General features: G+C 35.5%; 54 protein-coding genes, 1 tRNA gene, 1 other RNA gene and 1 pseudogene (1 of these 57 running past the window's edge). 41 read left to right on the top strand and 16 right to left on the bottom strand.

All coding sequences use genetic code 11. The features are described from left to right. The 3 genes and pseudogenes from gyrB to CSUIS19072_RS02100 all read left to right on the top strand — a co-directional run. Positions 1 to 460 carry the 3' end of a DNA topoisomerase (ATP-hydrolyzing) subunit B gene (gyrB, locus tag CSUIS19072_RS02110; protein ID WP_086242414.1) on the top strand. It extends 1,865 nt beyond the left edge of the window, so the window shows 460 of its 2,325 coding nt (coding positions 1,866–2,325); the start codon falls outside the window, past its left edge; its stop codon occupies positions 458 to 460. An 8-nt stretch (positions 461 to 468) separates the two neighbouring features. Continuing rightward, positions 469 to 912, top strand: a complete 444-nt coding sequence (queF, locus tag CSUIS19072_RS02105; RefSeq protein ID WP_086237543.1) for a preQ(1) synthase — start codon at positions 469 to 471, stop codon at positions 910 to 912. Then, a pseudogene (locus tag CSUIS19072_RS02100) lies at positions 912 to 2,123 on the top strand (HD domain-containing protein); the annotation flags it as partial. The gene queF and the pseudogene CSUIS19072_RS02100, both read left to right, overlap by 1 nt. Before the next feature lie 6 nt (positions 2,124 to 2,129). On the opposite strand, the gene ffs reads toward CSUIS19072_RS02100, so the two are convergent. Beyond that, an RNA gene (gene ffs / locus CSUIS19072_RS02095) (signal recognition particle sRNA small type) lies at positions 2,130 to 2,227 on the bottom strand. 46 nt (positions 2,228 to 2,273) lie between these two features. Between ffs and CSUIS19072_RS02090 the strand changes: the two genes are divergently transcribed. After that, complete coding sequence (locus CSUIS19072_RS02090; protein WP_086292923.1) at positions 2,274 to 2,702, top strand: hypothetical protein; 429 nt, start codon at positions 2,274 to 2,276, stop codon at positions 2,700 to 2,702. Positions 2,703 to 2,721: 19 nt separating this feature from the next. On the opposite strand, the gene CSUIS19072_RS02085 is transcribed toward CSUIS19072_RS02090, so the two are convergent. Genes CSUIS19072_RS02085 through CSUIS19072_RS02075 form a run of 3 tightly spaced genes read right to left on the bottom strand, consistent with a single transcriptional unit; the run spans position 2,722 to position 4,991 of the window. Then, entirely contained in the window at positions 2,722 to 3,657 is a 936-nt protein-coding gene (locus CSUIS19072_RS02085) for a methionyl-tRNA formyltransferase (protein ID WP_236847914.1), read from the bottom strand. A 9-nt stretch (positions 3,658 to 3,666) separates the two neighbouring features. Further along, positions 3,667 to 4,509 carry a deoxyribonuclease IV gene (gene nfo, locus CSUIS19072_RS02080; protein WP_086292925.1) on the bottom strand — a complete coding sequence of 281 codons (843 nt, stop codon included), beginning with the start codon at positions 4,507 to 4,509 and terminating at the stop codon, positions 3,667 to 3,669. Continuing rightward, a complete protein-coding gene (locus CSUIS19072_RS02075; protein ID WP_086292926.1) occupies positions 4,506 to 4,991 on the bottom strand; it encodes a hypothetical protein in 486 nt (161 codons plus the stop codon). The genes nfo and CSUIS19072_RS02075 overlap by 4 nt, the downstream gene beginning before the upstream one ends. Before the next feature lie 111 nt (positions 4,992 to 5,102). Here CSUIS19072_RS02075 and CSUIS19072_RS02070 point away from each other — a divergent pair. From CSUIS19072_RS02070 to CSUIS19072_RS02060, 3 genes are all read left to right on the top strand, one after another. Further along, a tRNA-Glu gene (locus CSUIS19072_RS02070) sits at positions 5,103 to 5,177 on the top strand. A 173-nt stretch (positions 5,178 to 5,350) separates the two neighbouring features. Continuing rightward, entirely contained in the window at positions 5,351 to 7,417 is a 2,067-nt protein-coding gene (locus CSUIS19072_RS02065; RefSeq protein ID WP_086292928.1) for a motility associated factor glycosyltransferase family protein, read from the top strand. After that, entirely contained in the window at positions 7,414 to 8,973 is a 1,560-nt protein-coding gene (locus tag CSUIS19072_RS02060) for a class I SAM-dependent methyltransferase (protein ID WP_086292930.1), read from the top strand. Before CSUIS19072_RS02065 ends, CSUIS19072_RS02060 begins: the two co-directional genes overlap by 4 nt. A gap of 6 nt (positions 8,974 to 8,979) precedes the next feature. On the opposite strand, the gene CSUIS19072_RS02055 is transcribed toward CSUIS19072_RS02060, so the two are convergent. Genes CSUIS19072_RS02055 through hemB form a run of 7 tightly spaced genes read right to left on the bottom strand, consistent with a single transcriptional unit; the run spans position 8,980 to position 15,503 of the window. Further along, positions 8,980 to 10,248 carry a (Fe-S)-binding protein gene (locus tag CSUIS19072_RS02055; RefSeq protein WP_086292932.1) on the bottom strand — a complete coding sequence of 423 codons (1,269 nt, stop codon included), beginning with the start codon at positions 10,246 to 10,248 and terminating at the stop codon, positions 8,980 to 8,982. Further along, complete coding sequence (locus CSUIS19072_RS02050; protein WP_086292934.1) at positions 10,249 to 10,989, bottom strand: pyrroline-5-carboxylate reductase dimerization domain-containing protein; 741 nt, start codon at positions 10,987 to 10,989, stop codon at positions 10,249 to 10,251. It abuts the gene before it with no gap. Further along, the gene (locus CSUIS19072_RS02045) at positions 10,986 to 11,804 is read right to left on the bottom strand and encodes a DUF5718 family protein (RefSeq protein ID WP_086292936.1); all 819 of its coding nucleotides are present in this window, start codon (positions 11,802 to 11,804) and stop codon (positions 10,986 to 10,988) included. The genes CSUIS19072_RS02050 and CSUIS19072_RS02045 overlap by 4 nt, the downstream gene beginning before the upstream one ends. 10 nt (positions 11,805 to 11,814) lie before the next feature. Next, the gene (gene hemN / locus CSUIS19072_RS02040) at positions 11,815 to 13,170 is read right to left on the bottom strand and encodes an oxygen-independent coproporphyrinogen III oxidase (protein ID WP_086292938.1); all 1,356 of its coding nucleotides are present in this window, start codon (positions 13,168 to 13,170) and stop codon (positions 11,815 to 11,817) included. Between the two features lie 2 nt (positions 13,171 to 13,172). Further along, on the bottom strand, positions 13,173 to 13,598 hold the full coding sequence (locus tag CSUIS19072_RS02035) for a DUF2603 domain-containing protein (RefSeq protein ID WP_086237553.1): 426 nt from the start codon (positions 13,596 to 13,598) through the stop codon (positions 13,173 to 13,175). Next, positions 13,591 to 14,520 (bottom strand): ornithine carbamoyltransferase, encoded by a 930-nt coding sequence (gene argF / locus CSUIS19072_RS02030; RefSeq protein WP_086292941.1) that lies wholly within the window; start codon positions 14,518 to 14,520, stop codon positions 13,591 to 13,593. Before argF ends, CSUIS19072_RS02035 begins: the two co-directional genes overlap by 8 nt. 2 nt (positions 14,521 to 14,522) lie before the next feature. Next, positions 14,523 to 15,503, bottom strand: a complete 981-nt coding sequence (hemB, locus tag CSUIS19072_RS02025; RefSeq protein WP_086292943.1) for a porphobilinogen synthase — start codon at positions 15,501 to 15,503, stop codon at positions 14,523 to 14,525. Positions 15,504 to 15,620: 117 nt separating this feature from the next. Between hemB and ribA the strand changes: the two genes are divergently transcribed. The 10 genes from ribA (at position 15,621) to ung (ending at position 21,264) form a co-directional block, all read left to right on the top strand. Next, positions 15,621 to 16,181 carry a GTP cyclohydrolase II gene (ribA, locus tag CSUIS19072_RS02020; RefSeq protein WP_086237556.1) on the top strand — a complete coding sequence of 187 codons (561 nt, stop codon included), beginning with the start codon at positions 15,621 to 15,623 and terminating at the stop codon, positions 16,179 to 16,181. Continuing rightward, the gene (gene rsmG, locus CSUIS19072_RS02015) at positions 16,178 to 16,723 is read left to right on the top strand and encodes a 16S rRNA (guanine(527)-N(7))-methyltransferase RsmG (protein ID WP_086237557.1); all 546 of its coding nucleotides are present in this window, start codon (positions 16,178 to 16,180) and stop codon (positions 16,721 to 16,723) included. Before ribA ends, rsmG begins: the two co-directional genes overlap by 4 nt. After that, entirely contained in the window at positions 16,713 to 16,907 is a 195-nt protein-coding gene (locus CSUIS19072_RS02010) for a PP0621 family protein (protein ID WP_086237558.1), read from the top strand. Before rsmG ends, CSUIS19072_RS02010 begins: the two co-directional genes overlap by 11 nt. After that, positions 16,904 to 17,215: a hypothetical protein gene (locus tag CSUIS19072_RS02005; protein WP_086237559.1), complete on the top strand. Its 312-nt coding sequence runs from the start codon at positions 16,904 to 16,906 to the stop codon at positions 17,213 to 17,215. Before CSUIS19072_RS02010 ends, CSUIS19072_RS02005 begins: the two co-directional genes overlap by 4 nt. 1 nt (position 17,216) lies before the next feature. Beyond that, positions 17,217 to 18,080 (top strand): zinc metalloprotease HtpX, encoded by an 864-nt coding sequence (htpX, locus tag CSUIS19072_RS02000; RefSeq protein WP_086242422.1) that lies wholly within the window; start codon positions 17,217 to 17,219, stop codon positions 18,078 to 18,080. After that, on the top strand, positions 18,080 to 18,691 hold the full coding sequence (locus CSUIS19072_RS01995; RefSeq protein ID WP_086237561.1) for a hypothetical protein: 612 nt from the start codon (positions 18,080 to 18,082) through the stop codon (positions 18,689 to 18,691). Before htpX ends, CSUIS19072_RS01995 begins: the two co-directional genes overlap by 1 nt. A 217-nt stretch (positions 18,692 to 18,908) precedes the next feature. Next, positions 18,909 to 19,874 carry a putative transporter gene (locus CSUIS19072_RS01990; protein ID WP_086237562.1) on the top strand — a complete coding sequence of 322 codons (966 nt, stop codon included), beginning with the start codon at positions 18,909 to 18,911 and terminating at the stop codon, positions 19,872 to 19,874. A 55-nt stretch (positions 19,875 to 19,929) separates the two neighbouring features. Beyond that, positions 19,930 to 20,121, top strand: coding sequence for a 50S ribosomal protein L35 (gene rpmI / locus CSUIS19072_RS01985; RefSeq protein WP_086225205.1), 192 nt, complete (start codon positions 19,930 to 19,932; stop codon positions 20,119 to 20,121). An 82-nt stretch (positions 20,122 to 20,203) separates the two neighbouring features. Further along, on the top strand, positions 20,204 to 20,557 hold the full coding sequence (gene rplT, locus CSUIS19072_RS01980) for a 50S ribosomal protein L20 (protein WP_086237563.1): 354 nt from the start codon (positions 20,204 to 20,206) through the stop codon (positions 20,555 to 20,557). Positions 20,558 to 20,586: 29 nt separating this feature from the next. Continuing rightward, entirely contained in the window at positions 20,587 to 21,264 is a 678-nt protein-coding gene (gene ung, locus CSUIS19072_RS01975) for a uracil-DNA glycosylase (RefSeq protein ID WP_086242423.1), read from the top strand. A gap of 5 nt (positions 21,265 to 21,269) precedes the next feature. Here the strand turns inward: ung and purM are convergent, their stop codons facing one another. Together purM and CSUIS19072_RS01965 are read right to left on the bottom strand one after the other, a co-directional pair. Beyond that, positions 21,270 to 22,253, bottom strand: coding sequence for a phosphoribosylformylglycinamidine cyclo-ligase (purM, locus tag CSUIS19072_RS01970; RefSeq protein WP_086242424.1), 984 nt, complete (start codon positions 22,251 to 22,253; stop codon positions 21,270 to 21,272). 42 nt (positions 22,254 to 22,295) lie between these two features. Then, entirely contained in the window at positions 22,296 to 25,100 is a 2,805-nt protein-coding gene (locus CSUIS19072_RS01965) for an FAD-binding and (Fe-S)-binding domain-containing protein (protein ID WP_086292945.1), read from the bottom strand. 93 nt (positions 25,101 to 25,193) lie between these two features. Here CSUIS19072_RS01965 and CSUIS19072_RS01960 point away from each other — a divergent pair, with 93 nt between their 5' ends. The 4 genes from CSUIS19072_RS01960 to CSUIS19072_RS01945 are packed head-to-tail and all read left to right on the top strand — an operon-like array spanning position 25,194 to position 28,768. Next, positions 25,194 to 25,556, top strand: a complete 363-nt coding sequence (locus CSUIS19072_RS01960) for a RidA family protein (RefSeq protein WP_086292947.1) — start codon at positions 25,194 to 25,196, stop codon at positions 25,554 to 25,556. Beyond that, entirely contained in the window at positions 25,549 to 26,163 is a 615-nt protein-coding gene (coaE, locus tag CSUIS19072_RS01955; protein WP_086237568.1) for a dephospho-CoA kinase, read from the top strand. Before CSUIS19072_RS01960 ends, coaE begins: the two co-directional genes overlap by 8 nt. Positions 26,164 to 26,171: 8 nt before the next feature. Next, the gene (locus CSUIS19072_RS01950) at positions 26,172 to 27,704 is read left to right on the top strand and encodes a glycosyltransferase family 2 protein (protein WP_086292949.1); all 1,533 of its coding nucleotides are present in this window, start codon (positions 26,172 to 26,174) and stop codon (positions 27,702 to 27,704) included. After that, positions 27,701 to 28,768, top strand: coding sequence for a glycosyltransferase family 4 protein (locus CSUIS19072_RS01945; protein WP_086293100.1), 1,068 nt, complete (start codon positions 27,701 to 27,703; stop codon positions 28,766 to 28,768). Before CSUIS19072_RS01950 ends, CSUIS19072_RS01945 begins: the two co-directional genes overlap by 4 nt. A gap of 59 nt (positions 28,769 to 28,827) precedes the next feature. Here the strand turns inward: CSUIS19072_RS01945 and kcuS are convergent, their stop codons facing one another. Together kcuS and CSUIS19072_RS01935 are read right to left on the bottom strand one after the other, a co-directional pair. Further along, the gene (kcuS, locus tag CSUIS19072_RS01940; RefSeq protein ID WP_086237570.1) at positions 28,828 to 29,028 is read right to left on the bottom strand and encodes a KCU-star family selenoprotein; all 201 of its coding nucleotides are present in this window, start codon (positions 29,026 to 29,028) and stop codon (positions 28,828 to 28,830) included. 9 nt (positions 29,029 to 29,037) lie between these two features. Then, the gene (locus tag CSUIS19072_RS01935) at positions 29,038 to 31,329 is read right to left on the bottom strand and encodes a carbon starvation CstA family protein (RefSeq protein WP_086292951.1); all 2,292 of its coding nucleotides are present in this window, start codon (positions 31,327 to 31,329) and stop codon (positions 29,038 to 29,040) included. A 495-nt stretch (positions 31,330 to 31,824) separates the two neighbouring features. Here CSUIS19072_RS01935 and CSUIS19072_RS01930 point away from each other — a divergent pair, with 495 nt between their 5' ends. The 20 genes from CSUIS19072_RS01930 (at position 31,825) to infC (ending at position 53,376) form a co-directional block, all read left to right on the top strand. Continuing rightward, positions 31,825 to 32,187 carry an NADH-quinone oxidoreductase subunit A gene (locus CSUIS19072_RS01930; protein ID WP_086292953.1) on the top strand — a complete coding sequence of 121 codons (363 nt, stop codon included), beginning with the start codon at positions 31,825 to 31,827 and terminating at the stop codon, positions 32,185 to 32,187. Beyond that, positions 32,178 to 32,684: an NADH-quinone oxidoreductase subunit B gene (locus CSUIS19072_RS01925; protein ID WP_086242429.1), complete on the top strand. Its 507-nt coding sequence runs from the start codon at positions 32,178 to 32,180 to the stop codon at positions 32,682 to 32,684. Before CSUIS19072_RS01930 ends, CSUIS19072_RS01925 begins: the two co-directional genes overlap by 10 nt. Continuing rightward, positions 32,677 to 34,359, top strand: a complete 1,683-nt coding sequence (locus CSUIS19072_RS01920) for an NADH-quinone oxidoreductase subunit D (RefSeq protein WP_086292955.1) — start codon at positions 32,677 to 32,679, stop codon at positions 34,357 to 34,359. Before CSUIS19072_RS01925 ends, CSUIS19072_RS01920 begins: the two co-directional genes overlap by 8 nt. Then, positions 34,356 to 34,847: an NADH-quinone oxidoreductase subunit NuoE family protein gene (locus CSUIS19072_RS01915; protein WP_086242431.1), complete on the top strand. Its 492-nt coding sequence runs from the start codon at positions 34,356 to 34,358 to the stop codon at positions 34,845 to 34,847. Before CSUIS19072_RS01920 ends, CSUIS19072_RS01915 begins: the two co-directional genes overlap by 4 nt. Then, positions 34,834 to 36,048 carry an NADH-quinone oxidoreductase subunit NuoF gene (gene nuoF / locus CSUIS19072_RS01910; protein ID WP_086242432.1) on the top strand — a complete coding sequence of 405 codons (1,215 nt, stop codon included), beginning with the start codon at positions 34,834 to 34,836 and terminating at the stop codon, positions 36,046 to 36,048. Before CSUIS19072_RS01915 ends, nuoF begins: the two co-directional genes overlap by 14 nt. A gap of 3 nt (positions 36,049 to 36,051) precedes the next feature. After that, positions 36,052 to 37,431 (top strand): 2Fe-2S iron-sulfur cluster-binding protein, encoded by a 1,380-nt coding sequence (locus CSUIS19072_RS01905; RefSeq protein WP_086292957.1) that lies wholly within the window; start codon positions 36,052 to 36,054, stop codon positions 37,429 to 37,431. Further along, positions 37,428 to 38,702, top strand: coding sequence for a complex I subunit 1/NuoH family protein (locus CSUIS19072_RS01900; protein WP_086292959.1), 1,275 nt, complete (start codon positions 37,428 to 37,430; stop codon positions 38,700 to 38,702). Before CSUIS19072_RS01905 ends, CSUIS19072_RS01900 begins: the two co-directional genes overlap by 4 nt. Further along, a complete protein-coding gene (locus CSUIS19072_RS01895; protein ID WP_086292961.1) occupies positions 38,692 to 39,189 on the top strand; it encodes a NuoI/complex I 23 kDa subunit family protein in 498 nt (165 codons plus the stop codon). The genes CSUIS19072_RS01900 and CSUIS19072_RS01895 overlap by 11 nt, the downstream gene beginning before the upstream one ends. Beyond that, complete coding sequence (locus CSUIS19072_RS01890) at positions 39,189 to 39,683, top strand: NADH-quinone oxidoreductase subunit J family protein (protein WP_086293101.1); 495 nt, start codon at positions 39,189 to 39,191, stop codon at positions 39,681 to 39,683. Before CSUIS19072_RS01895 ends, CSUIS19072_RS01890 begins: the two co-directional genes overlap by 1 nt. Beyond that, a complete protein-coding gene (nuoK, locus tag CSUIS19072_RS01885) occupies positions 39,676 to 39,984 on the top strand; it encodes an NADH-quinone oxidoreductase subunit NuoK (RefSeq protein WP_086242436.1) in 309 nt (102 codons plus the stop codon). The genes CSUIS19072_RS01890 and nuoK overlap by 8 nt, the downstream gene beginning before the upstream one ends. After that, positions 39,974 to 41,779, top strand: coding sequence for an NADH-quinone oxidoreductase subunit L (gene nuoL / locus CSUIS19072_RS01880; RefSeq protein WP_086292963.1), 1,806 nt, complete (start codon positions 39,974 to 39,976; stop codon positions 41,777 to 41,779). The genes nuoK and nuoL overlap by 11 nt, the downstream gene beginning before the upstream one ends. After that, complete coding sequence (locus tag CSUIS19072_RS01875; RefSeq protein ID WP_086292966.1) at positions 41,776 to 43,254, top strand: complex I subunit 4 family protein; 1,479 nt, start codon at positions 41,776 to 41,778, stop codon at positions 43,252 to 43,254. The genes nuoL and CSUIS19072_RS01875 overlap by 4 nt, the downstream gene beginning before the upstream one ends. Beyond that, positions 43,251 to 44,657: an NADH-quinone oxidoreductase subunit N gene (locus tag CSUIS19072_RS01870; protein WP_086237580.1), complete on the top strand. Its 1,407-nt coding sequence runs from the start codon at positions 43,251 to 43,253 to the stop codon at positions 44,655 to 44,657. The genes CSUIS19072_RS01875 and CSUIS19072_RS01870 overlap by 4 nt, the downstream gene beginning before the upstream one ends. An 80-nt stretch (positions 44,658 to 44,737) precedes the next feature. After that, positions 44,738 to 46,822, top strand: coding sequence for a type I DNA topoisomerase (gene topA / locus CSUIS19072_RS01865; protein WP_086292968.1), 2,085 nt, complete (start codon positions 44,738 to 44,740; stop codon positions 46,820 to 46,822). Then, positions 46,812 to 47,657, top strand: coding sequence for a biotin synthase (locus CSUIS19072_RS01860; RefSeq protein WP_236845286.1), 846 nt, complete (start codon positions 46,812 to 46,814; stop codon positions 47,655 to 47,657). Before topA ends, CSUIS19072_RS01860 begins: the two co-directional genes overlap by 11 nt. After that, entirely contained in the window at positions 47,638 to 48,804 is a 1,167-nt protein-coding gene (locus tag CSUIS19072_RS01855; protein WP_086293104.1) for a cation:proton antiporter, read from the top strand. Before CSUIS19072_RS01860 ends, CSUIS19072_RS01855 begins: the two co-directional genes overlap by 20 nt. Before the next feature lie 78 nt (positions 48,805 to 48,882). Continuing rightward, positions 48,883 to 50,154, top strand: a complete 1,272-nt coding sequence (locus CSUIS19072_RS01850; protein ID WP_086237583.1) for a citrate synthase — start codon at positions 48,883 to 48,885, stop codon at positions 50,152 to 50,154. Beyond that, the gene (locus CSUIS19072_RS01845; protein WP_086237584.1) at positions 50,126 to 50,938 is read left to right on the top strand and encodes a 3'(2'),5'-bisphosphate nucleotidase CysQ family protein; all 813 of its coding nucleotides are present in this window, start codon (positions 50,126 to 50,128) and stop codon (positions 50,936 to 50,938) included. The genes CSUIS19072_RS01850 and CSUIS19072_RS01845 overlap by 29 nt, the downstream gene beginning before the upstream one ends. Positions 50,939 to 51,049: 111 nt before the next feature. Further along, positions 51,050 to 52,864 (top strand): threonine--tRNA ligase, encoded by a 1,815-nt coding sequence (thrS, locus tag CSUIS19072_RS01840; protein WP_086237585.1) that lies wholly within the window; start codon positions 51,050 to 51,052, stop codon positions 52,862 to 52,864. Further along, entirely contained in the window at positions 52,861 to 53,376 is a 516-nt protein-coding gene (gene infC, locus CSUIS19072_RS01835; RefSeq protein WP_086237586.1) for a translation initiation factor IF-3, read from the top strand. Before thrS ends, infC begins: the two co-directional genes overlap by 4 nt. Before the next feature lie 507 nt (positions 53,377 to 53,883). Here infC and CSUIS19072_RS01830 read toward each other — a convergent pair. Continuing rightward, positions 53,884 to 57,573 carry a S8 family serine peptidase gene (locus CSUIS19072_RS01830; RefSeq protein ID WP_180380999.1) on the bottom strand — a complete coding sequence of 1,230 codons (3,690 nt, stop codon included), beginning with the start codon at positions 57,571 to 57,573 and terminating at the stop codon, positions 53,884 to 53,886. Positions 57,574 to 57,671: the final 98 nt, after the last annotated feature.

Raw genomic sequence — 57,671 nt, 5'->3', positions numbered from 1 at the left:
AAAAGTTGAGCTAGATAGTCAAAACTATAATATTTTAAACTCATATGTCAATGAAAATGAGATTAGAATTTATGTCCAAACACCAAGCGGACTTGAAGAGTTAGTTATAGATGACTCTTTATTTGTCAATCCTTTATACATTGAGGCAGTTCATATATACTCTAAGATGAAAGAGCGTGAGATCGATCTTAATGGGGATCCTTTAGAAATCTTAGAAAATATCGAAAAAAGTGCGAAAAAAGGTGCTTATATCCAGCGTTACAAAGGTTTAGGTGAGATGAATCCAGAGCAACTTTGGGAGACTACTATGAATCCAGAAAATCGCCGTTTGCTTAAAATAGATGTCAAAGATATGCAAAGTGCAAGTGATATATTTGAGCTATTTATGGGTGATGAGGTCGAGCCAAGGCGAGAGTATATCCAAGCTCATGCTAAAGATGTTAAGCATTTAGATGTATAAGGATAGGTATGCAAAATTTAAAATATGGTGAAAAAATCATAGCCCAATTTGACCTTGATAAGGATTTTGAGATATGGCCAAATAGTGCTAATAAAGATTACGCTATTAAAATTACACTACCTGAGTTTGCTTGTTTTTGTCCAAGGAGTGGCTATCCAGATTTTGCTACAATTTATCTTACATATGTTCCTGATAAATTTGTAGTAGAGTTAAAAGCTTTAAAACTATATATCAATAGCTTTTTAAATCGCCATATCAGCCACGAAGCTAGTATAAATGAAATTTATGATACATTAGATAGTAAGTTAAAACCAAAATATTTAAGAGTTGTGGGTGATTTTAATCCAAGGGGTAATGTCCATACAATCATAGAAGTAGATAGTAATATGATAAGAGAGCAAAAATATGATACAAGCTCTATTGAATTCCAAAGTACTAGGAAATTTAACTAATGATAAACCCAAGGCTTATTGAGCATATTTTTAAAGCGGCCAATATCTCAAGGTGGAATGACTACCCTAAAATGGTTGATTTATTAGAATTAGATAAACAAGCTCATAAATTTATCATTGCCTATTTTATCGCTAAGCTTGAAAATAATATAGATATGCGATATATAATCGAAGGTGGGGTGTTTGAGTTTTTAAGTAGAGTTGTGGTTACTGATATTCGCCCAGATGTCTTTCATCACATTCAAAAGACCAAAGCTTCTCAGATAAATAGCTGGGTTTTAACGAATTTAGAGCCATTAATAGATGATATAGATGGGGGTAAATTTCTAGAAAGATTTAGGAATTTTATAGATGATAAATCTCATCTAAAAGAGAAATTAATCTTAAAAGCTGCTAGCTATCTAGCTACAAAATGGGAATTTAGTATCGTATATCAAACTAGTAAATTTTTAAATAATATCGATGAGTTAAAACAGCAAGTAGATGAGGAGTTAGAGGATTATTATGAGCTAATTGGTGTTAGGAAAATTGCGATGAATCAAAAATTAGCTCGTATTGTTGATTTAAGCGGAAGATTGAGATTTCAAAAGCGCTGGGCACAAACTAGTAGAATTCCAGAAACTGCAGTTTTAGGGCATATGCTTGTTGTGGCGATATTTGGTTATTTTTATTCACTTAAAGTTGGGGCAAATTCAAAAAGATTAGAAAATAATTTTTATTGTGCTTTATTCCACGATTTACCAGAGAGCCTAACTCGTGATATTATAAGCCCTGTTAAATATGGCATTGATGGGTTAAATGAGATAATTAGCGAGTATGAGATGAGACTGATTGAAGATAAAATTCTCCCATATGTCCCACAAAGCTTTAGAGATGAATTTAGCTATATTTTAGGCGTTAGAAATGATAATGGAGTGCTTAAAAAAGATGAATTTGAAAACAGAATTTGCCGCACAACTCCACAGCCATATCATGGAAGTATGAGTAATGTAAATGATGATGAGTATAATAGCATTGATGGCAAGGCTTTGAAATATTGCGATAGATTAGCTGCTTTTGTGGAGGCGGGGCTATCTATAAGCTATGGTGTAAAGAGTAAAGATTTAGTCCAAGGTTTTCAAAATATAAGAGCTAAATTTAAAAGAAATCCAAAAATCGAAGGGGTGGATTTTAATCAAATTTGTATAGATTTTATGGAGTATTTCGGTATAAAAAACCTCTCCCCAGATGACTGCGGCACACACCTGTAAAAAGTGCTCTGCTATGTTCCCATCCTGAAGCGGTGCTTTTTAAAAGCATTGCACAGGTCTAAGGAAAGGCGGATAAGATTATATCCATATTTTACTTAAAGTAGGATTATGATGAGTTATAAATTAAATTTTTTATCTATTTTTCGTGAGCTTTTTGTCCCACATTATCGCTCTTTAGAGTTTAGGGCTAAAATTTTAACCGCTATACTAATTGCTAAAAAGAGTATATCAGATAGTGATTATTACGAAGTAGAAGATATAGCAAAAGATATATATGGCAATGATGAGAAGAGAATCCACATCTTAGTCCAAACGATAAAAGAGTATGTAGATAAGGCAACTCAAGGCAGTAAGCTAAATTTGGATATTTTATTAAAAGATATAGATTATGAGTTAAAATTAATCAAAAGATATGTCAAAAAAATTGATTTTGAACACCTTAGAAGATTGATGATTAATAGCGATGAGGTTGATGCTATCTTTCAGCAGCAGGTGTATGAATTTTTCCTAAATGAGGTTAGAATTTACTCACATAATTAAAATCACAATCGCTAAAATATTAAGAAATTTTAAATCTATCGCCGATTTTAATCCTACCTTCATACTCAAATTCAGTAATCTCTAGTGCCTTATCAGCACATTTTACCCAAAATCTATCCTTACTAATCCCCACTATAGCGCCATTTACGCACTTATATGTTGGAGCATTTTGATGATATATTGCTTTTATTATTTTCATCTCTTTATCATTTATTATAGCCCTTGCTAGTGGAGCTGGATGAGTGATCGCACGGATAAAGTTAAACACATCACGGCTATTTTGATTCCAATCTATCATCTCATCGCCAAATTTTCTTTGTGTGCAGTAAAAGCCGTATTTATCGATATTTGATTGCTTAATTGGCTTAAAATCTCCACCTAAAATCATCTTTAAAGCCTCATATAAAACATACCCACACTGGTTGTGAGCCGTTTGTAGCAGTGTGGAGTAGTCATCGCTATCGTTAATCTCATAGTGCTTTTGTAAAATTATATCGCCTGTATCAATTCCTTCATCTATATAATGCACAGTGATACCAAAGCTCTTTTCATCATTTATCAAAGCCCAATTTAAGATATTTCTACCACGATAAAATGGCAAGGCACCAGCGTGGCAGTTGATCGCACCAAGTGGTGTTAGATCTATAATTTGGCGTTTAAAAATTTGGTCAAATGACATAGAGACCAAAATATCACACTTAAATTTAGCAATTTTGGATATAAACTCAAGCGAATTTATATCTTTATGTTTTAAAATCTCAATCCCATAATCTTTGGCAAATTCAGCTAAAATTTTATCATCTGAGCCATTTCTAACGCAGATAAAAGCAATTTGCATATTTGGGTCTTTAATGATTATTTTAAAAGCATTATGAGACCAAATCCCATCAGCGAAGTAGCCGATTTTTAAATTTCTATTAAGGTTTGTACCCCCCCCCCTAAATTCATCATACACCTCCAAAAATTAATCTATAAAATCTCTAAGCATCTTAATCTCATCAGCCCAAATACTCTCATCAATAGTCTCTAAAATCAAAGGAATTTCATCGATTTTAGGATCATTCATAATGGATTTAAAGGCTTGCTTGCCAATGAGCCCCACTCCTAAGCTATCGTGGCGATCTTTGCGTGAGCCAAGAGCTCCTTTACTATCATTTATATGCATTCCGCTAAGGTATTTATACCCAACTATCTTATCAAATTCGCTCATAGTTTTAGCATAGCTCTCATCATCTCTAATATCATAACCACTAGCAAATAGATGGCAAGTATCGATACATACGCCTACACGACTGCTATCCTTACTCATAGCAATCAATGCTGCTAGATGCTCAAATTTATATCCTAGATTGCTACCTTGACCGGCGGTATTTTCGATAACTAGCTTGATATTTGATGAGTTTTGAAGTAGAGCATTCATCTGTTGTGCTATTAACTCCAAGCACTCATCTTCGCTTATTTGCTTTAGATGTGAGCCTGGATGAAAGTTAATAAGCTCAATCCCTAAGGCTTCGCACCTTTTAATCTCATCTAAAAATGAGTCAAAACTCTTAGCCCTAGCTTGTGGATCTGGATGACCTAAATTTACCAAATAGCTATTATGAGCTAGGATATGCTCTGGTTTTATATTGGATTTATTTAAATTTGATTTAAACTCATTAATATCGCTTTGTGTTAGTGGCTTTGCACTCCATTGTCTTTGATTTTTAACAAACAAAGCAAAGGCGTCCGCTCCGATATTTAGGGCATTTTGCACCGCATTTGCCACTCCACCACTTGCACTTACATGGGCTCCGATACGCTTCATTGTAACTCTCTTATTATGATTTTTACCATATTTTTATTATCAATAAATTTAACTAAATTATCGCAAACTTCATATTTTATCATTTTATTAGCTATATTTTGCTCAAATCCGCAATTAGTTTTTTGAAAATTTGCCCCATCATAGATTGGAATTTTAGATATGATATTATCTAAGATCTCATCATAGTGAGTTGATCTTAGATATTTTATATTAAAGCTTTGATAATCACTACAAACCCCATTAATACAGATATTTTCAGCTAGTTTTAAATTTAAAACTAACGCCCCGCTATTGTAGATTTGAATTTGAGTTTGATTAGTATATTTATGTATAAATCCAGCATCGCTAATACGCAAATTAGGCGTAATAAAACTAAATAAAACGCTACTAGAGTGCTGCGGCTGATAGGCAAAACATCCTAAAAATAGTGTAGCAAATGCTGACAAAATAGAGATTTTAAAGCTAAATTTATATATACTCAAAGTAAGCCTTTTTCAAATTTGTTAAATTATATATCTGTTTTGTAAATCTTTAATATTTTTAAGTAGCATTTAAGTAAGATTTTTATATAATTCCACTCACGCAACCGCAGTGGCCCCTTCGTCTAGCGGTTAGGACATCGCCCTTTCACGGCGGTAACACGAGTTCGAGTCTCGTAGGGGTCACCACCTATATTCTTATTTTATAAATCTTTTTTATATTTCATTTCTCAATATTTTTTTAGTTTATTTTAAATTCATTAGCCCTAAGTTAATTATATATTTATTCTTTAAATTAAGCCAAATTTTACTATAATAAAGTTCAAAAATGCCGATATAAAGCTAAATTTAAAAGGAAAAATATGCAAAATGGTAACAAAAAAGATATTCATGAGATAAAAAACGATATCTCAAAAAAAGATGAGCGAGATCTAACAGAAGATGAGAGAAAATTTAAAGAGTTAGATTCTAAAATCGCTGATAAGATCAAAAATGAAGAAGAGATTACCACTTTAGATAAAAATATAACTGCGATGATGCCTTATGCTATTGATACTTCGCTTACTCTATTTGGACTTGAAGAGAATAAGAAATTTGGCGTTTTTATGGGTAAGGATCCGCTAGATTTAAATATCGTAAATCTTGATACCAAAGAGTATTTATATGAGAGTCCAGCCAAAGATGTAGAGAAAAAAATTATAGAATTTGAAGAGGAGTATGCTAGGCATAGAGCGCTTTTTATCTATGGAATTGGCAATGGGGTTTTCTTAAAATCTATCTTGGCTAATCCAACGCATAAAAAGATATTTGTCTTCGAGCCAGAGATTGAAATTTTATATGCCGCACTTAGCTTGATTGACTTTTCTAGGGATATTTTTACTGATAGGCTTGTTATTTTAGATTCGCACAAGGTTACATTTTTGCAATTTTATATCATCTGCAAAATGCCTGATGTATTTCATAGCTTTAGGCTTTATAATTTGCATATTATCGATGATTATTATAATAATGAAAAGTATCAAGAGAATATCTTAGAATTAAATAAAACTATGCAAAAAGCAATCGTCCAAACCCTATATGAGCGTGGCAATGACTCTAAAGATTGTCTTTTAGGAATGATTCAAACCACCCAGCATCTCCCAGATGTATTTGGTGCTATACCTCTTAGAGATATTATAAATAGACGCAAAGGCAAGATAGACTCAGCCGTAGTCGTATCTACTGGCCCATCGCTTCATAAGCAGCTACCAATACTTAAAAAACTTGCTCCATACACAATTATAATAGCAGTTGATGCGAGTTATCCAATTTTAAAAGAGCATGGGATTAAGCCTGATTATGTAACATCAATAGAGAGAATTCCTCCTACTCCAGATTTTTTTAAACCTGCTAGAACTAAATTTGATGATGGGATTATATTTGTTGTGGCTTCTCTTACGCATCATGAGTCAGTTGAGAATTTACATGATAAAGATGTTTGTTATGCTTTAAGGCCGCTAAATTATGAGATGAGCTTTAAAGATTTTAAATTTGGCTATATCGGCGGGGGACAGAGCGCTGCTCATATGGCGTGGAATATCGCTCAAGCGTTAAATTGTAAAGATGTAATGCTAATAGGTCAGGATTTAGCTTATGGTGAAGATGGCACTAGCCACTCTAAGGGACATATATTTAAGGAGACTGAAATTCCCGTAGAAGAGATACCTATAATGACGCAAAAATACGGCGGTAAAGGCGAAATTCAAACTACATTTATATGGAATTTATTTAGACAATATTTCGAGCATAATATCGCAATGCTTCAAAGAAGTGATCCAAACTATAAGCTCTATAACTGCACCGAAGGTGGAGCAAGAATAGAAGGAACAACTGAAATTCCATTTAAAGAGATGGCTGATAAGATTATCGCTAAGGGCAAAAAAAAGAGCTTCAAGCCAATTTCGCCAATTAGCAAAGAAAAGCAAGAGCAACACCTAAAAAAAGCGATCAAAAATATAACTGGAATTTTCAAAACTGGTAATAGAATCCAAAAAAAATGCGAAAAGCTATATCTCAAAATCGCCAAAGAGATAGAGAGAGCTAAAAAATTAAAAGAGCAAAATAAACAAGATAAAATCAATTATAATAAGCTTCAAAAGTTATCATTTGAGATTGATAAGTTAAAAGAGTATGTCTTTAAAGATAGGGTATTTATGTCTTCATTTTATGGGATTTGCGGAGCGATGCTAAATAGCCAAGAGCTCGAACTTGCTGTTATCTCCGCTCGTAGAGCTGATAGTGATGAGGAGAAAAATGATAAATTATTTGAGTGGGTATCTTGTCAGAGCTACTGGATTTTTAGCTTAGCTGGTAGCATTGATGCGACTTTAGGCAAGTTAGCTGACGCAGCTAGTGGATTTATGGATAGTTATAAGCTCTTAGAACAATGATAAATAGCGATATTAAATCCACTTATGATGAGCATACTTACAACTCATACTCATATGCTCAAACTAGTATAGATTATCTTTGTGCGGTGGCTAGATTTCATGGTTTAGCCGCTACTGATCCATATAATGCTAAGGTGCTAGAGATAGGATGTGCGATGGGTGGCAATATCATCGGTCAAGCCATCAATCACCCAAATTCAACTTTCATAGGGATCGATCTAAGTAGCGAGCAAATTGCCATTGGCAAAGCTGCCACCCAAGGCATAGGCTGTAAAAATATAGAGCTAATTGAGATGGATATTTGTAATCTTGTGAGTGAATTTGGCGGTAAGATTGAGTTTGATTATATCATCTGTCATGGAATTTATAGCTGGGTGCCTGATTTTGTAAGAAGTGCGATTTTACAAAGTTGTCAAAAGTTATTAAGTCCAAATGGCGTGGCATTTATTAGCTATAATTGCTATCCAGGGTGGAAATATGTAGAGCCTTTGCGTGATTTTATGCGATTTAGTGCGGTTAAAAATAGCGGGAATGTAGCTGATCTTGAGTCTGGATTAAATGCTATTAAATTTCAAAAAGCCTTCTATGCTAAGTATAGTCCAAATGAATCAAGCGCTACTCATATTAAGAACTTAAATTTAGAGTATATAAATCACATTCAAAACTACCCTAAAAGCTATGTCGCACACGAATATATGGAGATTTGTAATCAGCCGTTTTATTTTTTAGATTTTGTAGCTGATGCTGGTGATAATGGGCTTTGCTATGTAGCAGATGCGACCTATCATTTTGACCCATCATTTTTGCCAGATGGTGCTATAAGTGAGTATTTTAAGCTATCATTTGATGATTATATCTCGGCTAATCAAGCTTATGATTTTCTATACTCTATTAGATTTAGAAGCTCAATCCTTACTAAATCGCAAAATCAAAGCAAACTAGCAACAAGCGATTATGATAAGGCGAAGTTCGCTCCAAATTTATATTTTAAGCTCATTAAGCCCTCACCTGAGCTATTAAATTCAGCTAAAGATACATATATCGAGCCTTTGGCTAAAGCTTTAAATGAGGCTTTTCCAGCGACTATGAGTTTTGATGAGATTAAGGCTGTGTATCAAAAAGATGATATTGTATTTAGGTATTATGATATTAGAACGGTTACAAATAACGCTCTAAGCATAGCTTGTGAGCCACATAAGAAGCTATTATACACGCCTGGTAAAACTAGATTAAAAAAAGCTTATGAGCCATATTTAAGATATTTTTTAGATAATGATAACTCATCAATTGGCATAGCAACTCCATCTAATGATAAATTAAACGCTGATAAGCACACGCTAGAGCTTACATTAATGTTTGATGGAAATCACACTATAAAAGATATTCAAGATCATATAAAAGCTAAATTTGAAAAAGAGAAATTAATCCCAACTATTCAAAAAGATGGCAAAACTATATTATTAAAAAGCTCAAAAGAGCAAAATGAGTATTTCAAAAATGCGGTTGAGACTATCAAGCTTTCACTTATAAATACCCTAATGCTAGAAGAGTATTAAACTCTTCTATAGGGCATTTGCAATTAGCTCGATTGGATTAATACATTTTGCACTGCTACCATGAATGTGTAGAGCGTTATTTAGCTGCATTTTACACGCACTACACTCACTACCTACACAGCTAGCATCTACGGCGTTTATTTGTGCGGCTCTACTTTGACCAGCTTGGCGACTTAGGTGGTATTTTTCACTTTGCATTGTTACCCCACCAAATCCACAACAACTATTAGTGTCACTCATCTCATTTAGGATATAAGCTTGTTTTAAAAGCTCTCTTGGCTCTTTCCAAATTCCTTGCATTTTCTTAGCGTGGCATGGGTCGTGATATGTGATTTTAGCTATCTTTTTATCTCTATTTCGCTCTTGTAAAATTTGGGCTAAATTTGTAAATTTCGCAAAATACTCAGTAGCTAAATATATTTTTTTGCTGATATTTATAGCTCTTTGCTTCCACTGCAAATCATTGTGAAAATAGTGCTCATAATCTACCTTTATCATCGCCGAACAGGTAGCTTCTGGTATGATGATGGCGTCTATTTTACCGCTATTTAAGAGCGTTTCAAAATACTCAATATTCTTTTTTGCTAGATAATCTACAGTGTTAAAATCTCCAGTAAAATAAGCTGGAGCCGAGCAACAGCCTTGAGATTTCATCAAATGGGCGTTGATTTTAAGCTCTTTTAATATCTTAAGTAGTCCTTCTCCTACTGATGTATATGCGTAGTTTCCCATACAGCCAATGAATATTCCAATGGTTTTATCTGATCCATTATCTATAAATTCAGTGTGTGAGTTTAAAAAGCTCTTTTTAGATGCAGTTGGCAATAGACGCTCTTTTTTTAACATTGGCAGACTAAATCTTGGGCTCATATTGCCATCTTTAATTTTAAATCCGCAGCTTTGAAAGACATATCCAAATTTCGCAGCAATATCCATAATCTTTCTATTTCTAAGTAGATAAAAAAATAGCCTTTTATACCACGAAATGCCAAATTTAGCCGCTATATCGGCTCTAGCATTTTCTATCATAGTATCAGTTGGCAAGGATACCGGGCAGTCTTGGACGCAATTTGTACATAAAAAACAGCTCTCAAAAACATCTTTTAAATTCTTATCAAGCTCGATTTCACCTCTATTATACGCTCCTAATAGATCTAAAAATCCCCTTGGACTTCTAACTTCATCGTGGCTAATTTTGTATATTGTGCAATTTGGCTTACACTTTCCGCATTTTACACATGCATCGCTAATCGCACTAAAATTATAGTTACTCATTTATCCTCTTTGTTTTATTAAACTTGCTTTTATAGCTTCTATAAAGGCGGTTCTAACTCCGGCTTCTTCTAGCTTACACACCCCTTCAATAGTCGTCCCAGCAGGTGAGCAGATACTATCTCTTATTAAGGCTGGGTGTCTATTTTCAATCAGTGTAGCAAAGCTATTAAATAGCCCACTTGTCATAGCCTGAGCGTCGCTAAGATTTAGCCCTGAGCGAACTGCGGCACTATTGATGGCATCAGCTACTAAGGCTAGGTATGCTGGGGCGCATCCACTAATGATACTTGCTGCGTCAAAAGTAGCTTTTGAGTCAAATTTAACCGCCTTGCCAAATCCATTTAAAATTTGCTCTATCATCTCTATATCTCCACTTGCCATATATGGATTTATACTAGCTCTATCTTTAGCAGCGATATTTGGCAAACAAATAGCGTGATTTATGGCGTTTATAGCCTGGATTTGCTCTAAGCTAGTGCGAGCTAACACGCTAATTATCGAATTTGCTTTGCCATTTGCTATATTTTTAAACCACTCAAGTGCATTTGGCTTAATGGCTAATATGATATTTTTATCATTTATATCATAATTTTTATCGATAATTTCTATATTAAATTCGCCACGCAAAGCCTCTAATCTACCGCTAAATCTCCCAGCTAATACAACCTCAAATCCAGCTGATTTTAGCCCATTAGCCATGGCTAGTCCCATATTTCCAGCACCGATTATGGTAATTTTCATCTTACTTCCTGTCTTAAAATAGAGACGCTACTTGGTAATTTTAAGCCATCTGTTATAGCGTTTGTTATGCTTTGTAAATCAAATTTAGTATGGTCAAATGCGACTACATAGCATATATCTCCAGATTTTAGATACCTATCTTTTCCAGCCTCTTCATATCTTGTAGCGCCAATTGTGATTATCATCTCATTTGGGTAGTTTGCGTCGCTTAAAATTTTGGATAAATTCTCTAGCACAGCGTAATCTTGTTGAGTATTTAATTTATCTTTAATCCACTCAAGCAATTTTTCATAAAAATATAAGTAGCCACTTAGCTTGGCACACTCTCCATATCTGATAAATTCATTTGAGCTTTTTAAAAATGAGACCAAGCTATAGTTATCGCAGACCCCACCAATGCTAAATTTATCTATCTCAATCTCATTGCCAAGCCCTTTTGAGCCGGTGCTGAAGTTTTTCTTTTGAGAGATTTTAGTAGCGGTTTTATCATTTCTAACCGAAGCGTCATTAAATGCAGCAAATTTAAGCGGCTTAACGCTTTTGACCTTGCCATTTTCATACTCTAATTCGCATCTTAGGGCGATTTCTGGCTCCATTTGCACATTTAAATTCTCATTGCTAGGTAGATATAGATAGCTATTATCTATGCAATTTCTGCCTAAAAATCCGCCACTGCCCTTTATATAAAATGGGAAAATCCCCTTTGGTGCGTATTCATCATCAGTTTTTACTAAGGCAAAATCACTAGCCTCACCAGCTTGTTCAAGATGTAAAGCGAAGTTTCCAGCTATTCCAAATCCTATATTTATACTCACAAAGTCTCCTTTAAACAGTCTTTGAAAAGCTATTATTAACGCCTTTAAATTTGGCCATATACTCATCAAAGCACATAGCGATATTTCGTATTAATAGCGTTCCAGTTTGGTTTGTCTCAATTTTTTGATTACTAATATTCATAAACTGCTTTAGCTCGCCTAGCTCATCTAACTCAGCTTTAAAATAGTCAAAAAAGCTAATGCCAAATTCGCTCTCAACCCTTTTAATATCTAAAGAGAAATTCGCCATCAGCTCCATTATTACAAATTTTCTAAGCTTATCTTGATTGCTTAGATAAATTCCTTTTGAATTTGGTAATCTCCCAGCATCAATAGCAGCTTCGTAATTAACCATATCTTTGTGATTTTGTGCGTAGTAGTCATCGCCTTCGCCGATACTAGTAAGCCCCACGCCAATTAGTTGAGCTCCGCCTTTTGTAGTGTATCCTTGGAAATTCCTATGTAAGGAGCCATTGCTAAGAGCTTTAAATAGCTCATCGCTAGGCTTAGCGTAGTGATCCATACCGATCATTTTATAACCATTTTTTGGTAGATAATCCATAGTGTATTTTAGAATTTCAAGCTTAGTTTTTGGGCTTGGGAGCGTGGCTTCATCAAATTTTCTCATACTTTTTTTGATCCAAGGCACATGAGCGTAATTAAATATAGCAAATCTATCTGGATTTAGGCTAACTCCTAGCTCTAAAGTGCGTTTAAAACTCTCTAGATTTTGATATGGCAGACCATAGATGAGATCTGTATTCACGCTTAGCATTCCATATTTTCTAGCCAAATTTACCGCATTTTGAGTTATATTAAATGGCTGAATTCTATGGATCTCTTTTTGAACCTTTTCATCAAAATCTTGAACTCCAAAGCTTACTCTATTAAATCCATGTTTGCTAAGCACTTCTAGCTGCTCTTGATTTAAAAATCTTGGGTCTATCTCACAGCTTATCTCAGCATCATTTGTAAAGTTTTTAAAATATTTTTTTATGGATTTTATAAGCCTATCAAGCTCGCTAGCGCTATAAAAAGTCGGCGTCCCACCGCCAAAATGCATCTGGACAACGCTTCTTTTAGTATCTATGATGGTAGCTAAAATTTCAAGCTCACGCTCTAAATAATCCAAGTAGCGACTCATCTTATCGCTTTTGCTAGTGTAGATAACATTACAGCCACAAAAATAGCACGCCGAACGGCAAAATGGTAGATGAAAATATAGCGAAAGTGGCTTATCGCACTCTTTTAAACGCTTAATATACTCATCATAATCAAACTCATCGCTAAATTCCAAAGCCGTAGGGTAGCTTGTGTATCTAGGTCCTGGCTTAGAATACTTCACAAAAGCTTCAAAATCTACCATAATTATTCCTTATTAACAAGTGAGCGCATATCTAAAAAGAGATTTGGGTGCTCTTTTTTAATCTTTGCTATGAGCTTATCTAAATTTGGCTCTTTTTTGTAGTTGGCTCTTTTTATCTCTTCGATTGCTACGCTCCAAACATCGCCAAAATCAATTGGTAAATTTTGTAAAATTGATCGCTCAAGCTTTAGCTCGAAATTCTCTTTTTGTGCGTTTTTTAACGCATTTATCAATGCTTCAAATAGCTCAGCTGGGACAAGAGCGCAAGGCTTATTGCCATTCATACCAAACCATGGCGCATCGAAATTTGCCCTGCCTTTATAGCTTAGCTTCATTTGATTATCTTCCATTGGCTCTAATTCAAAGGTTGTGCGACGCCTTTTGCTAATTCCTAGAGTTTGACTAATATTTTCTAAGTGGCTATTCATATCTCATCCTATCGCACCAGACCATAACTCCTTTTTGAGCGTGAAGTCTATTGTGAGCTTCTTTAAATATCTCATCAGCGTGAGCTTCAAACACGCCATCGCTTACTTCATATCCCCTATAAGCTGGCAAGCAGTGTAAAAACACGGCTTTATCTTTGGCTAAGCTCATCATGCCCTCATCTACGCAAAATCCAGCAAAATCAGCTACTTTTTTAGCCTTTTCATTCTCTTGACCCATAGAGACCCAAGTATCAGTAGTAACTACATCTACGCCATTTATAGCCTCTTTTGGATCGTTGCTTATTTTGATTATTGCGCCACTAGATTTGGCATTTTCTAAGGCTATGCTAGTTATCCATTGTGGCGCTTCATACCCTTTTGGTGTGGCAATTCTAAGCTCAAAACCAAGCTTAGAAGCAGCCATAAGCCATGAATTTGCCATATTATTTCCATCGCCTACATATGCAACTTTCATATTTTGGATATCTAAGCCAAGCTCATCTAGTGTTAATAAATCAGCCATCAATTGAACAGGATGAAAGTCATCGCTAAGCCCATTAATCACAGGAATACCGCTAAATTTAGCAAGCTCCACTAAATCGCTTTGTTTATAAACCCTAGCCATAATCATATCTACCATACCACCAAGCACTCTAGCAGTATCTTTGATAGGCTCCCCACGACCTAGCTGTATATCACGACTACTTAAAAATAGAGCTTTTCCGCCAAGTTGCTGTATGCCAACTTCAAAGCTCACTCTAGTTCTAGTTGAGCTTTTCTCAAAAATCATAGCCAAAAATTGATCTTTTAAATATGGTTTATAATCCTTATTTAACGCCTCTTTTTTAATATCTTTAGCAATGTTTAAAATATCTAAAATTTCATCTTTGCTTATATCATTTAGAGTCAAAAAGTGTCTCATATCTATCCCTTGTTTGAATTTAATATCTTCGCAACCTCTTTGGCATGATAGCTGATAATTAGATTAGCCCCAGCTCTTTTAAATGCTATCATCGTCTCCATCATCACACGCTCATAATCAATCACTCCAGCCTTAGCTCCAGCCTTTAAGAGTGCATACTCGCCACTTACATTATACACGCAAAGCGGTAGTTTAGTTCGCTCTTTTATATCTCTTATAATATCTAGATATGCTAAAGCTGGTTTAACCATCAAAATATCAGCACCTTGAGCCTCATCTTCTAAGCTCTCACCAATTGCCTCAAGCCTATTTGCTGGATCCATTTGGTAGCTTTTTCTATCGCCAAAGCTTGGAGCGCTTTGTGCAACATCTCTAAATGGTCCATAATATGCTGAGGCGAATTTAGTTGAATAGGACATAATAGGCAAATTCACATAACCATTCTCATCTAAAGCTTTACGCAAAGTGTAGATTATCCCATCCATCATTCCACTAGGTGCTATCATATCAGCTCCAGCTTTTGCGTGGATAAGGGCTTGTTTGGCTGAAATTTCAAGCGTAGCATCATTATCCACAGAGCCACATTTATAATCCAAAATCCCGCAATGCCCATGATCTGTATATTCACAAAAGCATAGATCAGTAATCACAAAAAGCTTTGGAAATTTCTCCTTAATAGCTCTTAGCGATCTAGCAATTATCCCATTTTCATCTAAAGCATCGCTACCTATGCTATCTTTTAAATTTGGAATTCCAAATAAAATTATGGATCTTATCCCTAAATTTATAATCTCTTCACACTCTTTTAAAATCTCATCTAAACTCATTTGAAATACGCCAGGCATAGAGCTTATCTCATTTTTTATCCCTATGCCCTCAACTACAAAAAGCGGATATATAAAATCATCAATAGATATTTTATTCTCTCTTACCATTGCCCTTAAAGACTCATCTAATCTTAATCTTCTATATCTTTTAAACATTATAATTCTCCTATAAATTCGGTCATTATAGCAAAATTTAATTTAATCAAAAATAATTGATTTTGTTTAAATTTAATCGCAAATGCTATAATTAAAATAAAAAACAGAGGTAAAAAAATGAATATAGAGGTATCACAAATTGCAAATTTGCCAACTAAATTTGGTAATTTTAAGATAAAAGCGTATAAGGAAAATCATAAAGAGCATCTAGCTATATTTACTTCAAATTTAGGCGAGATAGTAAATTTACGCGTCCATTCAGAGTGCCTTACAGGCGATGCTTTAGGGAGTAAAAAGTGCGATTGTGGTGAGCAGCTAGAATCTGCATTAAAGTATATCGCAAATAATGGTGGTATGGTTATTTACCTGCGTCAAGAAGGTAGAAATATAGGATTATTAAATAAAGTAAATGCTTATAATCTCCAAGACTCTGGATTAGATACCATACAGGCTAATCATCAGCTAGGATTTAAAGCTGATGAGAGAACATATGAGATAGTGGATTTTATCTTAAATGATTTTGGGATTAAGGGGGTAAATTTGCTAACTAATAATCCATTAAAACTCTCTAGCCTAAAGAGTAAAATCATAAGCCGAATTCCAATCCAAATAACGCCAAATGAGTATAATAAAGATTATCTAAGTATCAAAAAAGAGCAGATGGGACATATGCTATGAGTGAGAATTTTTGGCACAATGTAGCCAAATTCGATGAAATTTTAAAGAAATTTAATAAAATTCATAGTCTTACAAATTATAAAGATATTAAGCCAGTAGCCCTTGATAGCATAGCTCCAGTGGAATTTCTAGGCTTTGAGCCTAGGGTTTGTGTGGATGTGGGTAGTGGGGCTGGATTTCCAGCAATATTTTTGGCTATGATTTGGCAGGAGTGTGAATTTCATCTATATGAGCCAATTGCGAAAAAATCAAGCTTTTTGACTTACGCAACGCTAAATTTAGCCCTTAAAAATGTATCTATACATAGCGGTAAGATAGAGGATTGTCAAAAGATTAAAGCTGATTTGATAACATCTAGGGCGGTGATGAAGGCGGTTGATTTGATTAAAATTTGCCAAGGATTTTATGATGAGAGTAGCACATTTTTACTCTATAAAGGCTCAAATGCGAAATTTGAGATAGATGAGCTAAAGTGTGATAAGAATATCTATCAAAAAGATGATAGAAACTATGTAGTTTTAAAGGGTTTAAATGCTATCTAAAATTATAATATTTATATTAATAATAGCCATAATCTACTTTTTTATCATTCCTAAATTTAGAGGTAAAAAGCCTAGAAATGATGGCGATAATTTCGTTGAGTGTAGTAAGTGCGATACATTTGTAGAGTTAAAAGATAGTGTGCTAAAAGATGGGAAATATATCTGTAAGGAGTGTTTAAAATGATTATAATTGGTAGTGATTTTATAGCTTATGAGCCGGTATTTTTAAGCAAATTTGAGTTAAAAAATTTAAACTCAAAGTGTAATTTTATCATAGTTTCTAACATTAAAGAGGCGTTAATAGCCAATGCTAATGGGGTTAAATTTATAGTATGTGATACTTTAAAATTAGCCAAAAAGCTACAAAAATTAGCCAATCACTATCTATTTGATAGCAAAATCGCCTTAATAATCAGTAGCGATGAAGAGTTGCAAAAAGCAGCCAAAAAGCAAATTGACGCTGTCATTTACAAAAGTGCCATAAGGGGATAGTATGGAGATATTTAAAACTGCGTTTTTCATGGTAGCACTTATGCTACTTTTTATCATCGTTGGTGGTATGATTGGCGGGACTGGCGGAATGGTTGTCGCATTTTGTATCGCAGCGGCTATGAATTTCTTTAGCTATTTTTATAGTGATAAGCTCATTTTAAAAAGATATAATGCTATGGAGATTGACCCATCTCATCAGCTATATCATATCACTCACAAACTATGCTTAAAAGCTGGTTTAGAGCTACCAAAGCTATATATTATTAACGACCCAACTCCAAACGCATTTGCCACTGGACGCAACCCTTCAAATGCGGCTGTAGCCTTGACTACTGGGCTAGTTGATATGCTAAATAGCGATGAGATCGCATCAGTTATAGCTCACGAGCTAGGTCATATAAGGCATTATGATATTTTGACTGGCTCTATTGCGGCAGTTTTTGCTGGGGCGATAGCGATTTTAGCAAATTTCGCTCAATTTGGAGCCATGCTAGGAAGTAATCAAAATCGCCAAAATCCGCTTTTGATAATTGCTCTAGCTATAATAATGCCACTAGCAGCTACTATAATTCAGATGAGTATCTCACGCTCAAGGGAGTTTGAAGCAGATAAATTCTCAGCTTTAATAACTAGTCCAAATGATCTAGCTAGCGCTCTTTTAAAGCTAGAAAATAGCAACCAAAAAGCAGTAGTAAGAAACGCTAACGAGCAAACTGCTCATATGTTTATAATAAGTCCATTTAGTGGGGGTATCGCAAGTGGAATATCTAATCTCTTTCGCACTCATCCTACAACTAAGCAAAGAGTGGATAGATTAAGAGAGTTAAATTATCAAAGCCCAGCTAAAAGGTATTTTAATAGCTAATGGAGAATTTAGAAAAAGAGCGAAAATCTATCCGTTATAAGCTTATTTTTATATTGATTTTAGCAGCTTTTGTGGATTTTATAATCACCTTAGCCCTTTGGCTTTTTGATCCTTTTTTGGCTATAATCGGCGGACTTTTGGCGGGGCTTTGGATATATTTTTGGTTTAAATTTAAATTTTTTGCTAAATTTGAACTAGGATTAAAAGATAGATTAAGAGATGAGATAATCAAAGAGCTAAATTTAAATAAAGTAGATGATAATCTACCATCTATAAATAGCCATTTTAACCATATTGTAAGTAGTGTTAGCGAGTTTGGATTGTTTAGTTTAAGTGGCTTTAGTGTGCGTGATATATGCGTAAAAAGCACAGATGAAATGCTATTTTATGGTATATTAATCAGCGGAAAAATTAGTAAAAATATAGAGCCTAAAGAGAGTTTATTGGGCTATAAAAGTAGCTATTTTATAGATGATGGCTATTTGAGCTTATATATTCATACAGACGCTGATACCATAGTAGCAAATTTGAAAACACCTCTAAATATTAGCTACAAAAGTGCTATGGATAATATAAAAGAGATTATAAAGATTATAAATCAGCTTGATTAGATACCTAGCAAATGTGGCAAATATATCCAAACACGCAAGATATAAATACCCGAGTTAAGGCCAAGCGATCGCAAGTAATTTTACTATTCTTTTTTGTAAATTTTTAAATGGGCAAAATTTTATAATATTAATATTATATTTAACTTAAATTCAATATTTAAAATAATGAAATTAAGAATTATTTTGTATAATCAGCTATTTTATTTAAGGTAAATATATGTTTTCAAGCTTTTTTAAGAGTAAAAAATGGGCTTTTTGGGCTTATGGCGGACTTTTGGTTATTATCATATCTTTGATATTTCAAACTAGGTTAAATGTGGCTATAAATGATTGGTATAAGGACTTTTACGACATTATGCAAAATGTCAAAGAGCATAGTGTAGATGAATTTTGGGAGCAAATTTATAGATTTTTATTAATTGCTATGCCATATGTGATTATCGCTACTATTACTACTTTTTTTGCTAGTCATTGGGTTTTTAGGTGGAGAGAGGCTATGACATTTGGCTATCTTAATAAATGGCGAGAGTGTGAGTATGATATAGAAGGCTCTAGCCAAAGAATGCAAGAAGATGTCTATAGATTTGCTAAGATTACTGAAACCTTAGGGCTACAAGTATTAAAAGCTTTAATGATATTAATAGCGTTTATTCCAGTCTTGTGGGGGCTTAGTAGTGGGGTGGATTTGCCATATTTAAGGGATATTCCAGGCTCTTTAGTCTGGATAGCCTTAGCTGTTAGCATAGGTGGGCTTATAGTATCTTGGTTTGTAGGGATTAAGCTACCAAAACTAGAGTATAATATCCAAAAAAGCGAAGCCGCATTTAGAAAAGAGCTAGTTTATGCTGAAGATGATAAGATTAATTATGCTAGTTTTGAGAGTGTATTGAGCCTATTTACTGGTCTTAGATTTAACTATTATAGATTATTTTTACACTATGGATACTTTAATGTTTGGCTTATTTCATTTTCGCAATTTATGGTAATTGTGCCATTTATAATTATGGGAAATGGGCTATTTAGTGGGGTTATTACGCTTGGAGTTTTAATCCAAGTTAGCAATGCATTTAGCCAAGTTCGCAGTAGCTTTAGCGTATTTATAGATAATTGGACGACCATTACAGAGCTTAGAAGCATACATAAAAGGCTTGATGAATTTGAGAAAAATATCAAATTCAATTAGTTTTAAATTCAAATTTGATATAATCCTAGCCTATTTTAAAGTAAAGGAAAAGCGTATGCCAAAGATGAAATCTGTTCGCGGTGCAGCTAAACGCTTTAAAGTTGGCAAAAATAAGATAAAAAGAGGCTCAGCATTTAGAAGCCATATCTTAACTAAAATGTCACCTAAGCGTAAAAGAGACTTAAGACAATCTCAATATGTAGATAGCACAAATGTCTCAGCTGTTAAAAAGATGCTTTGTATATAAGTTTTTGACGATTTAAGTCATTCTAACCTCCCTTATTATGGGGCAAGTTCCGAATTTGGACGCCAATTTGTAAAGGATAAATATGGCAAGAGTTAAAACAGGTGTTGTAAGACGCCGCAGACATAAAAAAGTTCTAAAACTAGCTCGTGGATTTTATAGTGCTAGACATAAGCACTTTAGAAAAGCTAAAGAGCAATTAGAAAGAAGTTTAGTATATGCGTATCGTGATAGACGCGCTAAAAAGCGTGATTTCCGCAGATTGTGGATTATCCGCATTAATGCAGCGTGCAGATTAAATGATATAAGCTACTCAAGATTTATAAATGGTCTTAAAAAAGCAAATATCGAATTAGATAGAAAAGTCTTGGCAAATCTAGCTATGAATGACTCAGCAGCATTTGCTAGCATTGTAGCAGAAGTTAAAAAAGCTTTATAATCTTCGCCTAGCAAAAGCTAGGCTTTTTAATGTATTCAGATTTAATATCCTATTTAGATCCTAGTTGGCAAGAGCTTTTAAAAGATGAGCTAAATAGCCAAAATTTTGCTAGTATAATTGAGTTTTTAAATTCGCAAACCGCCATAATCTACCCACCAAAAGAGCTTATATTTAACGCTTTTAATCTATGTAAAATAGAGAATTTAAAGGTGATAATAATCGCTCAAGATCCATATCATAATCCTAATGAGGCGATGGGATTAGCCTTTAGCGTCCCTGATGGTATAAAAATTCCACCAAGTTTAAAAAATATATTTAAAGAGCTTATAGATGACTTAGATGCTGATATATTAAGTAGTAGAAGTAGCGATCTATCTAGCTGGGCTAGGCAAGGGGTTTTGCTCTTAAATAGTGCTTTAACAGTAGAGAAAGGCCACCCCGCATCGCACTCTAAGATTGGTTGGCAAAGCTTTATAAATGGAGTTATCAGTACTATAAATTCTAAATTTACCAACTGCGTTTTTATGCTTTGGGGCAATCACGCAAGAGCTTTGGCTCCACTAATAGACCCAAAATCCCATCTAATCTTACAAGCTGCCCATCCAAGTCCATTAGCAAGGGGAGCATTCTTTGGCTCTAGGCATTTTAGCAAGTGTAATGACTATCTATTAGCTCACGCCAAAACGCCAATTGAGTGGCTAAAATAGCTTTATCAAGCCATCACGACCCCATCGCCTTTGATAATCTCTCCAATAATGTATCCATCGCTATTTGCTAAGATGTGATCTACCTTATCCTTTGATACTACTAGCACCATTCCAACACCGCAGTTAAATGTCCTATCCATCTCGCTTTGCTCTACGCTTTTAGCGATTAGATTAAATATATTTGGTGTTTTTATAGAGCTTCTTTGCACTTTTGCCCCAAGCCCTTTAGGTAAAACTCTAGGGAGATTTTCGACTATTCCGCCACCAGTGATATGCGCCATTGCGTTTATGCTATCTTTAAGACGCAAAAACTCATCTACATAAATTCTAGTAGGCTCTAAAAGCGTCTCTAAAAGCGTCTTGCCTTCAAATTCGCCACCTAAATTTAACTTCTCTTTTTTGATAACTGCACGAGCTAGGGAGTATCCATTAGAGTGTAGCCCTGAGCTTGGAAGCGCTATTAAAATATCGCCTTCATTTACAAATTTAGTTCTATCAATCTCATCTTCTTCAGCCACCCCCACAGCAAAACCAGCTAGATCAAAATCCCCTGAGCTATACATACTAGGCATTTCAGCAGTCTCTCCGCCGATTAGGGCGCATCTAGCTATTACGCAGCCTTTGGCAATTCCGCTTACTACCTCTTTTGCTGAGTTTATATCTAATTTTCCAGTTGCATAGTAATCTAAAAAAAACATAGGAGTAGCAAAATTGCATATTAAATCATTAACGCACATCGCTACTAAATCAATACCCACGCTACCTAGCTTACCGCTATCTATGGCTAGGCGTAGCTTCGTGCCGACCCCATCAGTAGCTGCTAGAAGAGTTGGCTTTTTGTATCCGCTAGGAAGTCTAAAGGCTCCAGAGAATGAGCCTATACCGCCTATGACATTTGGCGTTAGAGTTGATTTGACAAATGGCTTAATACCATCTACAAAGCTATTACCAGCATCTATATCCACGCCTGCTTCTTTATAACTTATCATTTTTCACCTCTTTTGAATTTCATCATTTTAGCAAATTTGAACTTATTTTTGACTAACGCTATCTAGCAAATAGGCAATATGCTGCCAGCTAAATCCACTTGCCTGGCTTAGTCCAATCTCACAGGTGCTAGAGTTGCTAAATCCGATATTTACTGCACTATTTTGATAAAATCTTTTAAATTTAGTAGTGGCGTGTAAGTTTAATTTAGGCGTAAAAAACCCCTTATACCCAGCAAAACCACAACAAGCCGTATTCTCATCTATCCAAATTTGCCCATTAGTACAAAGCTTAGCTAGGCTAGTCATAACGCTATTAAGACCTAGCTTTTTACTAGCACACATTGTGTATAGTCCAATTGCGTTATTTGCTTTAGAAATAGATATTTTTGGAGCAATAAATTTAAGCAAATACTCACTCAAATCATAAATTTCAAATCTATCTTTAAGGGATTTTATCAGCTCATAAGAGCACGCCCCATGATCTATCACCACAGGGTATTTACCCTCATTTGTAGCCTCTCTTAAAATATCTATATTTTTGGCTCTATTTAGCTCTTTTGTATCTGGATAATTGGTAAAAACCTTACCACAACACATATCGCTGATTTGCTGTGGGTATATCACATTTATCTTAGCTTTTTTACATAGTGATTCAAATACCTCTTGAATAGAGCGTTTGTCATTTAAATTTTGATTTGGGGCAAAAGATCTATTTAGACAACTTGAAAAATATACCACACTTTCATTAAATCCATAGTTTTTATCCATCAATTTATAGCTATTTTTGCGTGGGAGATACTCTCTTAAGACAGGGGTTTTGATAATCTCATTTGCTTTAAATGATAGCTTTCTTATCATATTTGTGTTTAATAAATTTGATGCTGCAAGAGCGAATTTAGCCCCATTTATCGTTGCGCTAAAATTTGAGCTTGTTAATTGAGCGATTTTTTTGCTTGTATCACTTGCGTTAGCCACTCTTTCATTTAGGGCTAAATTTGCTGTATTTAACCCCACAGGGCATAACTCTTCACACATAGAACAGGCCGCACAACTCTCATTTAAGAAGTATTTTGCTCCATCTTTTAGCTCTTTTAATAGCTTTTTACTAGCCTTATCACTCAAAGCTCCTAGCCTTTGCATTTCTCGTTTTAAGGCTATTCTTTGGCGTGGGCTTAGGGTTAGTTTGTTAGATGGGCAGTTTTTCTCACAAAATCCACACTCCACGCAATCATCAAATTCATTTCCGATAAGGGCTGATTGTTTGATATTCTTTTTATATATCTCTTTATCATTTGTGATTATTACATCTGGATTGATTAGGGTGTGTGGGTCAAAGATCTCTTTTATTTTTCTATTTATCTCATAGGCCTTTGCTCCCCACTCTAGCTCTACAAATGGTGCTACCATTCTACCTGTGCCGTGCTCAGCTTTGATACTTCCACCAAAGTTTGATACCATCACAGACATATCTTCAACCAAATTCGCAAAGCTTTGAAATTCACTGTTTTTGCTTAAATCTGGCGTGATGATAAAGTGTAAATTACCTGCTAATGCGTGGCCAAAAATTATAGCACTATCTTCAAATCCATGCTTTTTAAATAGCTCTTGTAAGCTCTTTATCCCATCTCCAAGGTCTTTTATCTCAAAGCATATATCTTCTGTGATTACGCTACTACCTGGTCTTTTAGCCGTAGCAGCAATCGGAAATATCCCTTTTCTAATCTTCCACCAATTAGCAAACTCACTCTCATCAAAGCTAAATTTAGCCTCTTGACTAGTTGGATAATCTTTTATCGCATCTTTTATCTTTTGAATTTGCTCGTTTAATCTATCTTGTGAGTTATTTTGACTTTGGATCAAAATACATACTTCACCATTTTTAATATCAGGTAAAATCTCGCTTACGCCTTTAAATTTAGAAGCAGCCTTAAGTGAGCCATAGTCCATAATCTCAGCACTTGAGATTTCGCTTTCAAATTTAGCCAAAATCTCCACAACCTTAGCAGCTTTTAAAATATCATCGTAAAATAAAAGCGCACAGGCTTTAAATCTCTCATCATCTACGCACTCAAGCTCCACGCTACTTACAAAGCCCAAAGTCCCTTCACTACCGATAAATAGATGAGTGATAATATCGATTGGATCGCTATAATCCAAAAGGGCATTAATGCTATAGCCAGTTGTATTTTTGATCTTATATTTTCGCCTGATTAGCTCACAAAGCTCAGGGTCAGCTAGTATTTGAGAGCGTAAATTTAGAATTTGCTCTATTAAATCCTTATGGCTATTTCTAAAACTAGCTACACTTAGGGCATCAGAGCTATCAAGGATAGTTCCATCGCCTAAAATCACTCTAATTGATTTTAGTGTGTTGTATGAATTTTGCTTTACCCCACAGCACATTCCGCTTGAATTATTATTAACAATTCCGCCTATTTGTGCTGCGGCTATGGTGGCTGGATCTGGGCCTATCTTTTTGCCTAGTGGCTTTAATGCTTTATTGGCATTTTCGCCTATAACCCCACACCCTAAGGTAATAGAGCTAACATCTCTATTTACCTTTATATAGTCCCAGCAAAAATCCAAGCAAACTAGCACCGTATCGCACGAGCTTTGACCGCTTAGGCTAGTCCCAGCAGCTCTAAAGCATAGTGGAGTGTTAAATTTGCGAGATAGTTCAAAAGCTTTTATAATCTCACTTTCACTTTTTAGCATTAAAACTAATTTTGGTATATATGAGTAGCAAGAGGCCTCCACGCCATAGCAAAAACGGCGTAAATAATCTTTATAAACCCTACCATCAAAGAGCTTAAAAGCAGCCTTATAAAACCCTTTATAATCTTGCATAATGGATCCTTTTGTATCTAAAATTTGGCTGATTTTAGCAAATTTGAACTTATTTTATGCTAATATAGCCAAACTTTATTTAAGGAAAATAAGATGGCAAACTATCCAAAAGCAATTGGTCCATATAGTGCTTATAGAGTGGTTGGAAATTTAGTATATTGTAGCGGTCAAATTCCACTAGATCCAAATAGTGGCGAGGTAGTAGGAAGTGATATTAAATCCCAAACTACTCAAGCTTTAAAAAATGTCGGTGGGATTTTAGAAGAGTTAAATTTGAGTTATAAAAATGTAGTTAAAACCACAATATTTTTAACTGATATTGCTGAGTTTAGCCAGATGAATGAAATTTATGCTGAATTTTTCACTCAGCCATATCCAGCTAGAAGTGCCGTAGCGGTAAAAGAGCTACCAAAGGGCGTTAAGGTAGAAGTAGAGGTTATAGCTTCAATTGAGTGATTTTAAAAATGCTATAGTGATAACAGGGGTTATAGGAAGTGGCAAAAGCACAGTTGTAAATCTACTAAGAGTTTATGGATTTAGTATAATTGACGCTGATGAGATAGCTCATAAGGTGCTTGATGAGTCTTCTAGCATTATCGCAAGTAAATTTGGAAGTGAATTTGTAAGCGATAATAGGGTTGATAGAAAGAGCCTTGGTAAATTGATTTTTAGCGATTCTAAGGCTAAAAAGGAGCTTGAAAATATCCTTCATGATAGGATCAAAGAGCAGATATTTAGCAAGGCAAATAATCTTGAGAGTAGCAATTATCCATATTTTATAGATCTACCCTTATATTTTGAAAAATCGCCAGTTTATGATGAATTTCAAAGCGTTTGCGTAGTCTATGCCCCAAGGCAAATTTGTATAGAGCGGATAGTATCACGAAATAATCTAACTTTAAAAGAGGCAAAAGAGCGGATAAATCAGCAAATTAGCATAGATAAAAAGCTAAAATTTGCCACCTATGTAATCGATAATAGCTTAGATTTAAAACATTTAAATCTAGAAGTAGATAAGTTTATCTTAGCTCTAAAAGCTAAATACCAAACCTTAAAAATTTAGAGGAATACATGAAAAGCAAAATTAGCGTTTGCATATTAGTTAAAAACGCTCAAAATACCATTAAAGAGTGCTTAGAATCCTTAAAAAGCTTTGATGAGATTATCTTGCTTGATAATGAAAGTAGTGATGATACCTTAAAAATTGCTAGTGAATTTCAGTCTAAATTTGATAATCTTAAAATATACTCTAGCGAATTTATCGGCTTTGGGGCGCTTAAAAATTTAGCCATTAGCTATGCTAGGAATGAGTGGATTTTTAGCATTGATAGCGATGAGGTTTTGGAGGCTAAGGCGATAGATGAGATAGGAAATTTAAGCTTAAATCCGCAAAATATCTACGCAATGCCTAGAAAAAATCTTTATAAAGGTCAGTGGATTAAGGCGTGTGGATGGTATCCAGATTATGTGCTAAGGCTATTTAATAAAAATCAGGCTAAATTTAATAGCAATTTTGTCCATGAGAGCCTAGAGAGCAAAGATTTAAATATTGTAAAGCTTAAAAATGGATTAAGGCACTATGCCTATAATGATATTTACTCGCTTATAGAGAAAATGCAGCGATACTCCACCCTATGGGCACAGCAAAATAGTGGCAAAAATAGCTCCATATTTAAAGCAGTTTTACACGGGGGATTTAAATTTGTGCGAGATTATGCCTTTAAAAAAGGGTTTTTGTATGGATATAAGGGCTTTGTGATTAGCTTTTGTAATGCTCTTGGGGCGTTTTTTAAGTATGCAAAACTCTATGAATTAAACAGCAAAAAGCCAAGTGTGAGCCTTATTATTACCACTTATAATAGTGAAAAATATTTAGAGCAGGTTTTAAAAAGCGTTCAAAATTTGGACTATTTGCCTATGGAGGTTTTGATAGCTGATGATGGAAGTGGCGTGGCTACAAAGAATTTAATCGAGAGATTTAAGAGTAATTTTCCTTGTAAGTTAAGGCATATTTGGCAAGAAGATAAGGGGTTTAGATTGAGCCAAATTCGCAATAAGGCTATTAATAGTGCAGTTGGTGAGTATATTATCAATATTGATGGGGATATGATTTTAGAGCCAAATTTTATCTTAGACCATCTTAAATTTGCTAAGAAAAAGCAGTTTTTACAAGGCTCAAGAGTGGTGCTAGATGAGAGCCAAACTACCTCTATAATGCAAGGGGTGGAGCATGCAAGCGAGATTAAAAACTTTAAATCTAAACGCAATGCTTTGCTGGCAAATCTCATCTATAAAAACTCGGCCATTAGGGCAAATTTCTTTAATAAAAAGGATTTTATAAAAGGAATTAGAGGCTGTAATATGAGCTTTTATAAGAGCGATTGCTTGGAGATTGGTGGATTTAATGAGAATTTCATTGGTTGGGGAAGGGAGGATTCTGAGTTTGTAGCGAGATTTTTATTTAGTGGTGGGGAGCTTAGACGGCTAAAATTCTTTGGAATTGCCTACCATCTATACCACGCTGAAAATAGCCGTGCTATGCTAGAAGAAAATCATCAAATTTACCTAAAAACCATAAGAGAAAAGCGGGTTAAATGGCGATAAAGATCCTATTAACTATCGGTGATATCACCATTAAAGGTGGCGCTGAGAGGGTTGTAACTAATCTAGCAAATGCCTTTGTGGAGAGTGGGCTGGATGTGGAGATTTTAAGCTTTTATAAAGGTGGGATAAATGAGGCCTTCAAGCTTGATAGTAGGGTGAAATTAAGATACTTGCATAAGGTCTCATTTGATAAAAAGCGTAAAAATTTGCTTTATAAGCTCTTTTATAAATTTATTGAGAGTTATATTTTAAAGCGGGATTTTAAAGATAAGGATTTTGTAATTTTTAATAACTCTCCCCATTTTCCGCTATTTAAGAATAAAAATACTAAATATATAAGGGTTAATCATACAGCATCAAAGGGGCGTTATCTGAAGCGATATGATTATTTTGATACTTTGGTGCTTATAGCCTCTGGAGAGATTGATTTTTGGCAAAATCATCATAAGAATATCTGCGTTATCCCAAATTTCATCCCAAATATCTCAAATTTAAACACAGATTACTCTCAAAAAATCGTGCTTTCTATGGGTCGTATGACAAATATAGATGAAAAAGGCTTTCTACGCTTAATTGATATTTGGAAATTAATCCAAGATGGCAATGAATTTAGTGATTGGAAACTCCACATTGTAGGCGATGGAGAGTTAAAAGATCAGATAAAAACTAAGATAGATAATCTAAATTTAACTAACTCTATAGTGTTAAAACCATTTACTACTGAAGTTGAAAAAGAATACCTAAGCTCTAGCATATATGCTATGACAAGCCACTTTGAAGGGTTTGGAATGGTATTAATAGAGGCTCAGTCTTATGCCTTGCCAACCATATCATTTGATATTGCCACAGGTCCAAGTGATATTATAGAAGATGGCAAGAGTGGATATTTAATAGAAGATAATAATCTAAACGAGTATACAAATAAATTAAAAGCATTGATGAAAGATGAGAGCTTAAGAGCAGATATGGGAGCAAAAAGCAAAGAGATAGCTAAAGATAAATTTAGCAAAGAAGTTGTGATGAAGCAGTGGATGGAGATATTTGGGGAGATTAAAAATATATAATTTAGCCTATCATTTAAGCCCCGCTTTATATCGCTATATGCGGGGTATGTAAAATTAAATTAGCAACACCTTGAGCTACCTGCTCCATACTTTTGCTCTAAAGCCTCTTTGAAAAACTCTCTTTGGCTTTTTGGCGTTTGGTTTGGATGAAATTTATGCATATACTCTACATATTTATCATAGCTAGGCATTCCCACTAGCAAGTGGGAAAACCTATCGATTTTTTTGTAAAATGCTGCGATTTTGCTTAAAATTTGCATATTAGCCCCTTAGTGAGCACATCCGCAGTGATGAGCATTACAACCAGCTTTGCCCTCATAATCTTCAGCTTTAAGATATGGAGATTCTGCTAGTGGGATTAATGGCTCTTTGCCGCTTATTGCCCTAGCAACCACTCTTAAAGTAGCGATTAAGACAATGATGGTAATACCCATAAATACCGCACATAAGATAGCGTTAATTAGATTATTTCTAGCTACTTGATTGGCTGATTTATACGCTTTTTCAGCTGCTACTAGCTGTGCATCATCAAGGGTGCCAGACTCTATTTTAGCCATTAGATCGGTGGCTTTTTTGCTATTGTTTTGGTATGCTGCGACATGGCTTACTGAGTCGTGAACTCTCTCCCCATTAGCTGGAAGTAGCTTTTGAACGCCTGCACTCATAGTTGATATTAATACCCACGCAACTGGGAGTATCACAACCCAAGCTAGTTTGCCACGATTCATTTTAAACAATACACTAACTGCTAAAAGCAAGGCAATACCAGCTAGAAGTTGATTACTTACACCAAATAGCGTCCATAGTGCTTTTACGCCACCTGTTGGGTCAGTAATACCCATATATAATATTGAGCCCCAGCCAGCCACGCATAGAAGAGTTGCTATTAAGCCCATTGGCACTGAGCTGATATTTGCCATTGGTTTATAGAAATTGCCTAAAACATCTTGAACCATAAATCTTCCAGCCCTAGTGCCTGCATCAACGGCTGTTAGGATAAATAGGGCTTCAAATAAAATAGCAAAGTGATACCAAAATGCCATTGTACCTTCTAAGCTTGGCATTTTAGAGATTAATACAGCAAAGCCAAGAGCAAAGGTAGGAGCGCCGCCCGTTCTGCTTAGAATGCTTGGTTCGCCAACATCTTTAGTAAAGGCTAAGATATTTTGCTCTATCATCTCTGGAGTGATTTTGATAATATCTCCAGCAAATGAATTTATACTAGCTGCTGCTGCTTTAATGCCTGCTAGATAGCTTTGAGTAGCTTCGCCTTGGAATACCCCAAATATCTCCCCAGCGCCTCTAGCTGCTGATATAGCTTCATTTGTTCCTAGACCAGCTGGTGCTACATTGATAGCAAAGTATAGATCTGGAGTTATGATAATAGCTGCGATTAACGCCATTACGCCAACTGCTGACTCCATAAGCATTGAGCCATATCCTACCATCTTAGCGTGGCTTTCCTTTTCTAGCATTTTTGGAGTTGTTCCGCTAGAGATTAGAGCGTGAAATCCGCTAATTGCACCACAAGCGATAGTTATGAATAAAAATGGAAATAATTTACCAGCAAACACTGGCCCAGTGCCATCTGTGAATTTAGTTACCATCGGCATTGCTACTTGGATATTTTGGTTTCCAGCAAAATCTCCTAAACCAAGATAGACTATAACTAACGCCATTGCAAATATAACGCCAATTTTAAGGAAAGTAGATAGGTAATCCCTAGGAGCTAGAAGTAGCCATACTGGCAAGATCGCCGCTACAAAACCATAGCCAATAGTGATAAATGCTAAATTTACTGGAGTGATGGTAAATATATCTGCCCAGTATGGATCAGCTGCTACATAGTGTCCGCCCCAAAGTGAAAGTAGCAACATAATAAAGCCAAAAATCGAAGCCTCTCCGATTCTACCAGGACGCACAAATCTCATCCAAATTCCCATAATAACAGCAATTGGCAAGGTCATAGCAATGGTAAATAATCCCCACGGAGACTCAGCCAAAGCATTTACAACAACCAAAGCAAGAATGGCTACAATAAGCATCATAATGCCTAAAATTCCAATCATAGCTACAGTTCCAACGCCTTTGCCAAGTTCTAGCTTAATCATCTCACCAAGGCTTTTACCATCTCTTCTAGTAGATAGCCATAAAACTACAAAGTCATGAACCGCCCCAGCAATAACAACACCCACAACAAGCCAAATCATACCAGGCAAATAGCCCATTTGAGCTGCTAAAATCGGCCCTACTAGCGGTCCAGCCCCAGCAATGGCTGCAAAGTGGTGGCCAAATAAAACAATTTTGTTAGTTGGGACAAAGTCGCGTCCATCGTTTTTAACAACTGCTGGAGTGGCTCTTTTGTCATCAAGACCTAAGACCCTTTGAGCTATGTATTTAGCGTAAAATCTATACGCTATTGAGTAGATACACACAGCAGCTACCACAAACCACAGGGCATTAACCGTTTCGCCCCTATCGATAGTTAGCTTAGCAAATCCAAGCACGGCCAAAAATACAACCGTAGCCCAGATAACTATGCTTAGCACTTTTTTATTCATATTGCCTCCGCTAAATTATTTTTTGGATTTTCAGATTTTAGCATATTTGAAAGCAAAATATAGGCTAAAGTGTATAAAATAGAAATATAAATTTAAATTATGTTACGATTTTACACATTAAGGGTAAATTATAAAGAAATTTGGCATATTTGATAAGATTTTGGCTTTAGATTTAATTTTTAGATTATAATTTTGGCTAATTTTTAAGATGAAATTTAAATTTAATCATATATCAAGTTGTAAATCAAAATTTTAAAATTTAATATATTTATTTAAGTTAATTATAATATAAGCTTTAAATAGCTAATTTATGGCTTTTAAATTTATATTTTAAACTATACAAATTTAGAAATTTGGAATTAAATTTAATAAATAATAAATTTTATTCATCAATTTCTTAAACAAAAAATTAATTTTATTATAATATTGATTAGATGGTGGTGTTTTGATAAAATTACGCCCAGTTAATTCAAGTAAAATTTCAAGGAAAAGGCTTTGGATAGTAATCTTGTATGGAGTTTATATCTCTATGTATTCATCGTTTTAGCACTTTGTGTGGCTTTTTATTTCACTAAAAAAATCGGTCCAACTGGCAAAAGCAATAGCTCAAAAGATAGAATTTACGAAAGTGGGATTGTCAATTTTTATGGTGGGATAAACTCAAGCATAAATGTCAAATACTACCTTGTGGCAATTGTCTTTGTGATATTTGATATTGAGGCTGTTTTTATGTATCCGTGGGCTGTAAGCCTTAGGGAGCTTGGCCTTTATGCTTTGGTAGAGATGTTTGTATTTATGGCTATTTTGCTTGTTGGCTTATACTATATTTATAAAAAGAAGATTTTAAGATGGGAATAGAAAATTTAGTCAAAAATGATCTAATTTTAACTAGATTAGACGCACTTTTTAACTGGGGGAGGTCAAATTCGCTTTGGCCTATGATTTTTGGGACGGCGTGCTGTGCGATTGAGTTTATGAGTGCTGTATCATCTAAGCATGATTTGAGCCGTTTTGGTGCTGAGGTTATGCGGTTTTCACCGCGTCAAGCTGATTTAATGATAGTAGCCGGGACAATATCGTTTAAACAAGCTCCAATTTTAAAAGAGATATATGATCAAATGTGTGAGCCAAAGTGGGTTGTGAGTATGGGGGCGTGTGCTAGTAGTGGTGGATTTTATGATAATTATACAACCCTTCAAGGAATAGATCAGATAATACCAGTAGACGCCTATATCAGCGGTTGTCCGCCAAGACCAGAGGCGATAATTGATGCGATTTTAGCCATTCAGCAAAAGATAAAAGCTGGTAGTATAAAAGATCGCCATAGAGATTTTAAGGGGCTTTTAGATGCTTAGTAGTTTTATATCCAAATTTAGTTCTAAAATTTCTGAGTATAATGGCATTACCACTGCAATAGTAGCTAGTGATGATATTTTTAATGCGGTTAAATTTGCTCGTGATGAGATGAAATATGAGATTTTAGCTGATATTGCTTGTGTGGATAATCTAAATTTAAATAATCCAAAAAGATTTAGCTTATACTATATTTTTAGCTCTTTACGGGGTGGGAATTTTATAATACAAACTGATTTAGATGAATGTCAGAGCCTTCAAAGTGTTAGTCAAATTTACAAAAGTGCTAATTGGGCTGAGAGAGAGTGCTATGATCAATATGGGGTTAAATTTGATAATCATCCAAACCTTAGACGCATCTTAAATCATAAGGAGTTTGTGGGATACCCTTTGAGAAAGGATTATCCGATTGATAAATACCAAATTTTAACTCAAAGCGATAGCTTGGTTGATGAGATGAGAGATCAGCTCTTAAGTCTTGGTCTTGCTAGTGAAGAAAATGATGAATTTAAGATCAAATATACATTTTTAAATATAGGTCCATCGCACCCAGCTACGCATGGAACGATACGCAATTTTATGGCGCTTGATGGGGAGAAAATCGCTGCTTGTGTAACGGAGATTGGCTATTTGCACAGAGGATTTGAAAAGTCCTGTGAGACTCATACCTATGCCCAGATCATACCATATACAGATAGGCTAAATTACTGCTCTGCTATGCTAAATAATGTCGGATATGCTAAGGCGGTAGAAGATATCTTGGGTGTTACCTTGCCTGATAGAGCGATTTTTATGCGTGTGATTTTGGGTGAGTTGGCTCGCATTATAGATCATGAGGTTTGCCTTGGGGCGATGTTTGTGGATATGGGGGCGCTTACAAATTATTGGTATCTATACAATCCTAGAGAGAAAATTTATAATTTCTTATCTCGTTTAACTGGGGCTAGATTTACAAATTCATTTGCTAGAATTGGTGGTATGGCGCATGACTTTTATGATGGTTGGGAAGATGAGCTTTTGGGATATTTAAAAGAGGTTCAAAAGGGTATTGATGATACCTTAACCCTTGTGGAGAAAAATAGAATTTTCCTAGATAGGGTTCAAAATATCTGTAAAATTAGTGCCAAAGATGCCTTAAGCTATGGATTTACAGGGCCAAATTTAAGAGCTAGTGGCGTGGATTATGATTTAAGAAAAGATAAGCCATATTACTATTATGATAGCTTTGATTTTAATGTTCCTGTTGGTAGCTGTGGGGATATATATGATAGAATGTTTGTGCGATTTTATGAGATGAAAGAGAGTGTCTCTATAATTCGTCAAGCGATTAAGAAAATACCAAGTGGCGATATTTGTATCAAAGATAAAGATATAATTCTCCCACCAAAGAGTGAAGTATATGGCAATATCGAGGCTTTGATAAATCATTTTAAACTAATTTTTGATGGAGTTAAGCTTCCTGTGGGGCATTTTTATGGTGCGAGTGAAGGGGGCAATGGTGAGCTAGGATTTTTCATCGTTAGCGATGGGAAAAATATGCCATACCGCTTAAAGCTTAGACCGCCTTGCTTTTACGCTTTAAACGCATTTAGCGATATGGTTAGAGGTGGGCTGATCGCTGATAGTATATTGAATTTAGGTAGTATAAATATAATTGCTGGGGAGCTAGATAGATGAGTTTTGAATTCACAAAAGATGAGCTAGAAGGCTTAAATAATCTTCGCACCAAAGTAGATGATGATAGGGCGTTAGTATTACCAGCTCTTTGGATTTTACAAAGAAGACAAGGATTTATCAGCTCTGAAGATATATTGTATTTAGAAAAAACTCTTGGGATTAAGGCTATATTCTTTGCTGAAGTTATGGGATTTTACTCTATGTTTAATGAGAGCAAAAAGGGTAAATATGAGCTTAAATTTTGTAAGACCATCACTTGTAAATTAAGAGGTGGCGATGAAGTGATAAAAGCCGCTAGCGATCTTCTTGGGATTAAGATGGGCGAAACTACTAAAGATGGGCTTTTTAGCCTTGGGGAGAGCGAGTGCTTGGGGTATTGTGAGAAGGCGCCTTGTATGCTATCAAATTTAGAGCAAATCGGCGATCTAACCAAGGAGAGTATCATAGAGTTAATAGAAAGGCTAAGGAGAGAAAATGAAGGTCGTTAGTGCTAGATTTGATATACCTAATGCCAATAAAATAGAGGTCGCTAAAGCCCATGGGGCATATGCGAATTTAGATGAAATTCTAAAAATGCCAAGAATGGATATAGTAGATGCGATTGATAAGAGCGGATTAAGGGGCAAGGGCGGTGGTGGCGGTCACTGCGGAACTAAGTGGAAGAATATGGTAACTTGGCCTAGCGATAAACGCTATTTGGTGGTAAATGGCGATGAGAGTGAGCCTGGAACTTGTAAGGATAAGTATATTTTCAATCTTGATCCACATCTGCTTATTGAAGGGATCATAATCTCAGCTTACGCTCTTGGTGCGTGTAGAGCATATATCTACATTAGGGGCGAATATGAGAGAGAGTATCAAAGCATTAAAAGGGCAATTAATGAATCCAAAGATGAGAGGCGTGGCCTAGAAATTATAGTTTGTAAGGGTGCTGGAGCCTATATCTGCGGTGAGAAGAGCGCACTTTTAGAGAGTATTGAAGGCAAAAGGGGGCATCCTAGATTAAAACCACATAATAGAGCTGAGCCGGATTTTTTGTTTGGTAGTGCGTGTGTGGTAAATAATGTCGAAACCATCGCTAGTGTGCCTTTTATAGTTAAAAATGGTTGGGAAAAATATAGAAGTGTAGGAACGCAAAAATCCCCTGGAACTCTGCTCTTTGCCGTTACTGGGTGCGTAAATACTCCATGCGTTAAAGAGATGCCATTTGGGACTAAAATGATTGATTTTATCAATGAATTTGGCGGTGGAGTATGGAAAAATAGAGAGCTAAAGGCTGTTATCCCTGGTGGGTCATCTGCTGCGGTGCTTACCAAAGATGAGGTTATGAAAGCCACCTTAGATTATGAGAATTTATGGGAGTATAAAAGCGCTCTTGGAACTGGCGGTATGATGGTTTTTGATGATACGGTTAGTATGCCTAAGGTGCTTTTGAATTTGCTTGAGTTTTATACCGAAGAGAGCTGCGGACAATGCACTCCATGCCGTGAGGGCTGCGGCTGGGGAATGCGAGTGGTAGAGAGAATTTGTAAAGGCGAAGGAAGCAAAAGAGATCTAGCTACTCTAAAAGATATTTGCTTTATGCTTGATGGTAAGACAATTTGTGTATTTGCTCCAGCGGTAAAAGATGTAATCATAGGCTTTATAACCAAATTTGAAGATGAGTTTTTAGCGCTTTGTAAGGATTAATATATGGTAGAGATTATAGTTGATGGAGAGAAATTTAGCGTAGATGAGAAGGGCAACCTAATTACTGAGCTAAAAAAACACAATATCGAGATTCCGCACTTTTGCTACCACGAAGCACTTGGGGTTAGTGGCAATTGTAGAATGTGCTTAATAGAAGTGGTGGGGCAAAAGCGTCCGCAAATCGCTTGTGATACGCCGATAAAAGATGGTATGGAGATTAAGATAAATAGCGATCTTACAAGGGCAGTTCAGCGTGGAATTTTGGAGCTTGAGTTTATCAATCATCCGCTTGATTGTCCAGTTTGCGATCAAGCTGGAGAGTGCGATTTACAAGATTATTATATGAAATTTGATTTACAAGACTCCAAGGTAAGCTTAGCTGATAAGGTAAGAAAGGGCAAAAGAGAGGATTTTGGCTCTTTGGTAGTCCATGATGAAGAGAGATGCGTGCTTTGTAGAAGGTGTGTAAGATTTACTCAAATATGCACTCAAAGCTATGAGTTAGCCGTAGGTGGGCGTGGTGAGCATAGCCATATAATGCTTATGAATGGCAAGAAAATAGACAATCCATATGCTGGTAATATAGTAGATGTTTGTCCTGTTGGAGCGATGACTTCGGCTGATTTTAGATTTAAAAAGCGAGTTTGGCACCTTCAAAAGACCCCAGCTATTTGCCAAGGGTGCGAAAGGGGCTGTGCTATATGGATTGATAGCAATAAGGCAAAATATCAAGATAGTAAAATTTATAGATTTAGACCTAGAGAGAGTAGCGTAAATGGCTATTTTATCTGTGATTATGGTCGCTATAGCTACAAAAATGAGCAAGTAATCAAGCGTGATGATAGTGCTAAGATCTCATCTTTGGCCTTAGATATTAGGACAAATGGCGATAAATATGATATTTTAATCTCAAGCTCTTTGAGTATAGAAGAGATGAGCGCTATTAAGATTTTGGCTAGTAAATTTAATATGAGTTTATATGGATTTAGCGATTTTAGGGACGAGAGCTTTAAAGATGAGATTGGATTAAAGCTTAGAGTGCCTAATAAAACCGCTAATCGAGTTGGATTAAATAGGCTTGGACTAGATAAAAATTTAGATAAAAAATCTAAGAATTTAATAGTCTTCCACCTTGGCAAGGATTTTGAATTTCTTAATAAATTTGAGTTTGAAAGCCTAATCAAAATCGGCTCAAACAGTGATGCGGATATAGTTTGTGCTAGTAGCTATCACAGAGATGGACATACCTTAAATATAGATGGCAAATTGCGATTTAGCAAGGGTGCGTTTGAGCCACTTAGCCCTAGAATTTGCGATATTGTAAGTGAGCTTATGGGGGATAGGGCGGAGTTTGATATGAGTATATTAAAGGCGTTTGCATGAGTGAGATTTGGCTAATTATATTTAGAATTGCGTTTATTCTTATATTTATTTTGGCTTTGATACCTGTTTTGGTGCTTTTAGAGCGTAAAATTTCAGCCTTTATCCAAGACCGCCCAGGCCCAAATAGGGCAAATATCGCTGGGATAAGGCTTGGTGGGTTAGTTCAAGCCTTGGCTGATGCTTTGAAACTAGCTATAAAAGAGGATTTTACCCCAGCAGCCATTAGATCTAAAGCACTATTTACCATCGCTCCTATGGTGCTATTTTTGATGAGTACACTTACTATAGCCGTAATTCCTTTTAGTGAGTATTTTGCCATTGATGGAGTAAAGCACCTTATGCAAGCAATCCCATTTGATGGTGGTATGCTATGGTATTTGGGGTTTGCTAGTCTTAGCATTTATGGTATTATGCTAGCTGGTTGGAGCTCAAATAATAAATACTCTCTTTTAGGCTCTTTGCGTGCTGCTAGTGGAGCTATAAGCTATGAAATTCCGCTAGGACTTGCTGTTGTTAGTATGATAATTACATATAATTCAATTAGTTTAAATGATTTTGTGATAGCACAGCAAGGCTCATTTTTGGGGCTTCCTTCGTGGGGGATATTTATTCAGCCATTAGCGGCGATAATATTTATAATCTGTGCTTTTGCTGAGACTAATAGGGCTCCATTTGACTTAGCTGAAGGGGAGAGCGAGATAGTAGCTGGGTATCACCTTGAGTATAGTGCGATGAGCTTTGCTATGTTTTTTATGGCTGAATATATCGCAATGACTGCTATGAGTGCGCTTATAGTTACGATATTTTTTGGTGGATACTCCTTGCCATATCTCTCACAAGCTAGTTTGGCTGCTAATTATGAGATTGTGCTACTTAGCATAGCTGGCGTGGCGACTATTTTTGGTCTATTATTTATCTGGTGGGTTAGTAAAAATAATGTTACAAGATATAAAATAAATAAAGATCATAGAAAAAAAGAGAATATCATATACTACGCTTTGACTATTGTGATAGTGGCGATTATAGATATTATAAGCTTATATTTTTATGGAAATTTGGGTGAATTTGGTGCTGAGATTGTGGCTACTGCGGTGAATTTAATAGTATTTGCCTTAAAAACTTTTATCGTGCTACTTGTATTTATATGGGTTAGATGGACTCTACCTAGATTTAGATATGACCAAATTCAACGCTTAGGCTGGGAAAAGCTCATGCCATTGGCAATTTTAAATATTATTATTACAGCATTGGTGGTGGTTTATGGCAATTAAGATTAAGAAGATTGAGCGTAAAAAAATGCCACTTTTAGAGCGAATTTATATATTTTATATCATCGCTGGAATGGCTAGGACTTTTAAGCATTTTATCAGAAATTTACTCAATACCAAAAATATTGAATTCCTAGAATATCCCGAGCAAAAACCCGATGATATCAGCCCTAGATATCGTGGTCTTCATAGATTAACCAAATATGATAATGGCGAATTAAAGTGCGTTGCGTGCGATATGTGCGCTACAGCTTGTCCGGCTAAATGTATATTTATAGAAGCTTGTGAAGTCCCTGGTAGTAAAGAAAAAGCCCCAAAAGTCTTTAATATAGATCTTTTGGAGTGTGTATTTTGCGGGCTTTGCGTGGAGGCGTGCCCTAAGGATGCTATAAGGATGGATAGCGGGATATTTACAAAGGTTGAAGGTAGTAGAGATAGCTTCATTAGCGATATAAATGAGCTTAGTAGTAGAAAAAGGGGGGAGTTTTGATGGAGAATTTTTTGTTTATTAACTTCTCATTTTTAGCTATTTTGGGAGCTTTGGGTTTGATTAGCTTTAAAGCGCCTATCCATGGGGCTTTATCTATGATTGTCTCTTTGGTGGCTATAGCTGGGTTGTATCTTTTATTATACGCTAAGACTCTATTTTTAATCCAAATAGTAGTATATGCTGGGGCGATTATGGTTTTATCGGTTTTTGTGATGATGTTTTTTAATATCAAATCAGATAGCTTATGGGCTAAATTTAGCTTTATACAGATGATTCAAGCCGCTTTGCCTTTAGTCGTTTTTGGCTTTTTGGCTTACTGGCTTTCGTTAATGCCTAGTAGCTTTGAGATTGTGCCTGATGGGTTTGGGGATATTGCTCTACTTGGAAAATATCTATTTTTTAACTGGGGATTTAGTTTTGAGATGATTTCGCTACTTTTAACTGCTGCTTTGATTGGGGTTGTGGCGATTTTAAAAGGCAAAAATAATGGTTGAGAACTATATATTTGTAGCGATTTTGCTCTTTGTGATTGGGATTTGCGGTGTTATTTTGCGTAAGAATATCTTTACTATTTTTATGTCTATTGAGCTGATGTTAAATGCTGTTGCTTTGCTTTTTGCGATATTTGCTAGGGTTAATTTAAATTTAGATGGTCAAGTCATCGTAATGCTAGTTATCGCTATAGCCGCAGCTGAGGCTAGCTTTGGTCTAGCGCTCATTACGCTACTGCATAAGTCTAAACAGACCCTAAATATAGATAGCTTTAAAGAGTTAAAGGATAGTAATGCTAGTTAATATCGTAATTTTAGCACCAATTATCGGTAGTTTTTTGCTTGGAATTTTATATCTTTCTAGAAGAGCTCTTGGCTTATCTCAAGGGTTTTTTGCCATTTTAGGTATGGCTGGACCTGTAGTTAGCTTTGTAACTATGGCTGTGCTGTTTGTTAATAGCTATGGTAGTAGCTTGAATTTGGATATATTTAGCTGGCTTGATATCGCTGGATTTAGCATAAATGTGGGATTTTATCTTGATGATCTTAGCCTTGTGATGGCGATATTTGTGGCGTTTTTGGGTATGCTTATACATTTGTATTCTATAGGCTATATGGATGGTGATGAGGGCTTTGGTAAGTTTTTTTGTTATATGAATTTATTCTTAGCTTCAATGCTGATTTTGGTTTTGGCTAATAATCCTATTTTAATGTTTGTTGGCTGGGAGGGCGTGGGCGTATGCTCATATCTATTAATCGCCTTTTATTTTGGCGATAAAGATAATGTAAAAGCTGGTAATAAAGCCTTTATCTTAAATAGAATTGGTGATTTTGGCTTTTTGATTGGGCTTATTGCTTTATATCTTGCTAGTAGCGGGGTTAAATTTGATTATATTGGCTTAAATGAAGTGAGCTTTAGCCCTGGTGTAGCGATATTTATAGCATTTTGTTTCATTACTGGAGCGCTAGCTAAATCAGCTCAAATTCCGCTATACACTTGGCTACCTGATGCGATGGCTGGTCCAACGCCGATTTCAGCCTTGATCCACGCTGCGACGATGGTTACAGCTGGGGTTTATATGGTGGTTAGGTTTGAGTTTTTATTTGCTGGGCTTAGTTTGCCAGTGGAGGTTTTAGCAGGGATTGGTGCGGCTGGAGCACTCTTTGCTGGGATTATCGCTACAAAGGCTACTGATATTAAAAAGATTTTAGCCTACTCCACTATGAGTCAATTAGGATATATGTTCGCTGCGCTTAGCTACAGCTCTGGGGCTGCTATGTACCATCTATTTACTCATGGGTTTTTTAAAGCGCTTCTGTTTTTGAGTGCTGGGGCTATCATTATAGCGCTTCATCATGAGCAAAATATCTTTAAAATGGGGAATTTAAAAGATAATAAATCACTATATTATCCAATGCTTTTTGGCATGCTCGCAATTAGTGGGATATTCCCTTTTGCTGGATTTTTCTCCAAAGATGCCATTATCCTTGGGGCGCTTCTTTCTGGGCATTATACTATATTTGCTATTTTATTATTTACTGCTGGGCTTACTGCGTATTATTGTTTTAGGCTATTTTTCTTGGTATTTTACTCACAAAATCCCGCACCAAAGCAACATAAGGTGCCATTTAGTATGCTTGGGGTAAATTATATCCTTTGTCTATTTGCCTTAGGTGGTGGATTTATGGCGATATTTTTAGATATTGATCATCCGACTTTGATGGTGGAGATCATCGCTGGAGTGGTGAGTATGGTGGTATCTGCTATTGGTATTTTCATCGCTTATAAGAAATTTTATAACTACAAAAATTGCGAGGAGAAAATGGGTAAATTTGAGAGTATCGTAGCAAATAAATTCTACATAGATGAGATATATGATTTTGTTTTTGTAGAAAATTTAAAGCGAATTAGCTGCTTTTTACGCAAGATTGTAGATGATAAAATTTTATATCCGCTTGTTGAGCTTAGTGCTTTAGCATTTAGGGCATTTAGCCAAATTTATGCTAGATACACTCAAAGTGGCTTAGCTAGTTCATATGCGTTTTATATGCTATTTTTCATCTGTGTTATTATTATATTTTCAAAGGCTATTTTATGAGTAGTATCTTGAGTTTGATTATATTTATACCATTTTTATTAGGGGTTTTTATAGCTCTGTTTTGTAATAATTTTTGGGGTAAGATTATAGCTTTTAGCGGCTCTGTTTTTGTGGCGATTTTGGCTGTTACTATGACTATTGGCTTTGACCCAGCTGGTGGAGTGCAGTTTGTAGATATTATCCCGCTAGTGCAAAGCTATGGGATTACATATATGGTTGGCGTTGATGGGATTAATATATATCTTATTTTGATTATTACGCTATTTTTGCCATTTTTGTTTTTTGTGCTTAGGTATCAAGAAAAAGGCTTTTGGGCGAATTTGCTTTTTATAGAGAGTGGATTTTTGGCTGTTTGTAGCTCGCTTGATTTGATCTTTTTCTATGCTGGTTGGGAGATGATGCTCTTGCCGATATTTATAATGACTGGACTATATGGTAAAAGCATTAAACGAGCTAAGGCTATGCTTGATATGATGTATTATGCGATATTTGGATCGATGATTATGCTTGGGGCGATTATCTATCTTGGCGTGGCTCACTATTTTGAATTTGGCTTTTATAGCTTTGCTTTAGCCGATTTGGCTAATTTAAATTTAAGCTTGATGGCAGAGCGAATACTATTTTTTAGCTTTATGATAGCCTTTGTGATTAAGCTCCCTTTGTTTCCATTTCATATGTGGCTTAGTGGGGCATATACTCACTCTCCTAGCGTGGCTACATTTATGCTCTCAGCCATTGCGTCTAAGGTGGCGGTATTTGCGATTTTGAGATTTGTATTGCCGATATTTTCTCTTAGTTTTGTGGAATTTTCTAGCTATTTTGTGGCACTTGGGATATTTTCTATGATATATTTTGGGGTGATTGCACTTAGGTGTGATGACTTTAAAACACTTTTGGCATTTGCTTCAGCCTCGCATTTAGGGTTAATCTTAGCTGGAGTTTTTAGCCTTGATGTAGTGGGAATGAGTGGGGCAATGTATCAGATTGTAGCTCACGCCTTAACTAGTGGTGCGATGTTTTTGATGGTAGGCATTATCAGCTCTCAGCTAGGCACTCGCAAGATTAGTAATCTTGGTGGTATAGCTCATAAGGCTCCTATTTTTGCTACGATATTTGGCATTATGATGCTCTCAAGCGTGGGGCTTCCTACGACAATTGGCTTTGTAGCAGAGCTTTTAATCTTAGTTGGTATATTTAAAACAAATTTAATATATGGTATCATCGCTACAACCTCTATTATAGTTGGTGCTGTGTATATGTTTGTGGTTTATCGCAAGGCAATTTTACAAAGTGTAAATGAAATTACAGATAAATTCAAAGAGCTTAGAAAATCTCAAATTATAGCATTTAGCCTTGTGGCGATTGTGATATTTGTGATGGGTATATATCCTAAACCAATTTTAGATCTATCTCAAGGCACAATCCAAAGCCACTATGAAAAATATATAAAATCAAATTTAAAGGGGCAAGAATGATAGCTTTAACACCTTTTTTACTATCAATAGCCGCTATTATAGCTAATATATTTTTAAGCGTTACAAGGATTAATAAAGCCCTACTTTTAGGGTTAAATTTAGCTTTTTGGGCTGTTATTTTAATCTCATTTTTTGCTTTTAGAGTTCAGATATTTAGTAGTGATATACCATTTTTTGTTAATGAATTTATAATTCTTGGGCAATTTGAGTTTATATTTTGCGTTGTTATAGCCTTTCTTATGATGATATTTTTAGCTACTTTATATTTTAGCGATGATGAGAGCTATTTTAAGCCTGAGCTTATAGCATTAGCAAATTTAGCCTCATTTGGTATGATAGGTATGATAATCTCAAGCGAAATTATAACCACGCTGATTTTTATAGAGATTGCCTCCATATCCATATATGCTATGATAGCTTTAAATTCAAACACCAAAAGCATTGAAGCGGCCTTTAAATACTTCTTGCTTTCATCATTTATGAGTGCGTTTTATTTGCTTGGTGCAGCACTGATTTTTGGCGATACGCAAACAACAAAATATGAGATAATAAGCAGATTAATATCCCCATCACTTATTGCTACAATTGGCGCTATGCTAATTATCTCTATGATGTTTTTTAAGATTGCGATTTTTGGCTTTTATCGCTGGAGCATTGATGTGTATTATGGAGCAAGCACGAGTATAACTGGATATTTAGCCGGAGCGTTTAAATTAGCTAGTTTTGGAATGCTGATTAAATTTGCCTTGCTTTATAGCGGTGGCTGGGATGAGATTTTAGCCATTATATTTAGCGTTGTGGCGATATTTAGTATGTTTATAGGCAACTTTTTAAGCCTAAAAGAGATTGATGTCAAAAAGATTTTAATAGCCGCTGGGATCGTTCATGCTGGGTATATTTTTATAAATTTAGCTAGTTTGAATGTCGAAAATCCGCTATTTGCTGGGGTGTTTTATATCACGATTTATGCTATTACAACTGGATTTGGCTTTTTGCTTTTAAATTCACTCTTTGGCGATAAACAAGTTACCATAGACTCCATCGCAGGATTATATAAAAGCTCACCGCTTGGCGCACTAGCATTTACTATTATCTGCCTTTCATATATTGGATTTCCATATACGGTGGGATTTTTGGGTAAGGTTTATGTATTCTCAAGTGCTTTTGAAGCTGGTAATGCGTATTTGGCAATTTTTGGTATCATTAATACCATTTTATCAGTATATTACTATTTAAGAATCATAATTAGCATATATTTTAAATCGCCAAATCAAGCTATCATAATCCCAAAATGTAGAGCTGTCTGGATAGGAATTTTAAGTATTTTAGCGATTGCTTTTGTGATTTTAGAGGGGATTGGGATTAGCTCAATTTTAGGCTATTTATCTTTGATAGTGGGCTAAATTTAGCTATTGTTAGACTGTTTTATATCTATTTTATAGTTTTTTGGTAAAATTACGCCTAACTGAATTTGGGGCGATATATGAGTAAGTTAATAATAGTTGAATCTCCAGCTAAAGCTAAAACTATAAAAAATTTCTTAAGTTCTGAGTATAAGGTTATAGCTAGTAAAGGGCATATTAGAGACTTGCCTAAATCTAGCTTTGGCATTAAGATAGAAGGGGATAAATTTACTCCAGAGTATAGGATTAGCAGCGACCACTCCGCTATAGTAAAAGAGATTAAAGAGCTTGCTAAGAGTGCTGATACCATCTATCTTGCGACCGATGAGGATAGAGAGGGCGAGGCTATAGCTTATCATATCGCAACAGCAATTGGTAAAAGGCCTGAAACTCTACCTAGAATAGTCTTTCACGAAATCACAAAGAGTGCCATTGAAGCGGCTCTAGCTAATCCTAGAGAGCTAGATATGAATAGCGTAAATGCACAACAAGCAAGAAGACTTCTAGATAGAATAGTAGGATATAAGCTAAGTCCGCTTTTAAATATCAAAATTCAAAGGGGCCTAAGTGCTGGCAGGGTTCAAAGCTCAGCTCTTAAAATTTTAGTTGATCGCGAGCGAGAGATAAGGGAATTTAAGAGTGTTGAATACTTTAGCATTGATACTAAATTTAAAGATGATTTAGAAGCTGAGCTTATCGAATTCCAAGGCTCAAAAATAGAAAAACTCACTATAACTAACCCCCAAAGAGCCAAATATATTTTAGATATTTTAAAAGAAGATAAATTTAAAATTAGCGATATTGAATCCAAAGAGAGAAAAACCAGCCCACAACCGCCTTTTATGACTTCAACTCTTCAGCAAAGTGCGTCAAATAGGCTTGGCTTTAGCCCTAAAAAGACTATGATGTTAGCCCAAACTCTATATGAAGGTGTCCAGACAAATAGTGGATTTATGGGTGCTATAACCTATATGAGAACTGATAGTTTAAATTTAGCCAAAGAGGCAGTAGAAGCTGCAAGGAAGCTTATAAAGAGCGAATTTGGCGATAAATACTTGCCATCAAAGGCTCAAATATATGCGACTAAAAGCAAGGGCGCTCAAGAGGCTCATGAAGCCATTCGACCGACAAATTTGAGCTTTACTCCTGATATTGCTGCTAAATTTTTAGATAAAGATCTTTTAAAGCTTTACACCCTTATCTATAATAGATTTTTGGCCTCCCAGATGAATCCTAGCATATCTCAAACGCAAAATATCATCATAAAAAGCGATAATTCTAAATTCAAACTCTCAGGCAGAAAGGTGATATTTGATGGATTTTATAAGGTTTATGGCGATATAGACAAGGATATAGTCTTGCCATCTTTAAATATCGGCGATGATTTAAGCGTCCAAAGTATGCAAAGCAGTAGCCATTTTACCGAGCCACCTAGTCGCTACTCTGAGGCTGGACTGGTAAAAAAGCTAGAGAGTCTTGGGATTGGCAGACCTAGCACCTATGCGCCGACTATTTCGCTTTTAACAAGCCGTGATTATGTAAAAGTAGAGAAAAAGCAGCTAATACCAAATGATATTGCATTTACCATGACTTCGGTGCTTGAAGAGCATTTTAATGATATTGTAGATAGCGAATTTACTTCTAAAATGGAGAAAAAGCTTGATGATATTGCTGAGAATAAAGCCAATTGGCAAGAGGTGCTATCTAGCTTTTATAACCCTTTTATCCAAAAAATCAATGATGGAAAGACAAATATAAAAAGCCAAAAAGTAGCCGAACCAATAGGCGAGAAATGCCCTGAATGCGGTGGGGAGCTAGTTAAGAGAAAGGGTAGATTTGGCGAGTTTATAGCCTGTTTAAATTTCCCAAAATGTAAATATAGTAGAAATTTGGGTAAATCTGATAAATTAGAGAAAAAAGAACCCACTAAAATAGGTATAAAATGCCCTGAATGCGGTGGTGAATTGGTAGAGAGATTTGGAAAAAAAGGGAAATTTTATGGCTGTTTAAACTATCCAAAATGTAATTTTATAAGCAAATATAAACCAGCTGGCAAGAATTGCCCAAGTTGCAACGCTCCTATGATCTTAAAAGAGTTAAAAAAAGGCGATTTTAACGAGTGTTTGCAGTGTAAATTTAAAGAAGAGGTGAAAGATGACAAATAAGGTAGTAATGCTCTGTGCGATATGTAATGTTAGTAGTGGAAATTGTCCTGAAGATTGTGCGTATTGCACTCAAAGCGCTCATGTAAAAGCTGATATAAATAGATATAAACAAAAAAGCATAGAGCAAATTCTAACTGAAGCCAAAATGGCTAGAGCTAATAAAGCTCTTGGCTTTTGCCTTGTAACTAGCGGTAGGGGGCTTGATGATAACAAGCTTGAGTTTATCTGCCAAACTGCTAAAACTTTGCAAAAAGAGGTGCCTGAGCTAATGCTTATAGCCTGTAATGGAAGTGCGAGTTATGAGAGCTTAAAAGAGCTTAAAAATGCTGGAATTTTCAGCTATAACCACAATCTTGAAACTAGCCGTGAGTTTTTCCCTAAAATTTGCTCCACTCATAGCTGGGATGAGAGATTTGAGACGAATTTAAATGCTAAAAAAGCCGGTCTTGAGCTATGCTGCGGTGGGATTTATGGGCTTGGAGAGAGCAATGAAGATAGGATAAGCTTTAGAAATTCACTCAAAGAGCTAAATCCATTTACTAGCCCTATTAATTTTTTCATACCAAATCCCGCATTAAAAATCAAAGAGCCAAAGCTTAGTGCCGATGAGGCTTTAGGTATATTAAAAGATACAGCCAAAGCCTTGCCAAATACTAGAATAATGGTAGCTGGCGGTAGAGAGGTAGTGCTAGGAGATAGACAGTATGAAATTTTAGAAAATGGCGCTAGTGCCATCGTGGTTGGTGATTATCTTACTACTAGTGGCGAGGTTGCTAGTAAGGATATAGCTGAGCTAAGAAAAAGAGGCTTTGAGTTTGCATCACAGTGCCACTAATGAGCTTTCTATTTTATTAGTTTTGGCGTTTATAATTTTCATATCGCCATATATTTCCAAAATAACAAAGATACCAATTGCTCCTATAGAGATTATTTTGGGAATTCTTTGTGGGTTTTTTGGTTTTATCCCGCATAGTGAGCCATTTAAGATAGTAGCAGAAGTTGGGTTTTTCTATCTTATGTTTTTAGCTGGGACAGAGATAGATCTAAAATCGTTTTTTAAAATCGAAAAAAGCATTATAAAGTTAGTCCTTTCTTATATCGCTATTTTGTATATTATAGCTGGGATTATCGGGGTATTTATATCGCCGATATTTTTGGTTATTGTGGTGGTGCCACTTATGTCTGTTGGGATACTATCTACCCTTTTTAAAGAGTATGGTAAAAATGAGCCTTGGCTAAATACAGCTATGATAGCTGGAGGCATAGGAGAGGTAGTAAGTATCGCTCTTTTAACCCTTATGTCAGCTTATATTGAATTTGGTAGCTCTATTGAGTTATTTAGTAGTATATACTATCTTATACTATTTATTGTGCTTTGTATGCTTGGATTTAAGGGGCTTGAAGTGCTATTTTGGTGGTATCCAAATCTTAAAATTCTACTAATGCCACACGATGATAAGAGCGAGAAGGATATTCGCCTTTCTATGGCTCTATTTTTTAGCACTGTAGCAGTGATGATATATCTAAATTTAGAGATTGTCTTAGGTGCGTTTATCGCTGGAAGTTTTATAGCGACATTTTTTAATCATAAAAAAGATCTCCCACATAAGCTTGGTAGCTTTGGGTTTGGCTTTTTAGTGCCTATATTTTTTGTATATATTGGCACGACCGTGGAGCTTGGCTATATTTTAACGCCTGGAGTGATTGATAATGCTGTAAAACTAATGATATTTATGATTATTGTGCGTGTGATGGCTTCTATGATATTTATAAAGCGTTTTGGATTGTATGATAGCATTCTTTTTGGTTTATCGCTCTCAATGCCACTTACGCTTTTAGTGGCAGTAGCTACTGTGGCTTATAATGCTGGGAATATACCAAAAGAGCTATATTTTGCTTTTATTATTGCTAGTATTTTTGAGGTGATTTTGTCTATGATATTAATAAAATTTACAAATTATCTTAAATTTCGCCTTAAATAATTAAGTTAGATATTTAAGGGCAATTTAATTTAAATAAAATTTAGATAAGATATAAAAAATTTTAATAAAAGGATCAAAATGAGTAACACAGTAACATTAACTGACAACAGAAATGGAAAGAGTTATGAATTTCCTATTCTTGATGGTACTTTAGGGCCTAGCGTTATAGATATATCTACTTTATATAAAGATACTGGTATGTTTACATTTGACCGTGGATATACTAGCACTGCGATGTGTCGCTCAGCTATTACATATATCGATGGCGAGGCTGGCACTTTGATGCATAGGGGCTATGATATAGCGTGGCTTGCTGAGAATAAAAAATATCTAGATTTAGTATATCTACTATTTAACGGCAAACTCCCAAGCGATGATGAATTAAACGCATTTCGCCAAGAGTTAAAAGAGAGAAGTTATCTAAATGAGAAGATGATTAAGCTATTTGACTGTTTCCCTGATAAGGCTCATCCTATGGCAGTTTTACAAGCTAGTGTGGCTACTATGAGTGCCTACTACAAAAGGGATATGAGCTTTGATGATATGAAAGATTATATGGAATTAGCTAAAAGAATGGTAGCTAAAATCCCTACTATGATAGCATTTCACTATCGCCATGTAAGAGGCTTCCCTGTGATTTATCCAGATTTGGATCGCGGATTTACAGAGAATTTCTTATATATGTTAAGAGCATTCCCGCACGATAAAGTAGATCTAAAACCAATCGAAGTAAAAGCCTTTGATACCATACTAATGCTACACGCAGACCACGAGCAAAACGCCTCTACTACCACAGTTAGAACTGTTGGCTCAACTCACGCTCATCCATACTCTTGTATAAGTGCTGGTATAGGTGCGCTTTGGGGTCATGCTCATGGTGGTGCTAATGAGGGCGTTATAAGACAGCTTGAGATGATAGGCACTCCAGATAGAGTAGATGAATTCATCAAAAAAGCAAAAGATAAAAATGACCCATTCCGTCTAATGGGCTTTGGGCATAGAGTTTATAAAAACTTTGACCCAAGAGCGAAAGTCTTAAAAGGATTAAGAGATAAATTAATTGATGAAATCGGTATCGATAGCAATCTAATAAAAGTCGCTACTAGAATTGAAGAGATAGCATTAAATGATGAGTATTTCGTATCAAGAAATCTCTATCCAAATGTTGATTTCCATAGTGGCGTAATCTTAAAAGCTTTAGGAATTCCAAATGAGATGTTTGCGGCTATCTTTGTGATGGGTAGGGTTCCTGGCTGGTTAAGTCAATGGATGGAGCTAAAATCTCAAGATAATATCAAAATTGTTCGCCCAAGACAGCTATATGTCGGACCAGCATCTCAACCTAAGTAATCTACATCAAATTGCCCTAAAGGCGGCGCTTGCCGCTGGGGCAGAGATCTTAAAATCTTATAGTAAGTTTCAAATTTATTATAAAAAAGATAATTCACTTCTTACAACGGCTGATTTATCAGCTAATGAGGCTATATATAAAATCTTAAGCAAAACTCAAATTCCAATATGCTCTGAAGAGAGTATCTTGCCATTTAATCAAAGAGATGAAAGCTCTATATTTTGGCTAGTTGATCCGCTTGATGGGACTAGGGAATTTGTATCTAGGAGTGGAGAATTTTGTGTGTGTATAGCGTTGATTTATCGCTCTAGACCAATTTTAGGAGTGATATACTCTCCAGTTCATAATCAAATATATAGTAGCTATCAAGGCTCTAGCATATATAAAAATGGCGAGATTATCAGTATAAATGAGAATGAAAGCTCATTAATAAGCGGAAAATCTAAAAACGATATAGATAAATTTGCTAAAAATTTTAATTTAGATATTATTAAACTCAGCTCAGCTATCAAATTTCCATATCTAGTTCAAGGTTTTGCTGGGGTATTTATCAGGCTATATGGCTCTAGTTTGTGGGATACGGCTGCTGGGGATTTTTTACTTCATCAAAGTGGTGGAATTATGCTATCTTTAAGTGATTTAAAACCTTTAAATTATGCTAAAAAGGAGACATTAAATGATAATTTTATAGCTTTGAGTAGCTTACAAAAGCCAAATTTAAGCAGATATTTAGACTATCTAAATTCATCGAAAAATATTAAATTTAGCAATAATATTGATTAATTGAAGTCTAAATTAACTTTTAGCATTAGCTTAAATTTTATTAAAATTCAGTTTAAGTTAAAATACAATTAGATAAAATTTAGTATTTCGTTTTTTTTGAAAAGAGAGTATATGAGTGAAATAATCGGATATAATGTAAATGGTAAAATAGTAGATACACAAAGCTACACCGGCGGTGGTAGCGAAATTAAATTTGATAACTCCAAAGAGGCACTTGAGATCATACGCCACTCCTGTGCGCATTTGATGGCAGCGGCGATTAAAGAGCTTTATCCAGATGTTAAATTTTTTGTTGGTCCAGCCATTGAAGATGGCTTTTACTACGATATGCGTGTAAGTAAAAGCGATGGAAGTAAGCTTGGCGAAGATGATTTAGCAGTAATAGAAAAGAAGATGAAAGAGCTAGCTCTTGCTAAGACGCCAATTATCAAAATCGGCTCAACTAAAAGTGAAGTAGCGGTCAAATATGCAGATGATGATCTAAAACAAGAGGTCTTAAAACGCATACCAGATGGCGATGTGAGCTTATATTCTCAAGGCGAATTTGAGGATATTTGCCGTGGGCCACATATCCCAAATACGATTTTTGCTAGATTTTTTAAGCTTACTAGAATTGCTGGGGCGTATCTAGGCGGTGATGAAAATCGTGAAATGCTAACTAGAATTTACGGCACGGCTTATGCTGATAAAGAGAGCTTAAATGAGCATATTAGGATCATAGAAGAGGCTAAAAAACGAGATCACAGAAAGCTTGGAAGCGAGATGAAGTTTTTTACCTTTGATGATAGCGTGGGGGTGGGACTCCCTATTTGGCTACCAAATGGCTCAAGGCTTAGAAGTCGCTTGGAGCATAAGTTATATCGCACTCATAGACTTCGTGGCTATGAGCCAGTTCGTGGCCCTGAAATCCTAAAAAGCGATGCGTGGAAAATCAGCGGTCACTATACAAATTATAAAGAAAATATGTATTTTACGACAATTGATGAGCAAGAATATGGTATAAAACCGATGAATTGCGTAGGCCATATAAAGGTCTATCAAAGCGAAATTAGAAGCTATCGAGATTTGCCGCTTAAATTTTTTGAGTATGGTGTGGTGCATAGACATGAAAAAAGCGGTGTTTTGCACGGGCTTTTTAGGGTGCGTGAATTTACTCAAGATGATGCTCATCTATTTTGTATGCCAAGCCAGATTAAAGAGAATGTGTATGAAATTTTAAGCTTTGTTGATATGCTTATGGGGGCTTTTGGGTTTAGCTATGAGATGGAGATCTCGACTAAACCAGCTAAGGCTGTAGGCGATGATGAGGTTTGGGAGATTGCTACAAAAGCCTTAAAAGATGCCCTTGATGAAAAAGGGCTAAAATATGGTATTGATGAAGGTGGCGGGGCATTTTATGGTCCAAAAATCGATATTAAAATTACTGATGCTCTAAAAAGAAAGTGGCAGTGCGGAACTATACAAGTGGATTTTAACTTACCAGCTAGATTTAATTTAGAGTATATTGATGAAAATAACGAAAGAAAGCAGCCAGTAATGCTTCATAGAGCTATTTTGGGTAGTTTTGAGAGATTTATTGGAATTTTGCTTGAGCACACAGCTGGGGAGTTGCCATTTTGGATCGCACCAACTCAAGTTGTGATTATACCAATTAATCAGACGCATTTGGATTATGCTAAGGAGATCTATACAAAACTACTTGATATGAATGTAGATAGCGAAATTTTTAGCAAAAATGAGACATTAAATAAAAAAATTAGAAATGCAGAAAAACAAAGAGTACCTATGATAATAGTGCTTGGCGATAATGAAGTAGCAAATAAAGGTGTAGCTTTGCGAGATCGTAGGGCTAGAGAGCAAAAGGATATAAGCTTAGATGAATTTTATAGCTTAGTCCAAACCAAATTAAACGAGGTGAGTATTTGAGTAAAGATAAAGAGGTTTATCTAAACGAAGAGATTCGTGCAAGCGAGGTTAGATGTGTAGGAGATGATGGCACGGCTTATGGTGTCATTAGCAAAGATGAAGCGTTAAGCATAGCTAGTAAGATGGGGTTAGATCTAGTATTGATAGCTGCTGATGCTAAGCCGCCAGTGTGTAAGATAATGGACTATGGAAAGTTCCGCTATCAGCAAGAAAAGAAGCAAAAAGAGGCTAAAAAGAAACAAAAGGTAATTGAGATTAAAGAGATTAAGCTCTCTGCTAAAATCGCACAAAATGATATAAATTACAAGGTAAAACACGCACAAGAGTTTCTATCTGAAGGCAAATATGTCAAATTTAGAGTATTTTTAAAAGGTCGTGAAATGTCTACTCCTGAAATCGGGGTAACCTTGCTAGAGAAAATTTGGGAGAATATCCAAGAGTATGCTGATAGAGATAAGACGCCAACACTAGAAGGTCGTTATGTCAATATGCTTGTAACACCTAAAAAATAGCGTTTTGCTATTTTTTAGCGTGGTTTTTGTTAAAAAGCATTTTTAGATATTTGCAGTTTTGTTGATATTTGTTTTTGGGTGCGGTGCTAAATTTCTGTAATAATAAATTAAAAGCTTAGAGACAAATGAAGTGATTGCTATTTGAGATAAGATGGAATTTATTAGATTTATTTGCTCCAAATACCATAAATTTAGCTAAATTTGGGTGTTGTATCCCTAATTTATGCTAATTTCTCCTGTGTTAGCTTTGCGTAGTTTTTATAAATCTGTGTAAAATATAAATTTTATGCTTGAAAAGTAATAAAATACTTTTATTATTAGCTCAATAATCCGCCTTTTAAAGCTTTAGAATGTGGCTCTTAGCTCCATCGCCCTTGGTTTATAATACCAAATTAAGATATTTTAGGTTTATTACTTTTGCTACCACTTATTAAAGATTAGAATAAATTTTAGTGCTATTAAATCTCTATAAATGAGTTGATTTAGCCCTCAAGAGCTAAATCAATATTAAAATCTAAGCCCAGCTGTGATAGCTGTATTTACGCTATGTTCGTCCTTTGCTATCTCACTTGAGACAAGGAATTTGATAAATTTATTCCCTTTTTCAATATTTGTATCGATACCAAAATAAACGCTATCTTTATTTAGCTTATAATTATGCGTCCAAGTGCTATTACTCGCATCGACAAAATACTCTTTACTAGCAAAGTTATCGCTATTTAAACGCCTTGTGTAAAACGCAAAGCCATTTAGCGTAGTAAAGGTGTTGTCTTGGCTGATGAAGCTATAGGCTAGATTTCCGCCTAGGCTTAAATTTAAGGTATCTATATCTATATCATTATAGCCTTTAGCAAGTATGCCGCCACTCTCTTTAAAGCTATCTTGCTTAGAGTATATGTAATTTAAGATAGAAATTGGCGTCCAAACAAGATTATCATTGATGATAAAATCTTTTGATATACCAAGCTCTGTTGATACAAAATAGCTCTTATAATTTGCTTGAAGCTTTGTATCTTGCGTTAAAATTTGACGCTCCATATCGTTAAATGATAGCCCAAAATCCACTCCGCCTATTAAATTTACAGCCCCAAAATCTTTTAAGCCATTTAACCCAATAGAGATTATTTGACTTGTTAGGTCTGAAAATTTATAATCTCCCTTTTGGTATGAGTAGTTTAAAAATGCCCCCACTCTCACATCATCGCTTATCCATTTTTTGGTATTTAGATCCACAGAGTAGGCGTTGGTTTTATATTCATCGCCTTTGAAGTGCGTGTATGAGACCTTGCTTGAGATCTCACTTTTGCTTAAAGCGTCATTATAGCTTTGTAAGATATCATAGACCATATTATCAGCCATATCGCTATTTATAAGGGCTAATTGCGAATTTTTAGCTATTGCGGCGACTTTAGCAGTATTGCCTAATGAGCCACCAGCTAAAAAGGAGATATTATTTAGCATAGAGCGATTTTGGAAATTTAGTGTATCTTTTGTATTTGAAAGAGTATCATTTGGGTTTGTGCTAGATAGAATCTCATCTTTTACTTCTTGGTTTAAAGTATCTAATCTACCAAAGAAATTTTGATAATCCTGATTTAAATTTGATAACTCTCTAATTTGTTTTAATGCTTGAGATACTGCTAAGTTTGTCGCTTGTGAGGCATTTGTAGGCTTATAGGCATCTTCTTTTACTTCTACTATTATAGTATTATTTCCAGAATTATTGGTGTTTTCGTTGTTTGGCTTATTGTTGTTTTCATTACTTTGGTTATTATTTCCAGAATTATTGGTGTTTTCGTTGTTTGGCTTATTGTTGTTTTCATTACTTTGGTTATTATTTCCAGAATTATTGGTGTTTTCGTTTGATATTATTGTGTTATTATCTTTTAGCTTAAATTCCAAAGAGCTTGTATTTTGGATTGTGATATTTGTGAATTTATCTAAATTTTCACTACCTAGCTTAGCAAAATTAATATTAATCTCCTGTCCGCTTTGGAAAAATTGTCCGTTAAGTGGGATATAAACCAAATTTCCGCCCTTAATATCATAACTTCCAGCTATTATATCTGAGTTGGCTTTGTCATCGAAATTTATATGCAAACTCCCATTTTCATTTTGAGTATATTTGCCATCAATGGTTAAAATGCCTATTTGCCCCGCTCCACCAGGCATAACGATACCGCTTTCATTGGTAAGATTTTTGGCTATAGTTCCAGTCCCGCTAATCAAACCGCCACTCCTAGCAAAAATATCCCCATTTGCTAATTTGCCAATTATCCTAGCCACGCCGCCATTTATAGCGTATAGATTTTTGTTTGCGTTAGTTTCGCCAGATATTAGGATTTGACCGCCATTATCTGCATAAAGTGGGGTGTTTTCAGCAGTTACATTATAAAGCTCCAAAACTCCACCACGAGCTATAGTAGGGCCATTATATTTTAGGCTATTTTGGCTAAATTTAAGCGTTCCATCTCCAGTTTTTACAAATCCAGCTTGAAGAGTGGATAAATTCGCATTTACCCTATTATCGCTTTTAAGGGAGTTTGTAGCGTCGCTTAGATGGTATTTATCATCCCATTTTATCTCATCAATATCATTTGTAAAGGTGCCATCTAGTCCATTTGTATCAATGGTATAAAATGCGTAATATTTATTATCAAAGCTCTCTATATCGCTAGGATTTAAGCGATTTATATTTAGAGCTGCTAGACCATTTAGAGCCTTACTAGCGTCTAAAATTCCACTACCTATAAATTCATCTTTGGTTAGTTTGACAACGGCAACGGAGTTGGCTTTGTTATTATTACCAACATCTTCGTTACTTTTTAGTAGGTTATTTATGATATATTGAGCTACACTATTATCATTTTCGCCTGATTTAAATCCAGCATTTATCAAATCTGTTTTGACCTGCTCCCAGTCTATACCACTACCATTTGTTGGCACATCCTTATCAATGTAAAAAATGCTATAAAATTCAGATTGCCCAGTTTTGCCGACATTTTTAGTTACTATTAAATTTGGGGTTTCTACATTTTTATTAGCCGTAGTTAGTAAAATATCGCCGATTTGTGAGCCATTTAAAAACGGAAATTTCTGCTCTACCAATGCCCCAACCCCACTTACAAGCGGAGTAGCAAAGCTAGTCCCAGAATCCTTCATAGTGGTGGCTAAATCTGTTTTTATATTTTTATCGCTTGTATCATAATATGTATATCCATATCTACCATTTGCGGTAGTTAGATTTTGTGCTGGTGCCATAATACCATAAAGCGAGGCTGAGCCTTTGAAAAAATTGCTATAAGCATAAATTCCTTGCTTTGTGATAAGCTCATTTAGGATTACCTTGCTTTTATCGCCACTGCCTTGGCTCCATTTCTGTGCTGCTGCTTTCCACTCTGCTTCTGTAATGCCACCGATTTTGATCTTGCCATTTTCAATGCTAACCTTATCTGAATTTAGCCCACCAACGGCTAAAAGCCCCCTATAGCTCTCATCATAGCTTGGCAAAATGGAGTTTGCTCTAGGTGAGCTAAACCCATCATTTCCCACGCCTACGATATTTAAGATACCATATTGCTTAGATAACTCAGCTAGGCTTTGAGCCCTTTGTAAGCTTATATCGCTTTGGGTTAGCTTTTGAAATTCGCTATAGCTTATAGCGCCACTATTTTGGCTATTATTATCTATGCTCTCTAAGCCATTACCCCACTTGCGATTTATAAGCACGAAGCCCTCACTAGCGTAGCTATGATTTATCATTTTTACGCCACTTTGTATCATCTTTTCTACATCTGCTTTTATATCGCCTGTGTATAGTGGGCTTGGATTTAGATAGGCTAGGCCGTAGAATTTAGCAGCACTTGCCACTCCTGTGAGGTCGCTACTATCGCCTACTATAAGAGAGGATACTTGAGTGCCGTGAAGCATAGTAGCCTTATCTGTGCCGCCGAAGCGATCTGGGTCTATAGTGTTATTTATCGCACCTACTAATTTATCTTTTATGATTGGATTGTTGGTATTAAATACGCTATCTACTACGCCCACGATTACGCCAGAGCCATTTATGGTTGGGTTTTGCTCTTTTGCTTTATCAAGATTGATTATTTTATAAGCTCCATCATTTGCTAAGGCTCCGCTAGATAGTAATACGGTTGCACACGCAAATGATAGTGTGATTTTTGAGATTTTATTCACCTGTTCTCCTTGTTTGTAGCCAAATTCCATTGATTAGCGAGTGATTTATGATTTGATATTATCTCTTTTTAGCCCTTTAAAACTACTTAAATAGTAAA

Origin of the sequence: Campylobacter sp. RM19072 (genome assembly GCF_024723485.1) — a bacterium.
GTDB classification, from domain to species: Bacteria; Campylobacterota; Campylobacteria; order Campylobacterales; family Campylobacteraceae; genus Campylobacter; species Campylobacter porcelli.
This window is presented reverse-complemented; position numbering and strand designations above follow the sequence as displayed.

Bases quoted from the DNA above. Each gene is read 5' to 3' on its own strand.
- queF (WP_086237543.1), top strand. From the start codon at position 469: ATGCAAAATTTAAAATATGGTGAAAAAATCATAGCCCAATTTGACCTT.
- CSUIS19072_RS02090 (WP_086292923.1), top strand. From the start codon at position 2,274: ATGAGTTATAAATTAAATTTTTTATCTATTTTTCGTGAGCTTTTTGTC.
- nfo (WP_086292925.1), bottom strand. From the start codon at position 4,509: ATGAAGCGTATCGGAGCCCATGTAAGTGCAAGTGGTGGAGTGGCAAAT.
- CSUIS19072_RS02065 (WP_086292928.1), top strand. From the start codon at position 5,351: ATGCAAAATGGTAACAAAAAAGATATTCATGAGATAAAAAACGATATC.
- CSUIS19072_RS02060 (WP_086292930.1), top strand. From the start codon at position 7,414: ATGATAAATAGCGATATTAAATCCACTTATGATGAGCATACTTACAAC.
- CSUIS19072_RS02055 (WP_086292932.1), bottom strand. From the start codon at position 10,248: ATGAGTAACTATAATTTTAGTGCGATTAGCGATGCATGTGTAAAATGC.
- CSUIS19072_RS02050 (WP_086292934.1), bottom strand. From the start codon at position 10,989: ATGAAAATTACCATAATCGGTGCTGGAAATATGGGACTAGCCATGGCT.
- hemN (WP_086292938.1), bottom strand. From the start codon at position 13,170: ATGGTAGATTTTGAAGCTTTTGTGAAGTATTCTAAGCCAGGACCTAGA.
- CSUIS19072_RS02035 (WP_086237553.1), bottom strand. From the start codon at position 13,598: ATGAATAGCCACTTAGAAAATATTAGTCAAACTCTAGGAATTAGCAAA.
- argF (WP_086292941.1), bottom strand. From the start codon at position 14,520: ATGAGACACTTTTTGACTCTAAATGATATAAGCAAAGATGAAATTTTA.
- hemB (WP_086292943.1), bottom strand. From the start codon at position 15,503: ATGTTTAAAAGATATAGAAGATTAAGATTAGATGAGTCTTTAAGGGCA.
- ribA (WP_086237556.1), top strand. From the start codon at position 15,621: ATGAATATAGAGGTATCACAAATTGCAAATTTGCCAACTAAATTTGGT.
- rsmG (WP_086237557.1), top strand. From the start codon at position 16,178: ATGAGTGAGAATTTTTGGCACAATGTAGCCAAATTCGATGAAATTTTA.
- CSUIS19072_RS02010 (WP_086237558.1), top strand. From the start codon at position 16,713: ATGCTATCTAAAATTATAATATTTATATTAATAATAGCCATAATCTAC.
- CSUIS19072_RS02005 (WP_086237559.1), top strand. From the start codon at position 16,904: ATGATTATAATTGGTAGTGATTTTATAGCTTATGAGCCGGTATTTTTA.
- htpX (WP_086242422.1), top strand. From the start codon at position 17,217: ATGGAGATATTTAAAACTGCGTTTTTCATGGTAGCACTTATGCTACTT.
- CSUIS19072_RS01995 (WP_086237561.1), top strand. From the start codon at position 18,080: ATGGAGAATTTAGAAAAAGAGCGAAAATCTATCCGTTATAAGCTTATT.
- CSUIS19072_RS01990 (WP_086237562.1), top strand. From the start codon at position 18,909: ATGTTTTCAAGCTTTTTTAAGAGTAAAAAATGGGCTTTTTGGGCTTAT.
- rpmI (WP_086225205.1), top strand. From the start codon at position 19,930: ATGCCAAAGATGAAATCTGTTCGCGGTGCAGCTAAACGCTTTAAAGTT.
- rplT (WP_086237563.1), top strand. From the start codon at position 20,204: ATGGCAAGAGTTAAAACAGGTGTTGTAAGACGCCGCAGACATAAAAAA.
- ung (WP_086242423.1), top strand. From the start codon at position 20,587: ATGTATTCAGATTTAATATCCTATTTAGATCCTAGTTGGCAAGAGCTT.
- purM (WP_086242424.1), bottom strand. From the start codon at position 22,253: ATGATAAGTTATAAAGAAGCAGGCGTGGATATAGATGCTGGTAATAGC.
- CSUIS19072_RS01965 (WP_086292945.1), bottom strand. From the start codon at position 25,100: ATGCAAGATTATAAAGGGTTTTATAAGGCTGCTTTTAAGCTCTTTGAT.
- CSUIS19072_RS01960 (WP_086292947.1), top strand. From the start codon at position 25,194: ATGGCAAACTATCCAAAAGCAATTGGTCCATATAGTGCTTATAGAGTG.
- CSUIS19072_RS01950 (WP_086292949.1), top strand. From the start codon at position 26,172: ATGAAAAGCAAAATTAGCGTTTGCATATTAGTTAAAAACGCTCAAAAT.
- kcuS (WP_086237570.1), bottom strand. From the start codon at position 29,028: ATGCAAATTTTAAGCAAAATCGCAGCATTTTACAAAAAAATCGATAGG.
- CSUIS19072_RS01935 (WP_086292951.1), bottom strand. From the start codon at position 31,329: ATGAATAAAAAAGTGCTAAGCATAGTTATCTGGGCTACGGTTGTATTT.
- CSUIS19072_RS01925 (WP_086242429.1), top strand. From the start codon at position 32,178: ATGGGAATAGAAAATTTAGTCAAAAATGATCTAATTTTAACTAGATTA.
- CSUIS19072_RS01920 (WP_086292955.1), top strand. From the start codon at position 32,677: ATGCTTAGTAGTTTTATATCCAAATTTAGTTCTAAAATTTCTGAGTAT.
- CSUIS19072_RS01915 (WP_086242431.1), top strand. From the start codon at position 34,356: ATGAGTTTTGAATTCACAAAAGATGAGCTAGAAGGCTTAAATAATCTT.
- nuoF (WP_086242432.1), top strand. From the start codon at position 34,834: ATGAAGGTCGTTAGTGCTAGATTTGATATACCTAATGCCAATAAAATA.
- CSUIS19072_RS01905 (WP_086292957.1), top strand. From the start codon at position 36,052: ATGGTAGAGATTATAGTTGATGGAGAGAAATTTAGCGTAGATGAGAAG.
- CSUIS19072_RS01900 (WP_086292959.1), top strand. From the start codon at position 37,428: ATGAGTGAGATTTGGCTAATTATATTTAGAATTGCGTTTATTCTTATA.
- CSUIS19072_RS01895 (WP_086292961.1), top strand. From the start codon at position 38,692: ATGGCAATTAAGATTAAGAAGATTGAGCGTAAAAAAATGCCACTTTTA.
- CSUIS19072_RS01890 (WP_086293101.1), top strand. From the start codon at position 39,189: ATGGAGAATTTTTTGTTTATTAACTTCTCATTTTTAGCTATTTTGGGA.
- nuoK (WP_086242436.1), top strand. From the start codon at position 39,676: ATGGTTGAGAACTATATATTTGTAGCGATTTTGCTCTTTGTGATTGGG.
- nuoL (WP_086292963.1), top strand. From the start codon at position 39,974: ATGCTAGTTAATATCGTAATTTTAGCACCAATTATCGGTAGTTTTTTG.
- CSUIS19072_RS01875 (WP_086292966.1), top strand. From the start codon at position 41,776: ATGAGTAGTATCTTGAGTTTGATTATATTTATACCATTTTTATTAGGG.
- CSUIS19072_RS01870 (WP_086237580.1), top strand. From the start codon at position 43,251: ATGATAGCTTTAACACCTTTTTTACTATCAATAGCCGCTATTATAGCT.
- topA (WP_086292968.1), top strand. From the start codon at position 44,738: ATGAGTAAGTTAATAATAGTTGAATCTCCAGCTAAAGCTAAAACTATA.
- CSUIS19072_RS01860 (WP_236845286.1), top strand. From the start codon at position 46,812: ATGACAAATAAGGTAGTAATGCTCTGTGCGATATGTAATGTTAGTAGT.
- CSUIS19072_RS01850 (WP_086237583.1), top strand. From the start codon at position 48,883: ATGAGTAACACAGTAACATTAACTGACAACAGAAATGGAAAGAGTTAT.
- CSUIS19072_RS01845 (WP_086237584.1), top strand. From the start codon at position 50,126: ATGTCGGACCAGCATCTCAACCTAAGTAATCTACATCAAATTGCCCTA.
- thrS (WP_086237585.1), top strand. From the start codon at position 51,050: ATGAGTGAAATAATCGGATATAATGTAAATGGTAAAATAGTAGATACA.